The sequence below is a fragment of the Plantactinospora sonchi genome, from assembly GCF_036422035.1.
GTDB lineage: Bacteria > Actinomycetota > Actinomycetes > Mycobacteriales > Micromonosporaceae > Plantactinospora > Plantactinospora sonchi.
Window position 1 is genome coordinate 1 of sequence record NZ_JAZGQK010000046.1, and the last position, 57,671, is coordinate 57,671.

A 57,671-nucleotide genomic window follows, 5' to 3' on the forward strand; every position below is an offset into this window, starting at 1 on the left:
ATCCTGAACCGCGAGTTCAACCAGGTCACGGCCGAGAACGAAATGAAGATCGACGCGACCGAGCCGCAGCAGAACCAGTTCACGTTCACCAACGCGGACCGGATCGTCAACCACGCGACCAGCCGCGGCTGGAAGGTCCGCGGCCACACCCTCGCCTGGCACTCCCAGCAGCCCGGCTGGATGCAGAGCATGAGCGGCACCGCGCTGCGCTCCGCGATGCTCAACCACGTCACCCGGGTCGCCACCTACTACCGGGGCAAAATCGACTCCTGGGACGTGGTGAACGAGGCGTTCGCCGACGGCAACGGCGGCGGCCGCCGTGACTCCAATCTGCAACGCACCGGGAACGACTGGATCGAGGCCGCGTTCCGCGCCGCCGACGCCGCCGACCCCAACGCCAAACTCTGCTACAACGACTACAACACCGACAACTGGACCTGGGACAAGACCCAGGCCGTCTACCGCATGGTCCAGGACTTCAAGCAGCGCGGCGTGCCGATCGACTGCGTCGGCTTCCAGTCGCACTTCAACAGCGGCTCGCCGTACCCCAGCAACTACCGCACCACACTGTCCAGCTTCGCCGCCCTCGGCGTCGACGTACAGATCACCGAACTGGACATCGAGGGATCCGGCACCACCCAGGCCAACACCTACCGCAACGTAGTGAACGACTGCCTCGCCGTCGCCCGCTGCACCGGCATCACCGTCTGGGGCATCCGGGACACCGACTCCTGGCGGGCCAGCGGCACCCCGCTGCTCTTCGACGGCAGCGGCAACAAGAAGCCGGCGTACGACGCCACGCTCCAGGCGTTGAACAACGGCACCACGCCGACGAACCCGCCGACCAACCCCCCGACCAACCCGCCCACCAACCCGCCGACCAACCCGCCGACGCAGGGCCCGGGTGGCTGCTCCGCCTCGGTCTCGCTGAACTCGTGGAACGGCGGCTTCGTCGCCACGGTACGGGTGACCGCCGGCTCGTCCGGCACGAACGGCTGGTCGGTGGGCGTGACCCTGCCGTCCGGTGCCGCCGTCACCAATTCCTGGAACAGCCAACGCAGTGGCACCAGCGGCGCGGTCACGTTCACGAACGTGAGCTACAACGGTCGGATCGCCGCCGGACAGTCGACCGAGTTCGGCTTCCAGGGCACCGGCAGCGGAACCGGTATGACACCCACCTGCACGGCCAGCTGACCACCGCACACCAGTTGGAACACCGGTGCGGAGGACCGTGGTCCTCCGCACCGGTGCTTTTCCGCCACCGGGTCGCGCCGGCACCGCCGCAGCGCACCGTCAGGCGCCGGCACCACCGCAACCGCTGTTCGCGGCCACCGCCATGCAAGGCCGCCGCCGCACCGCCGTTCGCGGCCGCCGACGCAACCGCCGGGCAGGGCCACCGCCTGCACCGCTGTTCACGGCCACCGCCGCGACCGCTGTCGATCTGGTGGTGGTCAGTCGACCTGACCGGTCGGCGACGGTCGCCGGCCGGTGGACGGCCAGATCGGCCAGGTCGCCGGTTCCTCGGGGTCGCCGTCGAGCCGGAGACCGGCCGCGACGCGGGCCACCTGCGGGACGGCGTACCCGGCGGAGGCGGTGAGTTCGATCCGGAGCCCGTCGAAGTCGGGTACGACGAGCCGGTGCTCACCCCGTGCTGTTGTCGTCCGGTACGCCGGACGTCCCCCGAGCCGCTCCCCGGCCGCGGTGCCGTCCACCGACCGCCGCCGTACCCCGACCTCCACCCTCCCATGTCGACGGCCGACGGTGAGGACCACCTCCACCAGGCGGGTGAGTCGGCCCTCCGCGTCGGGCTGGTCGGTTCCGGCCATGGTCACCCGACAGCCGAGCGGGGTGTCCGGATGCGTCCACACCGGCAACCGGACCGGAGCGGCGCACCGGGCGGCGGTGTCGAGGCGTACCCGGGCCGCGATGGAGACCGCCTCGGCCGACCGACCCCACCCGCCGTGTCCGTACACCTGGGCCCACACTCCGGGGGCCGGCTTCCAGCGCAGGTGGAACGCCTCTGCCTGGTCGCTGCGCTGGACGTACAGGGTGGCCGGCAGCCCGCCGACCGTCGCCGCCGACGTCTCCGGCTCGGACCAGGCGGCCGTCGGGTCCACGTCCTGTCCCTGCACCAGCAGGTCGAGCCGGCCGACGTCGCGGGCCAGGGCGATCTCGGTGTACCGCCCGCCGACGGTGACGCCCACCCGTTCGCTGCCGGACTCCACCGCCCAGGTCACCCGCTCCGCGCCGATGGTCAGCCCGTCGACCGAGAAGTGCAGCACTCCGGGGTCCGCGCCGACCAGGTCGGGCGTCTGCGCCGCGCCCGGTACGCCGACCGCGACCGGTGGCGTCGGTGCCCGCCAACCAGCGGGCGGCGAAGACGGCACGCCCGGAACCGGTACCGCACCGGCCTGCGGTGGTACGCCCGCGACACGACCGCCGGAGAGCGGATCCAGGACCGTCATCCCGGCAGCGGCCACGACAACCGCGGCGCCGAACCCGGCCAGCGCCTGCCGACGACGTCGTTGGCTACGACCCCGACGCAGGGCCGAGGCCGCCAGGTCTGCCGTGTCGACCGGGCCGCCGACGCGTTCGGCGAGACTACGGACGAGGGTCCGCTCAAGCGGGTCGGTCACCATCCGCTCCCCGGGACGGGATCGGCGTGCGACGGACGGCCGGCCAGCGTGGCGAGGGCGCGGAGCGCGATGGCGCGGACGCTCTCCGGAGAACAGCCCACGATCTCGGCGATCAGGGCGTCGTCCAGTTCCTCGTAGTAGCGCAGCACCAGCACCGCCCGGGGCCTGGGCGGCAGCCAGGACATCCGCCGCCACGTCTGGTCCCGTCCAGCCGCCTCGGACCGGGGGTCGACCACATCCCCGGTGGACACGTGCCGGCCGGTGGCCGCAGCAGCGGGGGCGCCCGGGCGGGACCGCCGGCCGAACCGGCGCCACCATCCGGCACAGCCGGCGTCGACCAGCATCCGCCGGACGTACACGTCGGGCCGGTCGCCCGCCATCACCCGCCGCCAGCGGCGGTGTGCCTTGGCCAGCACGTCCCGGACCAGCTCGTCCGCCCGGCGGTCGTCTCCGGTCAGCAGGCGCGCGAACCGCACCAGTGCGGCACCCCGGAGATGGACGTACTCCTCGAAAGTCACGTCGCAGACCCTTCCGTTCGGCTCCCTCTCACCCCTGAGACGTAAACGGGGGCCGGTCGTGTTGGATGCCGCCGGTAACTTTTCGGTCGCACCCGCCGCGCCGGCCACGGAAATCCCGACGAGCGGGCCTCGCGCCGGTACGGGCACGCAGGGACGGCCGGCCCGGTCGGTGGAAAATCGGCGGTACGGCTCCATGGCCGTGTGTGAGGATCCGGGCCGTGCCGATCGATCAACACCTGCTGCTCGCGTTCACCCTGACCACCACCATCGCCATGGTCACACCCGGGCCGGACATGCTGTTCGTGCTCGGCTGCGGCATACGCGGCGGCGCCCGGGCCGGTCTGCTGGCCACCGCCGGGGTCGCGACGAGCGAGGCGGTGCACGTCGCCGTGGCGGCGGCCGGGCTGGCCGCGCTCTTCGCGGCGGTGCCGACCGCCTTCACCGTCGTACGGGTCGTCGGTGCCGCGTACCTGATCTATCTCGGGGTGCAGCTGATCCGACAGCGCGGGCAGGACACGACCGAACCGTCGGTCACCGGCGGTGGGCTGTCCGGCCGCCGGGCGTACCTCAGCGGACTGTTGACGAATCTGCTGAATCCCAAGATGGTCACGTTCACGATCGCCTTCCTGCCGCAGTTCGTCGACCCGGCCCTGGGCCGGGTCTGGCTGCAGTTCGCGATCCTCGGCGCCATCATGATCGTCCTGGAGTTCCTGGTCGACGGCGCGGTCGGCGTCTTCGCCGGACGGATCGGCGGTTGGCTCCGAAGCCGACGGGCGGTACGTCGCCGGATCGACACAGCCACCGGCGGTCTCTTCATCGGGCTCGGCGTACGTCTGGCCGTCGAGCGGTGACCGGACGCCGGCAGGCCGAGTTCAACGATCCCCGCCTGGTGACGGTCTACGACGCCGAGTGCACCTGGGGACCCGACGACGCCTTTTTCCTCTCCGTGGTCGACGAGGTCCCCGCCGCCCGGGTGCTCGACCTGGGCTGCGGCACCGGACGGCTCACCCTGGCCATGGCAGCGTCCGGTCACGACGTCACCGGTGTGGATCCCGCCCGGGCGTCACTGGACGCCGCCCGGGGCAAACCCGGCGCCGAGCGGGTCCGGTGGATCGAGGGGACCGCCGGGTCGCTGCCGGACCGCTCGTTTGACGTCGCGGTCCTGACCAGCCACGTCGCGCAGTTTTTCGTCGACGACGGGGAGTGGGCCGGTACCCTGGCCGACCTGCGCCGGGCCCTGGTGCCCGGCGGACGTCTGGTCTTCGAGTCCCGCGATCCGGCGGACCGGCGGTGGGAGCGGTGGAACCCGACCGACTCCCGGAGTCAGGTCGTGCTACCGGACGGCCGGACCGTCGACGTCTGGACCGAGGAGACGTCGGTGGTCGACGGGGTGGTCAGCTTCGACCGCCACTACACGTTCGCCGACGGGCTGGAACTGGTCAGTACGGGTCGGCTGCGGTTCCGAACCGAGCGGCAGCTCCGCGACTCGCTGCGGTCGGCCGGCTTCGAGGTGGCGCAGGTCTACGGCGGCTGGCGACGGGAGCCGGTGGGTCAGGGCGACGGCGAGTTCGTGGTCCTCGCCCGGACGGCGTTTCGCCGGGGCGGCCGAGGGTAGCCGCACTCGGCAGGACCTCACCGGGGAGGGGAGCCGAGGTGGCCGAGGCAGGGCGGCGGCGTGCGATCACCGCAGCGACAGTTCGGGGTGGTGCCCGGGGCGCGGTCGCCGCGATGGCCATGTCCGGGCTGCGGCAGGCCACCACCGCGCTCGGGATCGTCCAGCGCACACCGCCGGAGTCGATGTTCCTGCACACGGCTCCCGGCCTGTTCCGTCGGGTGCCGGTGGCTCGCCGGCAGGCCCTGGTCGAGATGGTCCACTGGACCTACGGAGCGGCGGGCGGCATGCTCTTCGGGCTGCTGCCCCGGGGCATCCGTCGACAACGCTGGGTCGGACCGGCGTACGGCTTCGGCTTCTGGCTGGCCTTCGAGGTCGGCATCGCGCCGCTGCTCGGCATCGGCGAACGGCGGCACGGGTCGAAGGAACAACTCGGCCTGCTCGCCGACCACCTCCTGTACGGCGTCGTGGTGGCCGCCTCACCCTGGCCGCTCGCCGACTGACCGGCGACCGGCCGACTGACCGGCGAACCCGCCTGCGGTCGAGCGCTCGCCTGGCGGGTTCAACCGGGCGGGAAAGGGGAAGGCGAGCGGTGACAGCCGAGGGAGGGAGATCACCATGGGCAGGATCCACGGTCACGCCGACAACATCGTCTACGACCTGGTTTCCATCCAGTACCACGCGCTGAAGGGCGGACAGGTCTACGAGCAGTACAAGAGTGACGCCGAGGGCCACGACGACATCCGGCAGTTCATCGATCGTATCCAGCGCGAGGACATCGACCGGGCCCGGCGGGCGCAGGAACTGTTGGCGACGATCAGCAACGTTCCGGTCGGCGCCCGCTGACCCGGGACGTACCGGTCGGTTCGTGACCAACGGCGGTCACCGGTTCCGGTGCCGTCGGCGGCGGCGCAACCACCACCAGATCGCCAGGACCACGACCACCAGCGCGGCGAGGCCGGCACCGGCCTCGCCGAGGTGGTTCTCCACCCGCTTCCAGGAGGCACCGGCCAGGTAACCGACCAGCACCACGGTCGTCGCCCAGGCCGCCCCGCCGAGCGCGTTGAAGAGCAGAAACCTGCGGTACGGCATCCGGTTCATCCCGGCCAGCGCGGGCACCAGGGTGCGCAGTACGCCGACCCAGCGGCCCAGCAGCACCGCCACCGGCCCGTGCCGGGCGATGAACCGCTCGGCGCGGTTCCAGCGTTCCTCCCCCACCCAGCGGCCGGCCCGGCTGCGCCGCAACGGTGCGCCGGTCCAGCGGCCGATCTCGTAGCCGACGCTGTCCCCGGCGATGGCGGCGACGGTCGACACGATCACCATCGCGGTCAGGCTGACCCGTCCGGTGGCGGCGAGCGCCCCGCCGAGCAGCAGGGCCGTCTCGCCCGGCAGGAACAGGCCGATGAAGGCGGCGGACTCCCCGAAGGCGAGTGCACCGACCACCAGGAGCGCGGCCCAGCCGGAGAGCGCGGCGAGGGTGTCGACGACGGCGTCCACCGGGCCGCCGATCAGGTACGACCGCCGCCACCAGGGCCAACCCGGCGAGCGACTGCCGACCGGTCCGTACCAGCCGAAGCGAGCTTCACCTGGTCATCGTGCCCGAGAAGATGGTACGAAACGCCGGAAATGCCGGACCCTGCCGCCGGCCCGTGCCCGGTCGCGTCAGCGGCCCTGTCCCGTTGCGGTCCCGTCCCGTTGCTGTCCCGTCCCGCCTGGTCGCGTCAGCAGCTCCGCCCCGTTGCGGTCCCGTCCCGCCCGGGGTTCGGGAGGTGGCCGGTGGCCCGCAGCACGGACCGGGCGAACCGGCTGATCACCAGCCCGGGAAGCTCCGCCGCACCGAACCAGGCGACCTCGTCGAGTTCGTCGCCGTCCGGTGTGGCGACGCCGCCGACGATCTCGACCTGGTAGACGGCGGTCACGTACGCGACGCGGTCGCCGTGCGGGTAGGTCACCTCGTAGTCCGGCCCGCCCAGTACGTCGAGGAGCCGAGTTGTCCGGACCTCGACCCCGATCTCCTCCCGCGCCTCCCGGACGGCGGTCTCGGCCGGGGACTCTCCGATCTCGACGGCACCGCCGACCAGCCCCCACCCGTCCTGGTGGCCCCGATGGTGCACCAGCAGGATCCGGCCCGTGGCGTCGACAGGCAGGACGGCGGCCGACGGCAGGAGCAGCAGTTCGGTCCCGACGAGGGCGCGGAGCCGGGCGACGTACGGCGAGATGGCCATGCCGGTCACGGTAGAACGGCACGGAACCGGGTGCCGGGTTACCGCGTCACAGAGGACGACGTGGTGTGACGACGGCATCGGCAACGACGCGGCTGCCGGAGAAGACACCGGAACCTGGGGACGGACGGGATCGGATGGGCACGACAGGCGTACGTGGCCGGCTCGGATCGAAGTCACGGTCGATCGTCGGACTACTGCTGGCCGGGGTCTGTACGGCCACGCTGACCGGCTGCGCCGGCTCGGGCGGGGGCGACCACGGACCGCCGAGGGAGCAGTGGCCGGTGCCGACGGAGCCCGCCGAGGTGCGGACGAGCTGGACCTCCTGTGCCGTGGAGGCGTTCCCACCGGTCAAGCCCCCGAAGGCCGGGCCGGGGGACGGCACCAACTCCGGCACCGGGCCGGGCGCTGGGACCAGTCCCGACACCGGGCCGGGGAACGGCACCGGGCCGGAGGCGGGCACCCGGGACGGGACGCTGCTGCCTCCGCCCGCCCGGGACGCGCTGACGCTGCCCCGGCTGCCCGAAAACTTCGTCGCCACGACGGCGGTGCTCTGCCTCCAGGGCCCGAGAACCCGTCCCGACCGCGGCGAGGACCTGGTCCACTTCGAGAAGCGAGCGGAGAACGTCGACGAGCTCGTCACGGCACTCCGACTGCCCGACGAGCCGCGTACCGGTGACCCGTGTCCGCTCAACCTGGTCCTCGTACCGTGGTTCGCCGTACTCGACGCCGAGGGGCGGTGGACCCGTCCGGGCGTACCCCGCAACGCCTGCGGTCAGCCGCGAGGTGAGGTGATGCGGGCACTCGACCAGCTCACCCTGACCGAGGTCTCGGCGCGGCCGATCCGGGAGATCGAGTCGGCCGGCGCGGCCGCCTCCGGCTGTGGCCAGGGTCGGGCCGACACGGTCGCGATGCAGACCAGGTTGGCCCCGGCGATGACTCCCGGACCGGTCGACGACCTCCCGCTGGGCTCGGCCCGCCAGGTCCGGCTCTGCGTCTACCGCGTGCCGGCGGACCAGCAGGGCAACGAGAAGCCGGCCGGCGACTTCGAGTACGGCCTGCTCCTGCCTGCTGACCGGTGGGCCCGGCTGCGGGCCGCGCTGGTGAACCGGGGACCGGCCCGGGACTGCGCCCTGCCGGCGGGCCGGTTCGCGCTGCTGCAGGCCCCGGACGACGCCGGCAAGGGTGACGTCACCGTGGAACTCGACGGCTGCCGACGCGTCCTGGTGACCACCGGTTCCGGCAGGTCGACGCTGGCCCAGGGGGATGCCGCGCTCACCGACCTGCTCGGCCGCTGACCGTCCGGCGCCTGGATAACCGTCGGACACGACCACCCGGGGGACGGCCAGCGGTCGCACTCCGGGAATGGCCGCCACCGCCGGGGACGGCCGGCGGTGGCGACCGGGTCAGACCGGCTCAGCCGCCGGCACGGCGACCCTGCCCCGCTGACCGGCGGCCAGGACGGCGCCGAGCACCGCGAGCAACGCGCCAGCGCCGACCGCCACGTCGGCCGGGTTGCCGAACCGAACACCACCGGAGGCAACCGAGACGACCAGGGCCAGCCCGAGCGCGGTACCCACGTACCGGGCGGTGTTGCTGGCGCCGGAGCCCATCGCCACATGATCTGGCGGCACGCTCTCCACCGCCAGCCGGGCGAGTGTCGCGTTGAGCACGCCGCTGCCGATCCCGGCCACGACGAGGCCGGGCAGGGCCCGTATCCAGGTGCCGGACCCGACCAGGCCGAGCAGTGCGGCGTCACCGACCGCCGCGAGCAGCAGCCCGACGACGAGCAGCCCCCGCGAGGATCGTCCGGCGCCGAAGCGCCGCATCTGCAGGGCGACCACGAACGCCGTACCGGACCAGACGGCGAAGACCACGGCGGTGAGCAGCGGCCCCAACCCCATGGTGCGTTGCAACAGGGTGGGCAGGAAACCCATCGGCCCGATCACGGCGAGCCCGGTGAGAAAACCGCCGAGGGTGGATAGCCGGAACACCGGGGACCGGAACAGGCGCAGCTCCAGCATCGGCTGTCGGGTCCGCCGCTCGACCAGGACAAACGCGCCGAGGGCGAGGACACTCAGCAGCAGTGGCAACAGGACCGGCGTACGTGGCCAGCCGCTGCGCGCGTTGGTCACCGCGACCAGCAGCAGGGTGACTCCGGTCGCCAGGGTCCCGGTACCCGCCCAGTCGACCGGTCGGGGTCGGGTCGACCTCGACTCGGCCAGTGCCCGCGCCCCGAACGGTACGAGGACCGCAGCGGCGACCGCGGCGAACACGTGGTACGCCCGCCAGTCGGCGAGGTCGGTGAGGGCGCCGGAGAGGACCGGCCCGAGTGCGATTCCGGCGCCGAGGGTGGCCCCCCACCGGGTGGTGGCTCTGGCCCGGTCCGGTCCGGAGCGGAATGCGTGTCCGAGCAGGCCCAACCCGGCCGCGATGATCGCGGCGCTGGCCACGCCCTGGAGCACCCGGGCGGCGACGAAGAGCAGCGGTTCCTGGGCGAACGCGCAGCCCAGGCTGCCGAGGCCGAGCAGGGCGGTGCCGACCAGGAAGACCCGGCGCCGGCCGAAGTCGTCGGCGACGCTTCCGGCGACCAGCAGGGTCGCCGCCAGCCCGAGGGCGATGCCGTTGAGCATCCAGACCTGCGCGCCCGCACCGGCGGTGAGCCCGGTGGCGGTCTGCGGCAGCACCGTCATCGGCGCGGTGTAGTTCATCAGCGCCAGCAGGGTGGCGACGCAGACCACGAGCAGGGTGGCCGCGTCGGTCTGCGGCCCGGCCCGGTGGGCGGACCGGGGTACGTCAGTTCGGCGCAGCGCCATCTCCACACCTCCAGTGTGAGTTCAATGAACGAACCGAGACATTAGCAGGTTAGTTCGTTGACTGAACCGAGAGGCGGATACCATCGACCCGTGGCCCTGGGAAAGAACTACGACCGGCAGAACTGCTCGTTCGCCCGCGCCCTCGAACTGCTCGGCGAACGCTGGACGCTGCTCCTGGTCCGCGACGCCTTCTACGGCGTACGCCGGTACGCCGACTTCCTCGCCCACCTGGACATCCCCCGGGCCGTCCTGGCGGATCGGCTGCGGAGCCTGACCGAGGCCGGGGTGCTGGACCGGCGCCGCTACTCCGACGCCCCACCTCGGGACGAGTACGTACTGACCGACCGCGGTCGGGAGCTGTGGAGCGCCTTCTACCAACTCGGCCAGTGGGGCGAGCGACACCTCTCGTCAAACGGGCCAATCCGACTCTTCGTGCACGCCGACTGCGACACGGCACTCGACCCGACGGGCGCCTGCGGTGGCTGCGGCCGACTCGTCGCCCCCGAGGAGGTGGAGATCCGCCCCGGCCCCGGCGAGGTGGCGGTCCGCCGCGATGATCCGGTCAGCGTGGCACTGCGCCGACCGCACCGACTGCTCACCCCGCTGATCGGAGAGCCCGAAAAAGCCGAATGAATCGCCATTACCGGACGAAGGCGGCGATAGGCTCGACGCCATGGGCACCGACACCCGAGAGGATCCCCGGCTGCGCCCGGTGACCGCCGCGGACCGGGTCTGGACGGGCGTGACCACCACCGGCGACGGCCGGGTCTTCGTCAGCTTCCCGTCGGCCGACGGTCCCGGGATCCAGGTCGGTGAGGTGGTCTCCAACGGCCGGATCGTCCCCTATCCGGACGAGACGTGGAACGAGGTCCGGGACAGTCCGGATCCACGTGGCGCGTTCGTGCACGTGAACGGGTTGCGGATCGGCCCCGACGGCAACCTGTGGATCGTCGACTCGGGAACCCCCGGACTCGGGCTGCCGGTCGTCCCCGGAGGTCCACGACTGATCGTGGTGGCGACCGACACCGCGACGGTGCTGCGGGAGTACTCCCTCGACGCCGCGGTACACGAGCGCAGCTACCTCGACGACGTACGGTTCAACGGGCCGGTGGCCTATCTGACCGACGCCGGTGCGCCGGGCCTGATCGTGCTCGACCTGGCGACCGGGGAGTCCCGCCGGCTGCTCGAGGAGCACCCCAGCACCCTCGCCCGCCGACCCATGCGAGCCGACGGAGAGGTCCTCCGCGACCCCGACGGCAACGAGCTGCGCATCCACGCCGACCAGCTGGAGGTGTCCCCGGACGGTGCGTACCTCTACTTTCAGCCGGCGTCCGGGCCGCTGTACCGGATCGAGACGCGCTGCCTCGACGACCCGACCCTGCCACCGGAGGTGGTCGCCGAGCGGGTCGAGGCGTGGGCGGACACCCCGACCACCGGCGGCACCGCCATCGACGCGTCCGGGGTGATCTACCTGAGCGACGTGGACAACCGGCGGATCCTGACCGTCGGGCTCGACGGCCGGGTCGAGACGCTGCTCAGCGACCCGCGCCTGGTCTGGGCCGACGCGATGTGGCTCGACGGTACCGGCCAGTTGTGGATTCCCGCCGCGCAACTCAACCGCACCCCGGGGCTGGCCGGCGGCCGGTCCGCCGTCGACTACCCGGTCTGGATCTACCGACTGCCGGTCAACGCCGTACCGCCGGCCAACGACCACGCCTGACGCCGGGGTGGCCCCGTCCTGCCACGCTGAACCCGTTCGGGGCACCGCAGGTCGGGCACTGCCTGCTATTCTCCTGCTTCGATATGTAGCGATACGGTCCGGTTCGACACCCAACGCCGGTGACAGCCAACGCCGGGAACCTCCGGCACCGGGGACACCGACACCGGGGACACCGGACGCCGGTAGGTGAACGAGCGGGAACGCCGATCGCCGGTACGCGAGCGGGGAGGAACGACGACGTGTCTGCCCCGTCCCCGGTGGAGATGCCGGCCGCCAGTGCCCTGGGCTGGGTCTACACGATCTTTCCCGCGCTGCTCCGGCTCACCTGCGGGCTCGCCTGCGCCGCGGTGGCGTTCGCGGTACGTACCCCGCCGGTCGACACCGCCCTGCTGGGTGTCGCGGTCGTCGTGCTGACCGCCTGGTCGGTGTTCTTCGCCGGCTGGATCCTCCGACGGACCACGCCCGCCCCGGTGATGGCCGTCGACGTTCTCCTCACCGTCGGCGCCTGCCTGCTGATCCGGCACCTGGTGGCGGCGGAGGTGCTGCCCGGCGGGGTGAGCTGGGTGGCGATCCAGTCCAGCACAACGGTGATCATCGCCCAGTTCGTCCTGCCCGCCCGCTGGTCGGTCCCGGCCGGCCTGCTCGTCGCCGCCGCGTACGGGACGGGGGCGCACCTCGCCGGCAACAACGCCGAGGCGGTCGACAACGTCGTCACCCTCGTCGTACAGACCCTCTGCAGTGCCGTACTCGCCGGGGTGGCCCGGCGGAGCAGCCGGCTCGCCGACGACGCCTTCGCCGGATACCAGGACGCGGCCCGGACCGCGCTCACCGCCCGGGCGGCCCGGACCGCCGAACGCCAGCAGAACCGGGACCTGCACGACACCGTTCTCTCCACGTTGACCGTGGTCGGCCTCGGTGCCGTCGCCGGGCAGTCGGCGCTGCTGCGCGAACGGGCCGCCGGGGACCTGCGTACCCTCGCCGCGCTGGCCGGCGAGCGCGAGCCGACCGGTGCGCCGACGGGCGACCGGGACCCCGACGTCGCCGGCGGCGAGGCGCCGCTCGACGAACGGCTCCGCCGTCTGCTCCGCCGGTCGCCGCAACTGCGGGTGACGGTGGCACTGGAGCCCTGCGAGGTACCGGTCAAGGTGGCCGAGGCGATCACCGAGAGTGCCGGCGAGGCGCTGTCCAATGTGCTCCGGCACGCGCCGGACGCCACCGTGATGGTGCGGCTGAGCCACGACGGCGACACCGTCGTGGTCGAGGTCAGCGACGACGGCCCCGGCTTCGACCCCGGCACGGTCCCACACCACCGGTACGGGCTGCGTGAATCCGTGCACGGCCGGATGGCGACGGTGGGTGGCCGGGCCGAGGTCGACTCCGCGCCCGGCCGGGGCACCCGGGTACGCCTCAGGTGGTCCGATGTCGACTGACCCGGCCGGTGGTCCCACCGGCAGCACGACCACGACCGGTCCGGTCGGCGGTCCCACCGGCAGCACGACCATGTCCGAGCTGGCCGGTGGCCCCACCGGTACGGTCACCACCACCGTCGAACGGGGCCCCCGGCTCGCGGCGGTGCTCATCGCGTTCGGCTGGCACCTCGCCATCAACCTGCCGGCCGTGCTCGCCCACTGGGACCGCTACCGGTCGCCCTGGGTGGTCGGCGTCGGCTGGCTGGTCTACGTCGTCGTCGGCGCGGTCGCCGCCACACACCTGCTCCGCGGCACCCGGGCACCGGTCTGGCCGCTGATCGGGGTGCTGCTCGTCGTCGACGTGGCGGTCCTCGCCTGCACCCCACCAGAGGCGATCTTCGACTCGGCCAACTTCGGCTGGGCCACCCTCGCCTGGTTCGCGCTCCTGCTGCTCTGGGGCCGACGGATCCCGGAACTGGTCGCGGTGCTCGCGGTCGGCGCGCTCGTCGCCCTGGTCGGCGTACTCGTCGACACCGACCGTGGTCCGGCCGAGCTGAGCCGTTACGCGATGACGGTCTACGGCACCATCGTGCTGCCGATCGCCATGATGATCGCGATCAACCTGCTCACCGAACTGACCGGACGGACGGCCCGGGCCGCGGCCGCCCGCGCCGCGATCGAGACCGAGCGGGCCGTCGCCGGCCGGGTGCACCGGGCCCGGCGCGACCGGCTCACCGAACTGAACCGGACCGCCGGAGCGATCCTCACCGAACTGGCCGAGGGGCGGGCGGATCCCTCCGACCCCGCCGTCCAGCGCCGCTGTGCCCTGGAGGCCTCCCGGCTGCGTCGACTGATCGCCGAGTCGGACGACGTACCGGACCCGTTGCTGCACGAGCTGCGGGCCTGTGTCGACGTGGTGGAACGCAACGGCCTCCAGGTCGACTTCGTCGCCGTCGGAAGCCTGCCTCCGCTGCCGGTGGAGATCCGTCGACGACTGGCCGAGCCGCTGACCGCGACCCTGGCCGCCGCCACCCGGTGGGCCCGGCTGACCGTGGTGGCCCAGCCCGACGAGGTGGTGGTCAGCCTCACCACCCCCGGTACGTCGACCGTGGCGTCCGGCCCGGCCAGCACCGACGGTGGCAACATCGGCATTTCCGGGGACGGCCGGTCCGGCGGCCCGGACAACGGGGAAGAGGTCGAGTACCTCTGTGAGAAGGACGAGGACATGGTATGGGTGCAGACCCGGTGGCGGGCGTGACCCCGGAGCGGTCCAGGGTCGCCATCGCGATCGTCGACGACCATCCGGTGGTCATCGAGGGGATCCGGTCCTGGCTGGCCACCGAGCCCCGGCTGGTGGTGGTCGCCACCGGCGACGACCCGGACGTGGTGCTCGCCGCCGATGAGCCGACGGCCGACGTGATCCTGCTCGACCTGCGGCTGCACGGACGGACGGTGCTCGACCGGGTCGCCGAGCTCAGTGGCGCCGGTCGCCGTGTGGTCGTCTACTCCGAACACACCGACTCGGAGACCATCCTGGCCGTCCTGGACGCTGGCGCGGTCGCCTTCCTGGCCAAGCACGAGGGCCGGGAGCACTGTGTACAGACCGTGCTCGCGGCGGCGAGCGACCGCCCGTACGTGCCGCCGGCCCTGGCCGGGGCGATCGTCGGCGACCGCAGCAACGGGCGACCGGTCCTCTCCGACAAGGAGCGGGAGGCGCTGCTGCTCTGGTTCCAGTCGATGTCGAAGGCCTCGGTCGCCCGCCGGATGAACATCAGCGAACACACCGTCAAGCAGTACGTCGACCGGGCCCGGATCAAGTACGCCCGGGCGGGCCGGCCGGCCGCGACCAAGGCGGCCCTGCTCGCCCGGGCGATCGAGGACGGCCTCGTCCGTCCCGACGAGATCGGCAGTTGACCCGCGGGGCCGGGCATCGGTCCCGACCCGTTGACCGGTAGATCCCCATACCATCACCCGACGGGTGTCCGGTGGGTCGGCCGAGCGTCCGACCCCCCAACAGCCGTCGTGACAGCTCCTGGCAATTCCGATTACCTAGTGACCAAGACGTACCGGAACCCGGAGGCCCTCCCCATGACCGAGCCGAGCACGGCCACCGGTCAGCCCAGGCGCCCGGGTTCCGGTACCGGCCAGCACAGCGAGGAGGCGACATGACCGAGGACGCGTCTCCGTTTTTCATCCGGCCGTACCGGTTCGACGACCAGGTGCAGGACGACACGTACTTTCCCCGGCTGGACTGGCACCGTCGGCTCGTGCTGGACCCGGACGAGCAGGTGCTGTGGCGGGACGAGGTGGACGTCGCCGGGCACCTTCTCGCCCCGGACGACGGCACCGGGGAACTGGTCTGGGCACTGCCCCGACGGGCCGAGGTCACGGTGACCGACCGACGGCTGGCGTACGTCTGCGTCGACTGGCGGATCGGGCCGGCTCCGGAACCGCGGGCCGGCTCCCGGCAGCGGCGCCGGAGCACGCCGGCCGGCAGTCACGTGGTGACCGGGCAGATCCGCTGGCAGTGGCCGTCGGCGCTGCGCGTCCTGCCGGCGACCGACCCGGAGACCGGTGGCCGGGAACCCGAACGTCTGCTGGTCGTCTGCGACGCCGTCCGGACCGCCGGACGTCCGGCCCTGGCGCTCTCCGGCGGCACCCTCGGTTCGGCCCGGACGGTCCGGCGGGTCACCACCCTGATCCGGCGGACCGTCGCCGGATTCCGGCTCGCCAACCCGACGATGGTGGAACTCGCCCCGCCCGAGTGGGACGCGCTGCTCGCCCGGGCCGGGCTGGCGCCGTTCGCCGACGCCCTGGCCGACCCCGACCGGGGTGTCGACCTGCCCGGCGCGCTGCCCGTCGAGTTCGCGCACCGGGACGACTACTACCGCCGGTCGCTGCGCCGCCGCAACGCGGCGACGGCAGGCTGGAACGCCTCGGCCCCGGGCCGGAACTCGCCGGGTCGGGGCCGCTCCACCGTCGTCTCCCCCGCCCGCTGGTCCGACCGCCAGCCCGGTTCGGCCTCCTGACCGACCCGGGTCGGCTCCTGTTCCTGTCCCGACGCCCCCGTTCGGCCGCGCCCGGGCACGCCGAGGGTCGGCGGCAGGTGTCGTCGGCCCGTCCGGTGGGTAACCGGGACACCCGGGCCGACAGGAGGCGGATATGGACAGGGCGGCCGACCGGTCGGACGGGCACGGTGGGCGTCCCAGTCAGGTACTGGACCGTCTTCCGTGGCTGTTGCGCTGGGCGGTGCTGGCCAGCCTCTGCCTGCTCGTCCTCGTCGCCGGGGCGTACGTCCTCGCGCAGATCGCCACCAAACTCGCCCCGCTGAGCATCGCGCTGGCGGCCACCCTCTTCCTGGCCGCGATGTTCGACCCGGTGGCCAGCCTGATGCGCCGCCACCGGTTTCCGCCCGCGCTGGCCGCGCTCGTCTCGGTACTGCTGCTGCTGGCTGTGCTGGGCGGGGCGATCGTACTGGTCTGGCGGCTGACCGCCGACCAGTTCGCCGACCTGGCACGACAGCTCGACCAGGGGCTGGATCGGACCCGGGACTTCCTCACCTCGGCCCTGCCGATCAGCCGGGAGCAACTGGACCAGTGGACCCAACGGGCGGTCAGCGGCGTACGAGGTTCGGCGCCGGACCCGGTCAGCGGCGCCGCCACCGTCGCGGAGGCGGCCGGTGCCCTGCTGCTCGTCCTGGTGCTGCTGTTCTTCCTGTTGAAGGACGGCCGCCTGATGTGGGGGTGGATTCTCGGCTGGGTCTCCGAGCGGTCCCGGCCGATCACCGCGAAGGCGGGCCGGGCCGGCTGGCGGACGTTGGGGGCGTACACCCGGGGCACGATGATGATCGCCGCGATCGACGCGGCCGGCATCGGGCTGGCCCTGGTCCTGCTCCGGGTGCCGCTGGCCCTGCCGCTGACCGTGATCACCTTTCTCGGCGGCTTCGTGCCGATCATCGGGGCGACCGTCGCCGGCAGTGTCGCGGTGCTGGTCGCGCTGGCCGCCAAGGGGCCGACGACGGCGCTGCTGGTGCTGGCGGCGGTGATCGCCGTACAGCAGACCGAGGGCAACCTGCTCGAACCCCTCATCATGAAACGTCAGGTACGTCTGCACCCGGTCGTGGTGCTGCTCGCGGTCACCGCCGGCACGCTGCTCGGCGGCATCGTGGGCGCCTTCGTCGCGGTACCGATCACGGCGGTCCTCTACAACGTGTTCAAGACGGTCGCCCTGGAGCGCCGGGCCGGCACCGCTGACGGCGGGACCACGACCGACGCCAGCACGGGCGACGCGACCACGGACGACGGGACCACGACGGACGACAGCGGGGGCAACCGTGGGTCCGCCGAGCATCCGGAGAAGCCGCCGCCGGATCGATGAGAGGTGCGTACGTCCGCCGGGCTCAGCGGGCGCCGAGCCGACCGTGCAGCTCGGCACCGGTCAGGTCGGCGAGGTACACCTCGGTACCGGGCTGGTGCCGCCGCCCCTCCGCGAGGCTGCCGGCGTCGACCGGCTCGAACCCGACCTGCTCGACCAGGTCGGCGACCTGTCGCTTCGCACCGGGGTCGTCGCCGGAGACCGGGATGCCGTAGCGCCGCTGGGCCGAGGACTGCCGTCCGAAGTCCCGCAGGTGGTCCCAGCGCATCGCGTTGAACGCCTTGACCACCCGGGCACCGGACAACCGCTGCTGGAGCAGCTCGCTGGAGGTGGTCCGGTCCTGGTCGAGGTCCTGGTGGTGCCCGTCCCGTTCCGGGTAGTAGTTCCCGGTGTCGATCACGGTCTTGCCGGACATCTCCTCGGCGGGCAGGTCGGCGTAACGGCCGAACGGCACCGACACCACCACGACGTCACCGAACCGGGCGGCGTCGGCCGCGTTCGCGGCGCGTACCCGTCCGCCCAGTTCCCCGGTCAGTCCGCGCAGCGTCTCCGGGCCCCGGGAGTTCGCCACCACCACCTCGTGACCCGCCTTGCTGAACAGGCGGGCGAGCGTGCCCCCGACGTGCCCGGTGCCGACGATCCCGATCCGCACAGCCCTCACCCTCCCCCGTCGACGCCCACCGACCCGCACCGGCGGCCGGACCCTCGGCGGTGCCCCGGTCGCCGCCCGGGACGGCTACCCGACGACGGATCGGACAAACACCACCCCCGGCCACCCCGCCGCCTCGTCGACCTGCTGCTGCCCACCGCCTCATCGGCTCGCCGGGTCAGCGCCTTCCCGGCCGGCTCGGGGTCGACGTCCCCCAGCCCGTCGGGTCAGCGCTTCGTCGGCCGGGCCCGCACGTGCAGGCGTTCGCCCTGCGGGCCGAACAGGGTGAGGAGTTCGGCGGTGCCCGGGCCCGGATTGGCGACGCAGTGCGGAACCCGGGTGTCGAACTCGACGACCTCGCCCGGGGTCAGCACCAGGTCGTGCTCGCCCAGCAACAGACGTACCCGGCCGGAGAGGACGTAGAGCCACTCGTACCCCTCGTGGGTCTGCTGGCGCAGCTCACCGCCGGGCGTGTTCGGCGGCAGGATCTGCTTGAAAGCCTGCAGACCACCCGGCCGACGGGTCAGCGGCAGGAACGTCACACCGTGCCGGACGATCGGCCGGGCGTGCACCCGGGGATCCCCGGTGGCGGGGGCACCGACCAGTTCGTCGAGGGCCACCTGGTGGGCCCGGGCCAGTGGCAGCAGCAGCTCCAGGGTGGGTCTGCGACCGCCGGACTCCAGCCGGGACAGGGTACTGACCGAGATGCCGGTGAGTTCGGCGAGTTGGGCCAGCGTCGTACCGCGTTGCTTCCGCAACGCGCGCAGCCGCGGGCCGACCGCGGCCAGCACGCCGGAGAGGTCCGGGCCGTCGGGGGCCGGGCCGTCGTCGTTTGCCATAACGGCAACGTTACTTGTCAGGTCGGCAGTCAGGTCGGACCGTGGGACCAGCAACGGGGGGCGACGAGCGACAGGGAGAACAGGATGAACGGGACATACGACGTGGTGGTGATCGGTGGCGGCGCCGCCGGGCTGAGCGGAGCGCTGGCCCTGGCCCGGGCCCGCCGCTCGGTACTGGTGATCGACGCCGGGCAGCCGCGCAACGCACCCGCCGGGCACGTACACAACTTCCTGACCAGGGACGGTACGCCGCCGGCGGAACTGCTGGCCCTCGGAAGCGCCGAGGTGACCCGGTACGGCGGCGAGATCGTCACCGGGCGGGTCGGGAGCGCGACCCGGGACGGCGACGGCTTCCTGGTCACCCTGGACGACGGGCGGCAGACCCGGGCCCGGCGGCTGCTGGTGACCACCGGAGGCGTCGACGACCTGCCGGACGTCCCCGGGCTGGCACGACGGTGGGGACACGAGGTGCTGCACTGCCCGTACTGCCACGGCTGGGAGGTCCGGGACCGGCGGATCGGCGTACTCGCCACCGGACCGTTGGCCGTGCACCAGGCCGAGCTGTGGCGACAGTGGAGTGCCGACGTGCTGCTCCTGTCGCATCACACCCCACCGCCCGGTGCCGAGGAGGCCGAGCGGCTGGCCGCGCGCGGCATCGTCGTCGTACCCGGGCCGGTCGCGGCCGTCGAGGTCACCGACGACACCCTGACCGGGGTACGCCTCGCCTCCGGTGAGGTCGTCGCGTTGGACGCGGTGGTCGTCGCGTCCCGGCTCACCGCCCGTACCGCTGTCCTGGAGTCGCTCGGGCTGAAGCCGGTCGACGTCGAGATCAACGGTCACGTGGTCGGCAGCCAGATCACCGCCGACCCGAGCGGGGCGACCGGGGTACCCGGGGTCTGGGTGGCCGGCAACGTCGCCGACGTACGCGCCCAGGTGCTGACCGCCGCCGCGGCGGGACTGAACGCCGGCGCGGCGATCAACGCGGACCTGGTCAACGAGGAGACCGTGGCGGCCGTGCAGGCGTACCGCCAGCAGGCGCGCACCCTGTTCGAGGAGGCCGCCTGGGAGGAGCGCTACCAGGCCCGTCCAGCGGTCTGGAGTGGACAGCCGAATCCGCAGCTGGTCGCCGAGGTGTCCGACCTGGCCCCCGGCCGGGCGCTCGACGTCGGCAGCGGCGAGGGTGCCGACGCGGTCTGGCTGGCCCGGCGCGGCTGGCGGGTGACGGCGGTCGACATCTCCATCACCGCGTTGCGACGCGGTGCCGCGAACGCGGCGACCGCCGGGGCGGAGGTCGCCGGTCGGATCGACTGGCTGCACGCCGACCTGCGCGACCGGCCACTGCCCGAGGGCGGCTACGACCTGGTCTCGTCCCAGTTCATGCACCTGCCCGGTACGGCCCGACAGGAGTTGTTCAGCCGGCTGGCCGGTGCGGTGGCACCGGGCGGCACCCTGCTGATCGTCGGCCACCATCCGTCTGACCTGCGGACCTCGGCACGCCGGATGCACTTCCCGGACATGATGTTCACCGCCGAGGAGGTCGCCGCCACGCTGGATCCGACCGGGTGGAAGGTGGTCGCGGCCGAGGCCCGGCCACGCGCGACAGTGGACCCCGAGGGTCGGGAGATCACCATCCACGATGCCGTCCTGGTCGCCCGACGACTGCCGCCGGACCACGCCTGACCGCCCTAGACTTGCCAGGTGGCGCCCGAACCGAGGTCGGAACTGCTCCAGCGACTGCCCGCGCCGCCGCTGCGCCCGTTCCTCGCCCCGTACCTCGGCTACCGGGACCGGGACGTCCCGCCCGCCCGGCACCGCGGTCTGCCGTCGCCGTACCTGACGGTGATCATCACGCTGGACGATCCGCTGATGATCGCCACACACCCGGACCCACGTACCGCGCCGGCCCGGTACGACACCCTGGTCGGCGGCCTGCACACCGCGCCGGCGATGATCGAGCACGACGGCCGACAGTCGGGCATCCAGCTCGGTCTCTCGCCACTCGGCGCGCGGGCGCTGCTCGGTCTGCCGGCCGGCGAACTCGTCGACGCCGATCTCAGCGCCGACCTCGTGCTCGGGCCGTTCGCCGGGGAGCTCCGGGAACGACTGCTCGCCGCCGCCGGCTGGGACGAGCGGTTCCGGGTGCTCGACCGGCTGCTCCTCCGCCGTTTCGACCCCGGCGCCGTGCCGCAGGCGGAACTGGCCCGTGCCTGGCACCGACTGGTGGCCACCGGCGGGGCCGTACCGGTGAGCGAACTGGCCCGGGAGACCGGATGGAGCGACCGCTACCTGAGCCGCCGGTTCGGCGTCGAGATCGGACTCAGCCCGAAGCGGGCCGCCCGGGTGGCCCGCTTCGACCGGGCCCGACGACTGTTGCAGAGCCGGGCCGGATCGGGTGGGCTCGCCCGGTCGGGTGGGCTGGCCGAGATCGCCGTGTCGTCCGGCTACTACGACCAGGCCCACCTCGACCGGGACTTCCGTGACTTCGCCGGCTGCCCGCCGAGTCGCTGGCTCGCGGAGGAGTTCCGAGCCGAGGAGTTCCGAAACGTCCAAGCCACCGCCGTCGACCCGCCGACAGGATGGTCGACATGACAGCCGTACCTCCCCCACCCCAGGTCTGGCCCACGTTACGGGCCCGGGACGCCCGAAAGTTGATCAGCTTTCTCGTCGACGCCTTCGGCTTCGAGGAGATCCTGGTCAGCGCCGACGGTGACGTCGTGCACCATGCTCAGCTCCGCTGGCCGCCGGGCGGCGGGATCATGCTGGGCAGCGCCCGCGACGACGCCGACGACCCGTGGGCGTTGCCACCCGGCACCTTCGGCGCGTACGCGGTGACGGACGACCCGGACCGGCTCTGTGCCCGCGCGCTCGCGGCCGGTGCCGAACTGGTCCAGAGGGTGCAGGACACCGACTACGACTCACGGGAGTTCCTGGTCCGTGACCCGGAGGGCAACCGCTGGTCGTTCGGCACCTACCGGGGCGAGCCGATACCCGGCTGAGGAAGGGATCGGGGACGGACGGTTGGCGCCCGTCCCCGATCACGATCAGGCGGCGGCGTACGCGACGACGCGGTCCTGCCCCGCATGGGCGTCGTCCTGGCTCCAGCATTCGACGATCCGCTCGCCCTCGATCCGGATGATGTCGACCCCGGAAACCGTCTCGACCGACCGGAGCGGACGCAGCGGCTGCCGGCCGGCGCGGAAACCGGTGCAGGTCCAGCGGCCGGCGACCAGGTCCGGCCCGATGATCGGACCGACCTCGACGGTCAGCCGCAACCCCGGGTGGGCGGTGTGCGACATGGACACCCAGGAGACGAGTTCCGCCCGGCCGCGCAGCCGGGCCGGACCGTCGCCGCCCGTCGCCAGGTGGACGGCCAGGGTGGGAGCGACGATCTCGTCGACCAGCGACAGGTCACCATTGCGCAGAGCCACCCAGTTCTCCCAGAGCCTCGGCCGGGGGTCGACGGCGACCAGGGCCGAGCTGTGGTTGGTGTTGATGGTCATCGCGAGACTTCCTCCCGTGGGGGCGGTGTCCGGCAGCCGGGGCACCCGTCGTTCGCGCTGCCCGCGCCGAACGTCATCACCAACCATTCTCGTCCCCTCCGGAGGCACCATCCTGTCCGCTTTTAGGAACGGAAATTGCCTGATCAGAGGCTCAGGAAGACAGCATGCCGGGCAGGTTCAGCGGGGCCGTCGCCAGCTCGAACCGGCTGCGCCAGGCGGCACCGACCGGGCGGGGCGGCGCGACCTCGTCGGTCGCCGAGGCCCGCTGCATCCGGTCCAGCCGGAAACCGCGTACCTCCTGGCGGAGTCGACACCAGCCGACCAGGTACCACTGGTGGCCGGCGCCGAGCAGTTCCACCGGCTCGATGAGCCGGCGCGAGGCGTGGCCGTGTCGGTCGACGTACTCGATCGCGAGCACGGTCCGGCGGACCACGGCATCGCCGGCGGTGCGCAGCACCTGGCGGGCCGGGGTGGCCGGCCGGTCGGGTGTGCCCAGGTGGATCCGGTCCGCCACCCGACGGGCCGCCTCCACGTCGGAGGGCGACATCACCGCGAGGAGTTTGTAGAGCGCCGACCGGGCATCGTCGAGGAACGGCGTGTCAGCCATCGTCTCCAGGGCGACCGCCGCGGCGATCGCCTCACGTGGGGTGATGTTGACCGGCGGCAGGGTGTAGGCCCGGTCCAGCACGTAGCCGCCGCGCCGGCCCCGCTCGGGATAGATGGGTACGCCGGACTCCTGCAGGGCGCCGATGTCGCGCCGGATGGTGCGGGCGTCGACCTCGAACCGTGCGGCGAGCCAACGCGCACTGCGCGGTCGCGGAGCGACCGCACGCAACTCCTCCACCAGGGCGTAAAGCCGGTCGGTACGGTTCACTCGCCGACCCTACCGACCAGGTACGACGCTTTCCCCGGCCCCGACCCGGCGGCCCTCCTCGCCGTCGCCGAGACCGCCGTCCACGCGGCCGGGGCGGTCGGGCTCGGCCAGCCGCAGCACGATGTTCGCCAGCGCCGGGGTCCGGGTGTCCTGCGGATCGGTCAGCAGGTCGGCCCAGAGCCGGGCGTCCCGGGCGGCCTCCCGCTGACCGGTCTCGTCGTACGCCCGGGCGAGCATGTGCAGCGTGGCGGCCTGGGTGGCCGGCATCTCCATCTCGGCGAAGGCACGGGCACAGCCGCGCAGCACCTCGACCGCCGCCGAGGCACGCCCCTCCCCGATCCAGCTGACCGCCAGGTCCCGGGCCAGCCCGGTGGCCCACGGCCGGTCACCGAGCTGCACCGCCAGCTCGTGACTCTGCCGGAGCCGGCCGACCGCCTCGGTACGCCGGCCCAGGCAGATGGCGGCCGAGGCGAGGTGCCGCAGGGCGGCCAGCAGCACGTACCGGTCGCCGACCGTTTCCAGCAGCGTCACCGCCCGCTCCGCCGCGCCGTACGCCAACGCCGGCTCGTCGCGCAGCAGCCGGGTCACCGCGAGCGCGTTCAGGCAACGGGCCATCACGATCTCCGGTACGCCGAGGGCACCCGCCTCGGTGACCGCCGCCCGGTCCACCGCCAACGCCTCGTCGAGCCGGCCCAGGCCCCGGTAGGCCGCGGAGAGCACCGGGGCGGCCAGCACCGCGCCGAGCGGGTCACCTTCGGCGCGGAACAGTTCCACCGCCCGCTGTGCCGTGGCGGCCGCCTCCTCGGCGCGGTTCTGGTAGTCGTACAGCACCGCCTGGTCGCTGAGCAGGCAGGCCAGCCCGTGCCGGTCGGCGAGCCGGGCGAACCTGGCCTCGCCGCTGCGCAGCCGCTCGGCGGCTCCGGCCAGATCGCCCCGGGCCAGGCAGAGCACCCCGCCGACAAACTCGGTACGCGCCAACGCCCGCTCGTCGCCGATCCGGGCCGCGACCTGTCCGGCCCGCTGCTGCGCGACCTGCAGTTCGGCCCAGTGCCCGTGCACCCAGAGGAACGGCGCCAGCCGCTCGGCCAGGGTGACCGCCGCCGACCCGGCGCCGGCCGTACCCGTCGTCCGCCCGGCGCCGGCTGTCTCCGCCCTACCGACGGACGCGCCGGACCCGGCCAGGCCGATCAGGCTGACCAGGAAGTCGAGTTCGCCGCCGAGCCAGCCGAGCGGGTCGGCGGCGACGAGTGACTCGACGCCACTGCGGGTCGGTCGGGGATCGACCGGCTCGTCCGGACGGGCCCAGGTCAGGGTGCGCGGCAGTCGCCGGGCGGCGGTACCGACCAGTGCGGCGGCCGCCGTCAGCAGCCGGCTCTGCCCGTCGGTCGCCGGCCCGCCCCGCCGGGCGACCTGGCCCGGTACGGCGGCCCGATCCGCAACGCCCGGGTCGCCCCGGTCACCGGCGGCGAGTTCCTCGGCGTAGACCCGGAGCAGGTCGTGCAGCCGGTAGCGCGGCTCGGCGCCGTTCGCCGGGCAGGCCACCTCCAGCAGGTTCGCCTCCACCAGTTCGTCGAGGACCCGGTCCGGGTCGGCCCGGTCGAGCAGTTCGGCGACGGCCCAACCGGCGAAACTGACCGGGCCGAGCGCGCCGAGCAGCACAAACGCCTCACGGGCCGCCGGGGAGAGCGCCCGGACGCTGAGTGCCAGGCTGGCCCGGACCTGCTGATCGCCGGCGGCCAGTTCGTCCAGCCGCCGTCGCTCGTCGTCGAGCCGGTCGGCGAGGACGGCCAGCGGCCAGGACCGGGTCGCCAACCGGGTGCCCGCGATCCGGACCGCGAGCGGCAGGTTGCCGCAGGCGGCGGCGATCCGGGCGGCGGGGACCGGCTCCCCGGCCACCCGGTCCGGGCCGACCACGTGGGCCAGCAGTTCCCGGGTCTCGTGGTCGGTCAGCGGGCCGACCGGGACGTGCCGCGCGTCGATCAGGTCGCTGAGCCGACGCCGGCTGGTGATCAGCACCGCGCTGCCCGGGGTGCCCGGCAGCAGCGGACGGACCTGGGCGGCGGTCGCGGCGTCGTCGAGCACCACCAGGATCCGCCGGTCCGCGAGCCGGGCCCGGTAGACGGCGGCGAGCGCGTTCAGGTTCTGCGGTACGGCCGTGCCGGGTACGCCGAGGCCACGGAGCAGGTCGGCCAGGACGACGGCCGGGTCGCGGGGTGCCGCCGAGGCACCGGCCAGGTGGACGAAGAGCTGCCCGTCCGGGAACCGGCCGCGAATCCGGTGTGCCACCGTCACCGCGAGCGCGGTCTTGCCCACCCCGGGCTGGCCGGAGACCGCGACCACCGGCACCCCGTCGACGCCCGGTGCCGGCGGCGGAACAGCGCCCGGCGGTGCCGACGGGTCGCCCTCCGGCAGCGGGTCGCGCCACCGCTCGGCAGGTGTCCCCGGCAGCGGGTCGCGCCCCGCCCCCAGCAGTGCCTCGATCCGTTCGATGCTGCCGGTCCGGCCGACAAAACCCGGTGCGGCCGGCGGCAGCTGACAGACCGGGAACGGCGACGCCGGCTCCGCCGTCGACCGGACCACCACCGGCTCCTCGCCGCGCAGGATCGCCCGGTGTGCCCGGCGCAGCTCGGGCCCGGGTTCCAGACCCAGCTCGGTGACCAGGAGGTCCCGGGCGTACTGGTAGGCGGCGAGCGCGTCGGCCCGGCGACCGGCCCGGGCCAGTGCCACCATCAACTGGACGTGCGGCCGTTCCCGCAGTGGCTGCTCGGCCACCATCCGGTGCAGTTCGGCGAGTACGGTCCCGAGGTCACCGTCGGCGGCCAGGTCGGCGTCGACGCACTCCTCCTGGGCGCCGAACCGTTCCAGTTCCCACCTGGCGAGTTCGGGTTCCAGTGTCGGCACCGACAGGTCGGCCAGTGGCCGTCCCCGCCACAGCCGCAGCCCGGCACGGAACCGCCGCGCCGCCGTACCCGGGTCGCCGGCCGCCATCGCCGCCCGGCCGAGCGCGACCTCACGCCGGAACACCAGTACGTCCAGGTCGTCGGGTCCGACCCGGAGCAGGTAGCCGTCGCCGCTGTGGTCGATCGTCGCCCCGGGCACCCGCTCCCGCAGCCGGGAGACGTACGTCTGCAGGTTCGAGGCGTACGACGCGGGTGGGCGGTCGCCCCAGAGCACCTCCACCAGCCGGTCGACCGTCACCACCTGCCCGGCCCCGACCAGCAGGGTGCCCAGCACCGTGCGCTGGTGCCGGCTGCGCAGCACCACCTCGGCACCGGTGTCCAGGCGGATCCGCAGCGGCCCGAGAACACCGAACCTCATCCGTCGTCTCCCAGCACCCGCCGGTGGCCCGTCACCGATAGGCAACGGTACCGCCGCCGCCCGTTCGCCCGACGTACGGTCGGTCCGGTCCAGGGGCGGCGGCGCGACCGGTCCGGTCCGGGAGCGAGCGGCGCGACCGGTGCGGAAGCGGGTACCGCCCGATCCGCCGGTCCGCCCGATCCGCCGGTCGGTCCGAACCGGCCGCCTGTCGGAGTCGCCGGTCCGTCCTATTCGGAGGCCGAGGATGGGCCGGCGTTCCGTGTGGCGACTGTGTGGCGGGATGACCCACGCTGCTGGAGGCCCGTCGGGGGGCGGGCCGGCCGACGGGGGCGGGCGGCCCGTTGGGGGGGCGGGCCGCCGGGGCGTCCGGGCCACCATCCGGACCCCGGGGGGGGGCGTCCGGGCGGCGGGGCCCGGACGGGTCACCCGAGGCCCCGGTTCACGCGCTTCCTTAGCCGGCCGCCAAACGAATCTTAAGACTGGACTAAGCCGATCGTCGTCAGCGTCGCGATCCGGTACACCTGTTACGTGACACGCCGCCGAGATGTCGAGACCGCCGAACCCCTCACCGAGTGGGTGACCGGCCTGATACCTCGGGTGTCGGACGACGACGACCCCTACGACCGGCCACCGTCCAGGGGCCGGGAGCGCGATCCTCATCCGGACTTCGCGCCGTACCCGACCCGGGGTGTGGACACGTACGCCGAGCCGGACGACGACCCGTATCCCACCCGCGAGCGGCCCCGGCGCGGTGCCGCGGAGTGGTCGAACCCGACCCGTGACCGGGAGCGTGAGCCCAGGTCGTACGCCGAGACCGCGCCCGCCTGGCGGCCGGGGCCGACCGGTGGCATGGAGGCCGCGCGGCACCGGGAGACCGCCGAGGTCGAGACGTACGACCGGGGCGGGCGGCTCTTCTTCCACATCGTCTTCTGGGCGGCACTCGCCACCACCGTGGAACTGTGGTGGCTGAACACCCCACCGGATTCGATCAACACGACCGCCGACATCCTGATCGCCGGCGGTCGGCTCACCGGCCTGGTCGGCGGCTACCTGCTGCTCGCCCAGGTCCTGCTGATGAGCCGGGTACGCTGGCTCGAACGCTGGATCGGCGCGCACTCGCTGCTGATCTGGCACCGGGAACTCGGCGCCTTCCTGCTCCTGGCGATCCTGGCCCACGCCGCGCTGATCGCGGTCGGCTACAGCAAGCTGACCGACGAGCCCGTGGTCGAGGGCACCTTTACCCTGCTGAGCACGTACGAGGACATGCTCAGTGCGGTCGGCGCGACCGCCATCATGGTCGGGATCGCGCTGCTCGCCATCCGGGGCATCCGGCGGCGGATGAACTACGAGGTCTGGTACTACCTGCACCTGAGCACGTACCTGGTGCTGCTGTTCAGCTACGGGCACCAGTTCGCCACCGGGCAGGAGTTCGTCAAGCCGGGCTTCGGCCGGTACTTCTGGGCCGGCCTCTACGTCTTCGTCATCGTCTCCGTCCTGTGGGGACGGATCATCTCGCCGCTGCGGTTCAACCTGCGGCACCGGCTCCGGGTCGAGGACGTCGTCCCGGAGGGCACCGACATGGTCTCGATCTACATTTCGGGGCAGCGTCTGGACGAGCTCGACGCCCGGGCCGGGCAGTACTTCCGGTGGCGGTTCCTGACCAAGGGCTGCTGGTGGCAGGCGCACCCGTTCTCGCTGTCGGCCGCGCCGAACGAGCAGTGGCTGCGTCTCACCGTCAAGATCGTCGGCGACCACACCGAGTCCCTGCAGTACCTCGAACCCGGTACCCGGATCTTCGCCGAGGGGCCGTCCGGGGTCTTCACCGCCAACCGGGCGATCCGGCCCCGGGCCCTGCTCATCGCGGGCGGCAGCGGCATCGCACCGATCCGGGCGTTGCTGGAGGACCTGCCCGAGCGCGCCGTGGTGATCTACCGCTCCCGGACCGAGGAGGAACTGCTCTTCCGCGACGAGCTGGACTGGCTGGCCCGGGCCCGGGAGGCCCAGGTCTGGTACGTCATCGGCTCGCGCGAGGATGCCGCACCCCGGCACCTGTTCACCGCGAAGGGCATGCGGGAACTCGTCCCGGACGTCCGTCGCCGCGACATCTACCTCTGCGGGCCACCCGGCCTGGTCGACGTCTCCCTGCGTACCCTGCGCAAGCTGCGGGTCCCCCGCCGACAGATCCACCTCGACCCGTTCGAGTTCTGACCCACCACAAAGGAGAAGAAGTGCGTCGCGCCGCCTTCGCCGTACTCGGCACCGCCATCGGCACCAGCCTGCTGATCGGCGCCAAACTCGGCACCCCGACCCCCGGCACCGGCACGCAGGTGGCGCTCGAACTCACCGACGACGAGGCCGGCGCGGCCGGCGGTGCCGCTCCGGAGAGCCCGAAGGCGACGCCGAGCGGCAAGCAGAGCAACCCGCCGAAGAAGAACACGCCGACAAAGCCCCCGGCGAGCGGCCTGAAGGACGGCACCTTCGCCGGTGCGACCGCGAACTACGAGTACGGCGGGATCAAGGTCACCCTGGTCATCACCGACGGCAAGATCTCCGACGTGTCGACCGCGTACCCGCAGGACGACCCGACCAGCATCTCGGTGAACGAGCGGGCGATCCCGAAGCTGCGGCAGGAGGTCCTCTCCGCGCAGAGCGCAGAGATCTCCACCGTCTCCGGGGCGAGCCTGACCAGCGAGGCGTACCGGGCGTCGTTGCAGTCGGCGCTCGACAGGGCAAAGGCCTGATCCGATGGGCACCACCGGACTACGCCGGGTCGAACAGATCATGGGTACGCCGATCAGCGTCCAACTCACCGATCCGCTGCCCAGGCAGCAACTGGCGGAGTTGGCCGACGAGGTGTTCGACTGGCTGCGCGAGGTGGACGAGCGGTTCAGCACGTACAAGCCGGACAGCGAGGTCAACCGCTTCGACCGGGGCGAACTCTCCATCGACGACTGCTCCGCCGACCTGCGACTGGTCGTCGAGACCTGCGCCGACCTGTGGCGGGAGACCGACGGCTACTTCGACGCGTACGCGACCGGGCGGTTCGACCCGTCCGGTTTCGTGAAGGGCTGGTCGGTGCAGGTCGCCTCGGACCGGCTGCTCGCCGCCGGCTGCCAGTCGCACTGGATCAACGCCGGCGGCGACATCCGGGCCCGGGGCGGCCCCCGGCCGGACGAGCCGTGGCGGATCGGGATACGTCACCCGTGGCAGCCGGACAAGGTCTGCTGGGTGCTCGGCAGCACCGACTTCGCAATCGCCACCTCCGGCACGTACGAGCGGGGTTTCCATGTGATCGACCCGTACCGGGGGGCGCCGGCCACCGCGTTGGCCTCGGTCACCGTGGTCGGCGCGGATCTCGGCCGCGCGGACGCCTTCGCCACCGCCGGGATGGCGATGGGCGCTGCCGGGCTGCACTGGCTCGCCGAACTCGCCGACCACGAGGTGGGCGTCGTCACCGAGGACGAGCTCTGCTACCGCTCCGACGGTCTCCCGGTGCTGCCGTTCGTCTCGACGGACCCGAAAACACGGTCGGTACGCGCCGAACCGGCGGTGTTCCCGGCGCCCCGGTCCAACTGACCCGCCGCCGGGCGCTGCTCCGCTGAGCCGGCACCTCCGCACCGCTTCGTCGGCACCGCTACGCCTGTCCAGGCCCGCACCGGCGGGCCGGGGGAAGGCCGGCTCGGTCAGACCACGCCGGCGGGCATGGACGGGATGCCGGGACGGAACGCGCCGAGCAGACGGGCCCAGCGGCCCTCCCGGAGCAACCCGCCGTCCCGGGCGAACTGCGGCATCAGGACCCGGATCGCCGCCTCGCCGTACAGCGCCACCGCGGTCCCCGGCTCGACGGCCGGATCGGTCTCCGGGGCGGTCGGCACCGGGTGACAGCGACGGGCGGCGCGGAGCAGCCGGGCACCGGCCACCGTCTGCCGGGGCAGGAACAGGTTGGCGAGCACCGCGAAGACGAGCACGATCAGCAGCGCCGGCCCGCCACCGAGCAGGTCGTCGGCGACCAGCCGGGCGACCAGCAGCGGCGGTACCAGCACCAGCATGGCCGGCAGCGCGAACCGGCGCCAGGCCGGGCGGAGCAGCCCGAGACCGATCAGCCCCTCCCGGTGCTCGGCCAGGGCCCGCCGGACCTGGCGCTGGTTGGCCACCTCGCGGGGGGCCATCGCGCTGTGGAGTGCGCCGAAGAGGGCCCGTTCGAGCGGTTCGGCCCGGGGCGGCAACACCCCGGCCCGACGCACCCGGCCCGGCGGGTCGGCTACCACCAGGCCACGGGCGTGCAGCATGGCGAGACCGGTACGCACCGCGGCCCGGGCCCCGCCGGTCAGGTAACCGAGGTCGGTGGCACTGGTGTCCTGCTGCGCTGTCATGCCCCTCAGTATGAGCCGCCGACGCTCATCGGCGTCCGTCACGGCGTGCCGGAAAGTGGCCTCCACACCCCTCCGACCAGATCCGACACCTTTTCACGGCCGGATCCGGCACACCTACCCGGGTTGGGCCGGCAACGCGGCGGTGAACCAGTCGGCGGCCTCCCGGGCCACCTGGTCCAGGGTTCCGGGCTCCTCGAACAGGTGGCTGGCACCCGGTACCACCCGGAGCTGCGCCCCGGCCGGCAGTTCGGCACGGGCCCGCTCGTTGAGCCGGATCACCTCCGTGTCGAGCCCGCCGACCAGCAGCAGGGTGCCGGCCCGGACCCGGTTCAGGTCGGCGCCGGCCAGGTCAGGCCGGCCGCCCCGGGAGACGACCGCGTACACCTGGTCCGGCCGGGCCGCGGCGGCGGCCAGCGCGGCGGCGGCGCCGGTGCTGGCGCCGAAGAGCCCGATCGGCAGCGGTCCGGCCGGCCCGCCGGAGCCCAGCCAGTCGACGATGCCGACCAGGCGTTCGGTGAGCAGCCCGATGTCGAACCGCAGTTCGCCGGTCCGGTCGTCGACCGCCTCCTCGGGCACGGTCAACAGGTCGACCAGCAGGGTGGCCAGGGACTGCCGGTTGAGCGCGTCCGCGACGAGCCGGTTACGCGGACTGCGCCGGGAACTGCCGCTGCCGTGGGCGAACAGGACGATCGCCCGCGCCTGCGCGGGTACCACCAGGTCACCGGTGAGCTGCACCCCGGCGGTGGGCACTGCGGTCTCGGTCGTCCGGATCTCCATCCGCCTGCCCACCCTTCGCCGGTACGTCCTGCCGTCTGACCCGCCTTACCCGCCGTCCGGCAGGGCAAGCGCGTCGACGGCATCCGCCGGCTGGTCACGCTCCATTACGACGACGTGGCGCAACGCTTTCCCGGGCCGCCGGCCATGCTCCGCGAACCCGACCCTGCCCGTGCCGCCGCGCAGGTGCCCGCCCGAACGCATGACGCAGACGAGGACAAACGCGACCAAGCCTCGCGGCGCGACCGGAAGCGGAACGACGACCGCCGTGCCGTTTGCCGGTCCGGGGGTGGGGAACGCGCCAATGTTGCCGCCGGCCCGGGAGAACCGGTCCGGCAGCCGGGTCCGGAGACCGGCCGGCGCTCCGCGACGTACCCGACGAAGGTGAGGAATGTTATGGCCCGCCACAAGTCAGGCAAGTCGAAGTCCACCGGAGCCGACGAGCAGAAGACCGAGGAGCGCGGCCCCGACTCGAAGCGCTGGACGGACGAGGCGGCGAAGGCGCGCAGCCTCGACGACCTGCGGCGGATACCGCCCCGGGACGCCACCGGGCTACCCTCCAGCGGCGAGCGGTACGAACGCTGACGCCCCAGGGTGCGGCCTGGGACCGATCCACCCGATCGGTGGAAGTTGCCGGTCAATCCCTCGTTCCGGCATGTCGGGCTGGTCGATTCGGTAAGCTGGCCGCGGTTTCGCCCGGTGGCGCACCCCTCCGCGCCGGCGTGACCGCCGCCGATTCGCCCTCCGGGCGAGCCGGGGCCCAACTGGGTGGGGATCCACAGCCGCGCAGGGGTGCAGTGCTGCCCTGAAACGGCTGTCCGAACTCCCCGTCAGCTGGCCCGGTGGTCGGCCGACGGAGGGACTTGCATGACAGGATCCAGACGTCCGCGATTACCGCTGGCCTTGGCGCTGCTCGTCGCCGTCGGCGCGCTCGCCACGACCGCGGTCCGCCCCGGTACGGCGTCAGCGGCGCTCGACCCCGCCGCCCCGACCGGCGACGAGGGAGGCACCCCGCTGCTGCGGGACGTGCTCGAAGCCACCGGCCGGGGCTACCTGCAGGCCCGAGCCGCGCTCGCCAACGCGAAGACCCGGCAGGCGAAGCTCGCCGCCGAGGTAGGCCGGATCGAGGCGCGGATCGCGGAACTGGTGCCCGAGGTCGAACAGGTCGCCCGGAACGCGTACCGGACCGGCCGGATCGGCCCGGTGCTGGTGCTGCTCGGCAGCACCTCCGCCGACGACTTCCTGGAGCGCGCCCAGGGGCTGGAGACCATGGCCCTGCGGGACAACCACCAGCTCCGCCAGCTCAACCTGGCCCGGGCCCGGATCGTCCGGACGAAGCTCGCCCTCGACGCCGAGGTCGCCGAGGAGCGCCGACAGGTCGCCGTGATGGTCAAGCAGAAGCAGGCCGCCGAGCGGGCGTTGGCGTTGGTCGGCGGCGAATCGACCAGGGGTTTTGTGGTCGTCGACTCGCCAGTGGCCCGCCCGGCGCCGCGTAACGCCGACGGGTCGTGGCCGCCACAGACCTGCAGTCAGCCCGACCCGACCACCAGCGGGTGCGTCACCCCGCGCACCCTGCACGCACTGACCGAGGCACGGCGGGCCGGATTCACCCGGTTCACCTCCTGCTACCGCCCCGGCGGCCCGTACGAGCACCCCAAGGGTCGGGCCTGTGACTTCGCCGCCGAGAAGCGCGGCTTCGGCGGCGACGCGAGTGCCGGCAACCGGACGTACGGCAACAACCTCGCCGCGTTCCTGGTCCGCAACGCCGAACGGCTCGGCATCCTCTACGTGATCTGGTACCGGCAGATCTGGTTCCCGGCCACCGGCTGGAAGTCGTACGGCAGCGCGCACGGCGACCCGTCCAGTGACCACACCAACCACGTGCACCTGTCCCTGCTGTGACCGGTCGACCCGGTCGGCCTGATCCACGGCCGGGCGGCCACCGGGGCTGACCCGGTCACTCGGGCAGGTACTCGTGCTCGAGGAAGTCCTTCAGGCACGCGGCGGCGTGTCCGGCGGCCAGGAACCGCGCGTCGGAAGGATCGGGTTCCGCGCCGGTCTTCGGGACGAGGCCGCGGAACACCGCCCAGAGCCGTCGGTCGTTGCGGACACCGAACTCGTAGGACTCGGTGTCGAACGCGGCCAGCCGTTGGTCCTTTCTCCACAGCGCGTCCAGGTCGACGCTGGTCGCGAAGTCCGGACTGCCGCAGGCCACCGCGTCGTCAAAGATGATCCTCGGCCGGCCGTCGCTGGTCAGCTCCGGCAGGCCGTCCGGCTCGACCGCCTTACGGAACTCGCTGACGAGTTGCTGGAACCGGGTGTCGACGCGGCGGTAGTAGGAGAGCAGGGTGTGGATGTGGTCGGGAATCCATAGTGGCGTGACGCGGGTGACGAGATCCCCGTCTTCCAGCAGCTCGTAGTGGCGGGCGAACCGCGGTACGAGAACATCACCGAGCTTGCCGTCCCGGCTTCCCCACGCCGTGCCCACCAGGAAGAACGCCGGTGGGTCGATCCGTTCGACGACGTCACGGACCGCCGGTGCCCGCCTCGGCTCCAGCCGTTCCGGAGCACGAACCAGGTGGACCGAGAGTTGACGACCCGCGCGTTGTGCCGTCACCGTGGTCGTCCACTCCGGCCGGGTCTGCTCCGCGTCCCGTGCGGTCCGGCCGACGAAGACCCGCAACAGCGCCCGGTACTCCTCCGGATGCGATGCCAGCACCGCCACGTCGACCCGGCGACCCGACTCCGCCGGAGTGGCCCCCGACCAGGCCGGCGTGGTGACCGCGCTGCCGGGACTGGTCTCCTCCGTCTCCGACGACCGGCCGGTCGGGGTGGTGGTCGGCTGGTCCACCGTGTCACCCACGTCGCCGGTCTCCTCCGCCGGGGAGAACGCCTGGACGAGCCTCACCGCGAGTCGGGTGTGGTCCGCCTCGTCGAGCAGCGGGGCACGGGCACCGAAGTCGAGCATCAGCAGGTGGGTCTGTTCGGCGGCGAGCCCGCGCGGGTCCCGGATCCGCTGGGCGATGTGGTGCACGATCGCCTTGCAGGAGTCCGTGGCGGACTCGACCTGGCCGCCGGTCACCGAGGGCCGGCGCGGCCGGTCAGCCGGTTGCGGCACGTCGACCGCGGACGATTGTGACCTGCCGACCGGGGGTGTCGGCGTGGACCGTACGGCGGTGAGCCGGAGATAGTCGGCCAGAGCGGACGCCGCGAGGCAGACGAACCAGTCCCGGGCCGTGTCCTCATCCTCCATCCGGAGGTCCCGGTCGGCGAAGAGCAGCGCGCAACCGGCCAGCGACAACAGCGTCTGCCTACGCCATTCGTCACCGTGCTTGACGTTGGTGGCGACGGCTCGCCCCGCGTCGTGCACCGCCGCGCAGACCTGGGCGTGCCCGACGAGTTCCTGTCGGTACCCGGTGTGGCCGGCGGGATCGTGGACGAGCGCCCGGATCAGCTCGGCGCCGATCCCGTCGCCGAGCCGGGTCGAGGTCCTGATCCACTGCGCGGCCATGGAGAGCAGCAGGTGTACGGGGTCCCGGGTCAGCGGCCCGTCGTCGTGGTAACCGCCGAGGTCGATCAGTTGGTACCCCTCGCCGACCAGGGCCGGCTCCACCGGCACGAGGATGTTGCCGATGTTCAGGTCGCCGTGGGTACGGCCGACCAGCAGTTGCACCTCCTCGCCGCTCCTGGTGGCCGATCCGGCGAGGTAGGCGAGCGGGTTGGGTAGCGCCGACTCCGACCAGTCGAGTCGGACCTGCTCCTGCTCCGCCAGGACGCCCCGGCGCCGCGCCCACTCCCGGAGCCGGCTCCTGGGTTCTGTCCGCCGCACCGGCCGGCCGTCCACCAGTTCGGCCAGATAGCCGCTGATCGTGGTCGGTCGCGCCGGTCTGGCGAGCAGTGGCTGGTTCCAGTCCCGGACGACCGAGTGGACGATTTCGCCGAGATGCCGGGGGAACTCCGCCTGCCGTCCCGCCATCAGCTCGCCGAGCGGCGGGCAGGCCAGCAGATCCCCGCCTGCCACGTCGACCATGGCCGCCCAGCTGTGGCCGAGGAACACCCGCTGGACCTCGGGCAGGTGCCGGTCCCGGAAGTCCGCCGGGGCGTCGTCGCGAGCCCGACGTATCCGGGCGATCTCCTCGCCGTCACCGCCGTAGAACCGCAGGAATCCCCGGCGCACGTCCTTGCCCGACTCACGCCAGGTGACCAGGGCGATCGGCGCGCCGCTGAACCCGCCGTCGTGGTAGCGCTCGACGTTGACGCAGACGCCCGCGCCGACGGCCATGCTCCGGAACGCCTCCGTCTGACGCACGTCGAACCGGTCCCAGTCGCCGGTCAGCACCGGTTCGTCCGTCATCAGCCGGCCCCCATCTCGATCGCGACCTGTACGAGGGTGATGACGAGCCCGATCACGCTCAGCGCCGCGCCGAGCACTTCCCAGGGTTTCTCCCGGAGCAGTACGAGCAACGACGGCCGCCGCCCGAACGACAGACCGGCGGCGAGCCGCCCCAATCCCCCCGGCAGCTCCGCGGCGAGCCGTCGCAGCCCGGCGGTGTTGAGGGTACGGCCCTTCACCAGGGCGTGTTCGTTGAGCAGGGTCCGCTCGCTCACCCACTGCCCGTCGGGACCGATGTTCAGGCTCTGCCTGGTGGAGACCAGCTGGAAGTGGACGATCCGGTACCGCGTCACCGCGCCGTAGGTGCGCGACTGCTGGGTGACGTCGACCTCGCCCAGTTCCACGAGCCGGTCGCGCCCGGTGTCGAAGGCGAACTCCGGCAGTTCCTCCTCCAACTCGCGTACCGCGGCCGCGAGCGGGTCGGGATCGTCGGCCCGCAGATGACCGCCGGGCAGTTGGTACTGGCGGGCGGCCCGGTCGTAGATCATCAGGTAGCGCGGCCCCATCAGCCGGAACCGGGTCTTGACCAGGACGTGCACGATGCGCCGTTCGCGCAGTGGGGCGGCCTCGGCGAACAGACCGAGCCGCCGGTGTTCGATCAGGTGGAGGAACTGCGGACCGGCCAGTACCTGGTTGGGCTGGTACGGCGGCTCGACCGTGCCGGCGCGGGTCCAGTTGTCGACGACCGGGACCCCGGCGCGCAGGTACGCCGCGAGGCTCCCGAGGAAGAGGGCGGCGGCCGGACTCTTCGACTTGGCGAACAGCCGTCCGGTCTCCGGCTCGGCTGTCACCAGCACGGCGCCGGAGGCCCGGAGCAACCCGACGAACACCTCCGCCGCCGTCCGGGCGTCGTCGGGGCCGAAGCCGGCGGCCGTGCAGAGGTCCGCGACCGGGGCCGGTCCCTCACTCGGCCCGGGCACGCTCTCCAACACCCGGGCCAGCCGCTCGGCGGAAGCGTCGGGTGTGGTCATCGGCGACCGTCCGGGGTCGGGCGTGGCGACGGTATCTCGTAGAGCGCGCGGATGGGCACCTCCAGGTCTCCGGGGAGCCGCAGCGAGGAACCGGGATTACGGTTGATCACCGGGAGGTAGGCCACCGCCCGGATGCCGAACCGGCCCAGGATCTTCGCCATCGACAGCGCGGTCGTGTTCGAGCCGTTGAACTCGTCGATCATGGCGACGGCGTACGACTCGCGTTCGGCGAGCAGGTTGAGCTGCCGTTGCCAGCCCACGTCCACCTGCCGGTCCACCTCGGAGAAGTCGTCCTGCTGGACCGCCCAGAGGACCGACCGGGGGATCTTGACCGCGACGGGTCGGGCGCCACGCCGGGCTTTGAGCAGGTCGGTGAGGGTGTTCATGGCCGGCTCCGCCGGACAGACGTACACGGCCTCCTTCACGCCGGCACCGCCGAGGCGTACCGCCTCCAGCATCTGGTCCAGTTTGTAGGCGATCCAGCCGCCGTAGTCCTGGAAGATGCGCTCGAAGTCGGGCGCCAACGAGAAGCGCGGCGCCTCGGACGGCACCTCGTCCGGATCCCAGGGGCCGTATGCCTCCGGCACCCACTCGTGTGCGAGCAGCATCTCCCACATGTCGAAGGAACGGATGCCGGGCCGGTCGGCCCGCGGGTCCATCGGCGCGATTCCCGCCCGGCACTGGTCACACCGGGCCCTTTCCGTCTTCCGCCGGTCGATGGGATCCGCCACCCCCCGTACCCGGTAGGACTGCCGGCTCACGACCATCTGGAATTCGTCCTTGCCGGCGCCCAGGCGTTCCCGCTCGACAAAAACCGCGACGACCGTGGGGCGTACGGTGAGTCCCCGCTGCCGCAGCCGGTTGATCAGGGACCGGGCGGTACGCCGGGTGTTGACCACGTCCAACAGCAGGAGCACCTCGCCGGTGTCGGGCAGGTTCTCCAGGCTGCCGGCGGCCTGCAGCGGATGGTGCTGGATCCCGAGCCGCTGCGCCACCTCGGCGCCGACCTCCACGAGCCACGGCGAGTGTGCCTGGTGCGACACGATCGTCAACGGCCCGGTGCTGGCGTCCCGCTCCTCGACGACGAGGTTCTTGGTCAGCTGGCTGACCTCCGGTACCGCGTACGACGCGTCGAAGAAGTAGCGCGTGCAGTACTCGTTGCTGGTACCGAACCGGTAGTGCCCGAGCCGGCGGAGGACCTTGCCGCCCAACCGGTCGCCGATCGGCTGGTTCAACCGCCGGAGCTGGTCGGTGTACTCCGTGTCGGACCGCTGGATCGCCGTGTCGTCGCGACCGGCCGACACCCGAACCCGGGAACCGTCGTCGTACTGGACGATCATGTGTCCGGCACGGTCCACCTCGGCGACGGTTTCCCGGAACGACTGCAGCAGCCCCGTCTTCAGGGCCGGCATCATCACCAGCACGTGCCGATTCGGATCGGTCAGCAGGAGCTTGCCGATCGCCTTCCCCGCGTACGCGGCGACGGTCTGGATGACGAGTTCCTGCGGACTCAGGGTGAAGTCGACCAGGACGACGATCCGCTCGTCGGTGTCCGCACTCGTCGGTACGTCGGCGACCAGCCGGTCGTAGACCTGCCAGGCCGACGATCTGAGCTGGTTGCTGCTCAGGTAGATGGTCTGGCTGGGTTCCACGGTGGCCTGGGCGGAGAAGACCTCGCCGACCAGCCACTGGTAGAAGTCGAGCCGCTCCGCAGGTACGTCTTCGCTGGTCGCGCTGCCGAGCCGGATGACCTTCGGGATGATCCGCCAGCGTTCAGCCATGGGTCGGCAACCGGGCGACGACAAGGTTGCCACGGATCTTCGAAGTGCCCAGCCCTTCCGTGAGAGTCACCAGGTACTGGGCCGACGACGCCGGATCGGGCTCCGCCTGCACGGTCAGCCGGATCTTGCCCACGTAGATGTCGAGCGTGCCCCGGAAGACGTCGATCACGTGGTGGTAGAGGAAGTAGAGCCCGCAGCCCAGGAAGCGGTCCACCGCCGGATGGCCCGGCTGGTCGGCCTCGCCCAGCTTGCGGGAGATCCCCGGGAACAGGCTGGCCAGGAGGAGGTCGCGATCATCGTCGCCGACCTGCGGTTCCCAGACCGAGGTGACCATCTGGTCCGTCACCGGTGCCCCGAACCCCTGCCGGCGGACCCGGAAGGTGTCGGTGGCCGGCGGCGGGGCGACCCGTACGCTGCCCCGGCTGTCCAGGCCGGCCCGGAGGGTCTCGACGATCGAGTCGCCGTTGTCCCACACCGCGATGGTGAGTGCGGGCTGCGGCGTGTCCTTGTCCGACAGCACCATGTCCGAGGCGACCACCGCCATCGACGCGTTCGGGTGCTCCTGGACGTTGGCCAGGATCTCGTGCACGATCACCCGGGCCACGTCCCATTCCGCCGACTCCTTGAGGCTCCTGCTGAACAGGGCGAGTGCGAGCGGATCGGTCCACCTCCCGAGTTCCTCCTGCATCATCGCGGTACGCGCGTCCTCATTCTCCAGACGGTAGAGCGACAGGCCGAAAACCCGCTTCTCCCGGAGATGCTGGATGATCTGATCGCGCGGATCACCGGACTGCCACCAGGCGGAAACCCGATCGGAGTTCATCCGGTCCCGCAGCGATTTCACGTCTTCCAGGGCCAGCAGCATCGGCAGTGGCGCACGGGCGACCTGGCACGCCGTCTCGAGGAAGCGTTCCCGGCGCAGCGTGTCGAGGGCCGCGCCGCGGGGCAGCCGGAACCGGGTCAGCCGGTCGCTGTTGATCCGGGTACCCACCATGGCCAGGACGCAGAGCAGCGCCACCACGTCGAAACGGCGGCTGTTGCGGAAGTCGATCAGCGTGAGGGCGTCGTCGTCCGTGCGTACGCCTCCCTGCCGGAAGGCATCCTCCAGGTGTTGGAGATCAACGGATTCTCCGAGCGGAACCTCGCGTACCATCCTGTGCTCAACGACTTCCGACGGTTGCATGAACGCTCCGCGAGGCGAATTCCGGGAATGTGCGTACATCGCTGTGCCGACGTCACCCTACGGATTGGCGCGGATACACACAACCCCTCGCGCAGTGCCGACTCCCGACCCGCGGAACCCGGCAGATACGGCCGGGACCAGCGGCGACGAGACGGCCCTAATGGTCAACGGGGCCGCCATTCCACATTGACAACCGCCGTGATGTCGACAGACTTCACCGCACCGGCCCACCCTGCCTCCCCCTGACGACGCACCCGCCGCCCGGACGTCGGGTGCCGATGTCGTATCGGACACCCGACTCCGCCGCCACGCCGGGCGTCCCTACGGCTCGCTCTCGGTGGCCCGGCGGACCGGTGCCCGCCCGTCCGGCTGCGCCGGCTGCGGACCCGTCAGGCGCAGCGGCGGCACCGGCACGGTCACCGGATCGTCACAGGTGACCCGGAGCAGCTCGCCGTGGTGGGTCAACTCCAGCACGGCGTCCGGGTGGTCACTGCCCCGCAGCGCGTACGTCACCTCGTGCTGTCGTACGTCGACCCGCAGGTGCAGCGTCCGCCAGCGCAGCGAGAACTCCAGCCGGTCGAGCCGGCTCGGCAGCCGGGGCTTGAAGCAGAGGACGTCGCTGTGGTCGCGTAGTCCGCCGAAGCCGGCGACCAGGGCGATCCACGCCCCGGCGAGCGACGCCACGTGCACCCCGTCCCGGGTGTTCTGGTTGAGGTCGTGCAGGTCCATCAGGGCGGCCTCGCCCAGGTAGTCGTGGGCCAGCTCGAGCTGGCCCACCTCGGCCGCCAGCACCGCCTGCGTACAGGCGGAGAGCGACGAGTCCCGGACGGTACGCCGCTCGTAGTAGGCGAAGTTGCTCGCCTTCTCCTCGTCGGTGAACGCGTCACCCCGCCAGTGCATCGCCAGCACCAGGTCGGCCTGCTTCACCACCTGCTTGCGGTACAGGTCGAAGTACGGGTAGTTGAGCAGCAGCGGGTACTGGTCCGGCGGGGTGTCGACGAAGTCCCACTCCTGGTAGCGGGTGAAGCCCTCCACCTGCGGGTGGACCTTCAACTCCTCGTCCCAGGGGATGTACATGTCGGCGGCGGCGTCCCGCCAGGCCGCGGTCTCCTCGTCGTCGACACCGAGCCGCCAGGCCTCCTCGCCGTACCGGGTGGCGGCCTCGGCGGCGGCGAGCAGGTTCCGCTGCGCCATCAGGTTGGTGTAGACGTTGTCGTTCTTCACCGCGGTGTACTCGTCCGGGCCGGTCACCCCGTCGATGTGGAACCTGCCGTGCCGGTCGTGGTGGCCGAGCGACCGCCACAGCCGGGCGGTCTCCACCAGCAGCTCCAGCCCCACCTCCCGCTCGAACTGGGTGTCGCCGGTGGCCTGCACGTACCGGCGTACCGCGTCGGCGATGTCGGCGGCGATGTGGAAGCCGGCGGTGCCGGCCGGCCAGTACGCCGAGGTCTCCTGCCCCCGGATGGTCCGCCACGGGAACGCCGCGCCGCGCAGCCCCAGCGTCTTGGCCCGCTCCTGCGCCAGGTGCAGGGTGGAGTGCCGCCAGCGCAGCGCGGAGGCGACCGCCGACGGCAGGGTGTACGTCAGCACCGGCAGCACGAACGTCTCGGTGTCCCAGAACGCGTGACCGTCGTACCCCGGTCCGGTCAGCCCCTTGGCCGCGATCGGCCGCAACTCGGCACGGGCACCGGCCTGCAGCACGTGGAAGAGCCCGAACCGGACCGCCTGCTGCACCTCCGGATCCCCCTCGACCCGTACGTCGGAGTCGTCCCAGAAGGTGTCGAGGTAGTCGCGCTGCTCGGCGCAGAGGCCGTCCCAGCCGGAAAACCGGGCACCGGCGATCGCCGCACCGACCTGGTCACGCAACGCCGGCCGGGACCGCCGACTGGACCAGCCGTACGCCACGTACTTGACCATCCGCAGCTGCTCGCCGGGACGCAGAACGCAGGTGACGGTGGTCCGGGCCCAGTCCTCGTACGCCTCGGTGCCGATCAGCTTCCGCTCCGGCCCGTACACCTCGTGGCTCATCTGGGCGGCGAGCCGCAACCCGCTCGCCTTGGTGCGGTGGATCAGCAGGCCCCCGTCGCCGTGCACCAGCCGCTCCTCGGCCTGCAGGGGCGACTCCAGCACCGCGGCCACCCGGGGGTCGCGGCTCTGTGACGGCAGCTGCTCGTTGGCGACCAGTTCCGACTGGACGATCAGCCGCATCGGCCCGCCGACCGGCTCGACCCGGTATTCGATCGCGGCGACCGACCGCTGGGTGAACGAGACCAGCCGGGTGCTGCGGATCCGCACCGTGCGCCCGGCCGGGGAACGCCACTCGACGGTGCGCTGCAGGGTACCGGCCCGCAGGTCGAGGACACGTTCGTGGTCGACCAGTTCGCCGTACCGGACGTCGAACGGCTCGTCGTCGACGAGCAGCCGGATCAGCTTCCCGTTGCTGACGTTGACGATCGTCTGACCCGACTCGGGGAAGCCGAAACCGGCCTCGGCGTACGGCAGCGGGCGCAGCTCGAAGAACGAGTTCAGGTAGGTCCCGGGCAGGCCGTGCGGGTCGCCCTCGTCAAGGTTGCCGCGCAGCCCGATGTGCCCGTTGGAGAGCGCGAACACCGACTCGGACTGGGCCAGCACGTCCAGGTCGAGCCGGGTCTCCCGGACGTGCCACGGCTCGACCGGATAGGCCCGCTCCCGGATCACCGGGCCACCTCCGGGTCGGCGCCGGGCCGTGGCCGAGCCTGGCCCCCGACATCGGCGGTCAGCAACTCGGCGAGGTCGGAGACGACGATGTCGGCACCGTGCCGACGCAGCTCGTCGGCCTGGCCGACCCGGTCCACGCCGACCACGAAACCGAAGTTGCCGGCCCGGCCGGCCGCCACCCCGGCCTGGGCGTCCTCGAAGACCGCAGCCTGCTCGGGGCGGACGCCGAGCAGTGCCGCGCCGGCCAGGAAGGTGTCCGGGTGGGGTTTGCCCCGCAGCCCCCGTTCCCGGGCCAGCACCCCGTCGACCCGCGCCTCCACGTACGGGGCGAACCCGGCCGCGACCACCACGTCGCCGGCGTTGGCGCTGGCCGAGACGACGGCGCGGCGCAGCCCGGCCGCCTGTGCCGCCTTCAGGTAGTCGACCGAGCCCTGGTAGGCCCGTACGCCGTCGCTGTGGATCCGCCGGAGCAGGATGACGTTCTTCCGGTTGCCCACCCCGTTGACGGTCGCGGCGGTCGGCGGGTCGTCCGGCTGACCCTCGGGCAGCACGATGTGCCGGGAGGCGAGGAAGGTCCGTACCCCGTCGGCTCGGGGGCGGCCGTCGACGTACCGGTTGTAGTCCTCGCCGGGGTCGTACGGCCGGAACGGCTCGCCGGTGACGCTCGCGCGCTGCCGGAGGAAGGCGTCGAAGGTCTCCGCCCAGGCCGCGTTGTGCACCTGGGCGGTCTGGGTCAGCACGCCGTCCAGGTCGAACAGGCAGGCGGTCACGTGAGCGGGTAGGCCCAGCACGCCTACCAACCTAACCTCGGCGCCCTTGATCGGCACGCACAGCGGTAAGGAAGGGCCCCCTTCTTATCGTTTCCGGTAGAGAAAGGGTCCCCTCCTAACACGTCAGGGGAAGCTGGCCCGGAGCTGCCGGACCAGCTTCACCAACGCCGGGTTCGGCGCGTCCGCCCAGACGAGGGCGAGCAACGCCGGGGCCTCGACGTCGTCGATCAGCCGGGCGGTCAGCCGGTCCCGGTGGCCGGGCGCCGTCGATTCGCTGAGCACCGCCACGCCCAGCCCCCGCGCGGCGAGGTCGACGATCGCGTCTGGGGCGCTGGCCTGGAGCGTGACGGCCGGTCGGATCCCGGCGGCGGCGCAGGCGCGGTCGAGGACGGTGCGGATGCCGGTGCCGGACGGCATGCAGATCAGCGGATGCGCGGTGAGGTCGGCGAGGGTCACGGTCCGCCGGTGCGCGAGCGGATGGTCCGGCGGTACGAGGGCGACCAGGCGCTCGCTGACGATGGTGCGGGTGTTCAGCCCGGCCGGAGCCGCGTCGGCGGTCCCGATCAGGGCGAGGTCGACGCTGCCGGCGCGGATCCCGTCGACGAGTCGGTCCGAGTTGTCCTCGCGCAGGGTCACCGCCACCCCGGGATGTGCCTGGTGGAAGTCGGCGAGCGCCGCGAAGAACGGGCTGATCGTGCAGCCGACGATCATGCCGATGGTGAGTTCGCCGCGGATGACGCCGGTCACCTCGCCGACCGCCTGCCGTACCGCCTCGGCGGAGGCGAGCGCGGCCCGCGCCGGTTCGAGCGCGGCCCGACCGGCGGCGGTGAGACCGGCCGTACGGGTGGAACGGTCGATCAGGGCCGCGCCGAGTTCGCGTTCGAGCTGTTGGATCTGGGCGCTGACGCCGGACTGGCTGATCCGTACGCGTTCGGCGGCGCGGGTGAAGTTCGCCTCCTCGGCGACGGCGACGAAGTACGCCAACTGTCGAAGTTCCATAACCAGGAATTCTAGTTGTCAGCAGAACAAGCTGTTGGACTTCTGGTCGGTGTCACCGCAGACTTGATCCGGCAGGCGACAGCGAAAGGATCAGCACGTGGCAGACCGTGAGCGGGCCATGCGGCCCGAAGACCTCACCCGGCTTTTTGTCGAACGCTCCAACGCCGGCGACGCCGAGGGTGTCGCCGCGCTGTACGAGGAGGACGCCGTGCTGGCGTACCCGCCGGGGAGTGTGACCGTCGGCCGCGCCGCGATCCGGGCGCTGTGGGAGAAGGTACTGGCGAACCGGCCGCGGTTCACCGCCGAGGAGCCACTTCCGACGCTGGTCAGCGGCGACCTCGCGCTCACCTCGACCCCGCCCCGGGACGGGGCCGGCGCCCGCGCCCAGGTGGTCCGTCGACAGCCGGACGGCTCCTGGCTGCGGGTCCTCGACCAGCCCGAGTTCCTTCGGCCCGCGCGCGGTTGACCCGGCCCGCCGGTTAGGAAGGGCCCCTTCCTACACAAGAAGCGATAACAGGGGCCCTTCCTTACACCTCAGTTGTGGTGGTGGTCGCCGGCGGGCGGCCGGCCCGGCTGCTGGCCCGGCTCGACGACCACGAACTGGCCCATCATCCCCTGGTCCTCGTGGTAGAGCAGGTGGCAGTGGTACATGTACGGCATGTTCGGGTCGGCGTGGTCGGCGAACCTGGCGATGATCCGGATCGGCCGCTGCCTCTCCAGCAGCACGGTGTCCTTCCAGCCGCGCAGTTCCGGCGGCGGTTCCCGCCCGGCCACCGAGAGGACCTGGAACTGCACGTCGTGCACGTGGAAGCTGTGCGGCGAGCCGTCCGGTTTGGTGATCTCCCAGATCTCGGTGGTGTCCCGGGTGACCGCGAAGTCGATCCGGCCGAGGTCCATGTCGTGGTCGTTGATGTCGTGGCCGGCCATGGTGAACGTCCGGGTGGCCGCGGCGGAGGCCGGATCGAGCCGTTCGATCGGGGCGAGCCGGTCCGGCACCTCCGGGGCCGGGGCGAGAGTCGCGGCGGCCCGCAGTTCGAGGACGTCGAAGCGGTCGTCGCTGCCGCTGAACCGCTGGTTGAAGAAGTCGAGCCCCTGCTCCGGCGGATAGCTGCGCAGCACTGCCCGTTCGCCGGCCCGGACCGTCACCACGATCTCCGCCCGCTCGCCCGGTGAGAGCCGGATCCGGCCGGTCCGGTACGGCGCCGTCAGCAGCCCGCCGTCCGTACCGATCAGTGCGAAGTCCCGGTTGTCGGCGAACCCGAACTGGTACGTCCGGGCGGTGGAGCCGTTCAGCAGCCGCAGCCGGACCCGTTCCGTGCCGACCTCGAGGTACGGCCCGACGGTGCCGTTGACCAGCAGCGTGTCGCCGAGTACGCCGATCCCGCCGAACAGCCCGCGTCCGGCGTCGAACCGACCGTCGGAGTCGAAGTTCCGGTCCTGCACGATCACCGGGATGTCGTCGACGCCGTACCGCCGGGGCAGGGCCAGGCCGGCGGAGACCTCGTCGTCCAGGATGAACATGCCGGCGAGTCCCCGGTACACGTGCCGCTCGGTTTCGCCGTGCAGGTGCGGGTGGTACCAGAGGCTGGCCGCCGGCTGGTTGATCGTCCAGTGCGGTGACCAGGTGGCGCCGGGGCGGACCATCTGGTGGGGGCCGCCGTCCATCGCCGCCGGCAGGTGCATGCCGTGCCAGTGCACGCTGGTCGGTTCGCCGACGCCGTTGACGACGTTCACCATGACCTGCTCGCCGCGGGTGGCCCGCAGGGTCGGCCCCAGGTAGTCCCCGTTGTAGCCCCAGGTGGGGGTGGCGCCGTCGGGGCCGAAGGTCCGGTGCCCGGTCTGGGCGCGCAGGTCGAAGACCCGGCGGCCCTTATCGTCGATCCGGGACTCGGCCAGCGGCGGTATCGCCAGCGGGTTGACGAAGTCGACCTCGCCGGTGGTGTTGACGGCGCTCCGGGTCCAGAACCAGGTGCCGAACGAGGCACCGCCGGTACAGAGCAGCAGCACTCCGACCAGCGTGCCGACCAGTATCTTGACCCATCGCCGTGACCCCGTGCCGGCCATGTACACCCTCCCTATAGCGGTGATCGCTACATGTAGCGTGCCTTCCTATCCAGTCCGCCGTCCAGGCCACCGCCGCAAAGTCAGGGTGGGATCAGGGAGACCCGTACGCCGGTCCGCCCGTCCTCGGGGTCAGCGGGACAGCGGCTTCAGGGTCCAGAGCACGGTCAGTTCGGTGGTCGTCTCGCCGTCCTCGGTGCCGATCTCGACCAGGACCGGGAACTCCGGCCGGAGCCCGGCGTCCAGCTCGGACAGCACCTCGCCGACCGGTCGACCCAGCCGGGCCGTCGCCCGGACCGCGCCCATCGCCAGCCTGCGGTAGCCGATCTCGGCCCGGACCGCCAGCGGCACGGCCCGGTCGAAGAGCTGACCGAAGACGGCCAGCACCACCGCGCCGGACGCGGTCTCGCCGAGGGTGAAGAGCGCACCGGCGTGCGGCCCGCCGACGTGGTTCCGGGTCGCCGACGAATCCGGCAACCGGACGACAACCCGGGGAGCACCGCTGGAGTCCGGTGCCGTCACCTCGACGAACTCGATGCCGAGGGTCTGGGCGAACGGCACCGAGCCGAGCATCTCGGCGGCCAGCCTTGGTACGTCAGTGGACATGGCCGCACACTACCGGTCGGTAACTTGTCGGCGCCAGCCTGCCGGAGGCGGGTGCGGGACGGTCCCGGGCGGAACCGGTCAGCGCCAGCCGACGTCGATGCGGTCTCCGCGTTCGTCGAAGAAGTGCACCGCGTCCATCCGTACCGAGACCGCCATCGGGTGGCCGGCCGAGACCGCCGGGTACGGCGCCAGTCGTACCGCCAGTTCGGCGGGACGGCGGTGGTGTCGCCCCGGGTCGTTCAGCACACTCTCCCGGGAGCCGTTCCGGTCCGGCGGGGGCACCGGCGCCGAAGCGGTGGCCCGGCCGGCCAGTCGCTGCATCACCTGGCTCAGCCGCCGGATGCCGCGCCCCGCGCCACCCGCCCGGTCCCCGGTCACCGGGGCACCGAGGTCGTCGACGACGATCGCCGTCGCGCCGATGTCGAGGAACGCCAGCGACTCGTGCCCGTGGTGCTCCAGATACCGGATCCGTCCCTGAAGTACGTCCCCCGGGCTGTCCGGGGCCACCGGGGTCAACGCCTCGGCCCGCATCCCCACCACGATCCGCTCACCGTGGTAGTGCGCCACCGCCCGGGCCCGGATGTCGTCCCAGGGCAGGTAGAGCGCCTGCTCACCGAGGTTGAGCGTGACGTACCGGTCGAGGTGGACGTAGACCGTCGCCTCCAGCAGGTTCATCCGGGGACTGCCGAGGAACGCGGCGACGTAGAGGGTCGCCGGGCGGCCGTACACCTGGGTCGGCGTCCCCACGTCCTGCAGGACACCCTTGCGCATGATCGCGACCCGGTCCGCCATGGTCAGCGCCTCGGCCTGGTCGTGGGTGACGTAGACGGTGCTCACCCCGAGTTCCCGGACCAGCCCGGAGATCTCCGCCCGGAGCTCTGCCCGCAGTCCGCTGTCCAGGTTCGACAGCGGCTCGTCCATCAGGAACAGGCCGGGGCGGCGGACGATGGCCCGTCCCATCGCCACCCGCTGCCGCTGCCCGCCGGAGAGCTGACTCGGTTTGCGGGCGAGTACGTCACCGATGCCGAGCGCGCTCGCCACGTCCGCCACCCGCTCGCCACGGGCCGTTTCCTCCACCCCGGACAGTCGCAGCGGGAAGGCGATGTTGTTTCCCACCGTCATGTGTGGATAGAGCGCGAAATCCTGGAACACCATCGCGATTCCGCGGTCCCGTGGTGGCAGATCGTTGGCGAGTTCCCCGTCGAGCAGCACGGCGCCGCTGGTCGGATCCTCCAGACCCGCGACCATCCGCAGTACGGTGGACTTTCCGCAGCCCGAAGGCCCGAGCAGCACCATGAACTCGCCGTCGTTGACGTCGAGACTCACGTTGTCCACCGCCACTGTCCCGTCCGGGAACACCTTAGTGACGTCCTTGAGCGCGACGGTGGTCACCGTCACCTCCCCGCAGCATAATGGCCGACCCCGGAATGACTGTGACGAGGATCATGACACAAGCCCATCGGGTAAACGTGCCATGTTCATGTTGTGACGTAACGGTTACCGGGATTGGCGTGAAAGTTGCACCGGTGTCAACCAGCCGAGGTCGTCGGGTTGAAACGAATCAGGTGTCCCGCCGCCTGTCCCGGACCGGCTGGCCCGGTCAGCCGGGGGTCAGGCGAACCAGTCGCAGGCCGCCCGGTCCGGGTACCACCCGGGTCGCGTACCGGTCGAGCCACGGAAAGCCGCCGGCCGGTTCCAGCACCCAGTCGACCCCGTACCCGGCCAGCAACGCGGTCCGGCGCGGCACCGGGGTCGACGGGTCCAGCAGCGCGGCCTGGTCGGCGCGGCGACGGGCCTGGTCCGGCAGCAGCGGATCGGGCCACGGCGGGGCGACCGCGCGGATCCGGTACCGCAGCAGGTCACGGCCCACCGCCGGATCGGCGGTCAACAACACCGCACCCGGCGGCACCTCCCGGGCCACCCAGGCCCGGTCGGGCGGCGGGCTGATCCGGTACGCCGCCCGCCGGGCCGAGGTGAGCTGGTCCCGGGGAAGCACCAGCAGCAGGTTGCCGTACTGGAGGGCGAGCCCGGCCAGCACCGCGAGCGCGGCGGCGCCCGCCCACAGTCCGGTCACGACGGTCCGGACGCGGAGGCCCGGAGCAGCCTTCGCGCGCCGGAGCGCCCGGACCAGCTCCACCGCCGCCGCGACCTGCAGGCTGACCAGCACGACCGGCCAGAGCCGGCCCAGGGCGTAGCCACCGGTCAGGCCGCCGAGCAGCACCGGGAGACCGGCCAGCCCGAAGAGCAGCACCAGCGGGTCGAGCCGGTCCCGGCACAGCCGTACCGCGAGTGCCGGCAGCCCCACCACGAACCCGAAGCCGTAGCGGGCCAGCGGATCCAGGTAGAGCGGCCGGTGGATCGGATCGAGGTCGCCGGCCCGGGTCAGCAGGTCGGTGACCCGGAAGTACGGCCAGACCAGTACCACGAGCACCGCCAGCGCGAGGGCGAGCGACAGCCCGCGCAACTCCGCCAGGACGGTGCCGTCGCCGGCCCGCCGGTACGGGGTCCGCACGAGCCGGCCGACGACCAGCGCGAGCGAGCCCAGTGCCGCGCCGAGCGCGGTGAACGGATGCACGAGGACCAGCAGACCGCCGAGCAGGCCGACCAGGATCCACCGGCCGGGCGTCGGCCCTGCTGCCGCCCGGGCCAGCGCCACCCAGCCGAGCAGCAGCAGAGCCAGTCCCAGGGTGCTCGGATACGGCAGGATCAGCACCAGACCCCGCAGGGTCGGAAAGCCGCTCCAGCTCAGCACGGCGGTCCCCCAGAGCAGCGGGACGAAGAACAGCGCCAGCACCGGAGCCCACGGGTCGGCGGTGAACAGCCCGACGAACCGGCGCAGCCCGTACAGCAGCAGAGCCAGGTTGACCGGGGCGGCGGCGCTCAGCACCACCGCCGCCGGAGCGCCGGTCACCCTGGCGACCAGCGCCAGCACCAGGGTGTACGGCGTGACGTACGGGCCGTTCGCGGCCGACTCGACCATCGGGTTGCCGGGATGCCACAGGTCGTCGACCAGCCGTCCGACCGTCGCGACGTGCAGCCCGAAGTCCGCGCCCCAGGGTCGGCGCAGGCTCAGGGCGACCGCCCCGAGCACCGCCAACCCCGACAGCACCAGGTACGGCGTCGGCCGTCGGCGCCTCCCCTGCCAACGGAGTACGCGGTGGCCCCGCCCCGGTCCGGTGGAGTCGACCGGGGCAGCCGGGCCGGCCCGGACCGACGGGCCGGGCTGGGCGGCGGCTGACTGGTCAGGACCGGCCTGCTCGGGCTGCCCCGCCGCCATTCACCCGCTCCCCGAGCTGTTCCGTGCCGAACTCGGTGTGCACGGGCAGGCCGGGCCACTGCGTGCCACTGCCGCGCAGGAAGTACTCCAGTCCCGGGTCCCAGGTGTGCCCGGTCGACCGGCGGTGGTAGACGTAACCGAGCGGGTGGGTCCGGTAGATCAGCCCACCGGCCCGCCGTACCCGGTCGATGAGCCCCCGGTCGACCGACCTGGGCACCGGGCGCCAGCCGCCGACCTGTTCCAGATCGCCCCGGGCGAGCAGCATCGTGCCGCCGGCAACCGCCGTGGTGAAGCTCTCCGGGGCGCCCGCGTCCCGGCGTACGGTCGTGTTCAGGGCCTCCAGGTGCACGAACTCGGCGGCCTTGCCGACCAGGGTCGCGCCGGAGTGGTGCCGGGCCAGCACGAGGTCCCAGACGTGCTCCGGGCCGTACGTGTCGTCGTCGTCGAACTTGGTCACCAGGCTCCCCCGGGCGCGGGCGGTGGCCTCGCCCAGCGCGGCACCGAAGCTGTGCCCGGCCGGCACCTCGTGGATCTCCAGCGGGCGGCGGCAGCCGGCCAGCCGGGACCGCAGGTCGTCCGGCAGTGTCACGCCGTGCAGGCAGAGTACGATCTCCAGGTCCGGGTAGCTCTGCGCCTCGATGGCGGCGACCGCCGCAGGCACCTCCGCCAACCGACGGGTGACCAGGATCGCCGAGACCGGGGGCACCGCGCCCAGCCCCGGGAACGCCGGCCCGGCCAGCCCGGTCAGCGCGAACGCCCGACCGTGCCGACGCAGTACGGCCCGACGTTGGCGTACCGCCCGGGTCTCCCAGTCCAGCGATGTCGCGTGCCGGTCGGGAAGCTCCCCGACCAGCAGGTCGGCGACCTCGCGGGCGAGTTGGGCCCGGCAGGCCGGCGGCAGTACCGGCGAGTGCACCGGAACGCCGGCCGCGACCAGCCGCAGCAGCAGGGCCGTCTCCTGTGCCGGCCGCAGTCCCGGCACCGACCGGCATTCGAGCAGACCGATGCCGGCCAGCGCCGCCCACTCCCGCTCGGTCAGCCAACCGCGGTCCGGTCGGCCGCTCAGGTCGAGCCCGTCCGGGCCGACGATCCGCCAGCCCGGCGCCGCCGAGCCGACCGGGAGGATCAGCTCCGCGCGGGGTGCGTCCGGCCCGAACGGCCCGTACCGCCCGAGGGGTACGGCGTGCTCCACGTCGATCAGCACCGGTCCCGGGTCGACCACCAGTACGGCCCGGTACGCCTCCTCCACCGGCACCCGGGCGACCACCGGGTCCGCCGACCGCTCCGAAGTGGCGTCGCCCTCCACCGCCGGTGTGGTGGCGTCGCCGTCCACCGCAGGCTCCCCGGTGGTCTCCTGGCCTGTGGTCGGTTGGACCGGCGTGGCCATTACGGGAGTCGTGTCGTCCGGGCGGATCACCAGGTCGTACGGGCGGATCTCGGGGTTGCCGGGCAGTTCGCCGGCGATCACGGCGATGTTGGGTCCCGCCCCCAGCCAGTCGGGTACGACGTCATGCGCGGTGACGTCGGGACTGGCCGGGGCGGGCAGCGGTCGTACCGGGGTGAGCAGCGGCAGCACGGCGGCGAGCACCGAGCGCAGCGGAACGGACCAGCGCAGTTCGAGTTCGATCGCCGCCCGCCCCTGGTCGTGGCGGGGCATCCGGATCCGCTGGGCGAGCAGGTGCGGCAGCGGGCCCAGTCGTCCTGACCAGCTCCGTTGCGGGATCTGCCACTCGTCGACGACGATCTGGACCTGACGTACCCGGGCCTGCGAGACCGGCTGGTCGAGCAGGTGCCGGAGCCAGGTCACCGACTGGGCGGCGACGGCCATCCGGACGACGAACACCCGGTGCCACGGTCGGACCGGCCCCGGCCGACCGCCGTCGCCGAGGCGTCCGCCGGTCCCGACCCCGGCCTGGCCGCCGGGTGCGGCGGCGCGTCCGCCGGCCATCGGATCGGTTATCTCGGTCAGGCCGGAGCCCAGCATGGCGACCGGCCAGCGTCGGTGCCGCCGGTGGTGCGGCTCGCCGGCCACCACCCGCCAGCGGAGGTACTTCTCCGGGTTGTCGCTGGTCGGCAACCCGACCCCCTCATCAACTGGTGACAGAACTCAGCCTACGTGCCGCTATCGTGAGGACACTTACGGTAGCGGGTTTCCGCCTCGGATTCCGACAACCTCCCGGCGCGCGGCGGCAGATCGTCAGCGCTGCGCAGTCGGATAACTACACTGTGGCACGTGTTGTCGTCCCCCAGCCGGGCCGCCCCGGCCCGCACCCCGGTCCGGTTGTTCCGCAACGACTGGAGTCCGCTGGACCCGCCGGCGCTGGACAACTGGCTGCCGAGCCGGTCGGTCTCGCTGGTCGTCCCGGCCCACAACTGCCAGCCGACCCTCGACCTCACCCTGGCGGCCCTGCGCCACCAGAGCTATCCGGCCGGCCTGTTCGAGGTGGTGGTGGTCGACGACGACAGCGATCCGCCGTTGCGGCTGCCGGAGATCCGTCCGGAGAACTGCCACCTGGTCCGGGTCGGCGAGCACAGTTCCGGCTGGGGCCGGGCCAACGCACTGCACGTCGGCGCGGACGTCAGCGACGGCGAGATCCTGCACTGGCTCGACGCCGACATGGTCGTCTTCCCCGAGCACGTCGCGGCGCAGGTCCGCTGGCAGCACGTCAGCGACGAGGTGGTCACCCTCGGCTACAAGCGCTTCGTCGACCACGGCTGGACGGTGACCCCGGACCAGGTCGCCGAGGGCTGCGCCAGCGGGACCATCGACCGGCTGTTCCGGTTCGAGGACACCGAACCCCACGAGTACGTCGAACGCCTGATCAACGACACCGACCAGTTGCGCGGCGGCGACCACCTGAACTTCCGGGCCCACGTCGGGGCCACCGCCGCCCTGTCCCGCCAGCTGTACCAGGAGGCTGGCGGCCTGAACCCCGGCCTGCGGCTCGGCGAGGACACCGAGTTCGGCTACCGGCTCGCCCAGGCCGGCGCGGTCTTCGTCCCGGAACCCCGCGCCCGCAGCTGGCACCTCGGCCCGTCACACATGATGTCCAGGGGCGACGCGTTGCGCCGCTACAACCGGCCGTTCCTGGCCGACCTGATGCCGCAGCCCCGCTACCTGCGGCCGGCGGCGAACCGGATCTTCGCGGTACCGCTGGTCGTCGCGGTGGTCCGGGCCGACGGGCCGTACGAACTGGTCCGTACCTGCGTGGACCGACTGCTCGCCGGGGACCTGACCGACCTGCGGGTGGTCCTGGTCGCCGACTGGGGCGAGATCGCCGACGACCGCCGGTCGATCCTCGCCGACCCGCTGCTGGAACGGCGACTGCTCGCCGCGACGTACCGCTCCGAGCCCCGGGTGACGTTGGCGTCGAAGTCGCCGACCACCGCCTTCCCCTCCCCGTACCTGCTGGAACTCGGGCCGTGGGTCGGTGTCGACGCGGACACCGTACGGCGGCTGGTGGCGGTCGCCGACGAGTGGCAGGTCGGTCTGGTCCGGGTACTGCCGACCGGCGCCGCCACGCCGGACGACGCGGTGACGCTCTGGCGTACCTCGGCGGTCAGCCGGGCCGAGCGGGTGCGCCGGAGCGACGAGTCACTGGACCAGGTGGTCGCCGAGGTGGCCGGCCGGCGCTGGGTCAGCGGCGACGACCTCGGGGTCGGTGACCTGCGGCGGCTGCCGGAGAGCCAGTGGGTCGCCCCCCGCCCCCGACTGGTCGTCAGGTCGGATAAACGGGCCCGACGCTCCGCGATGGCCGGCATCGAGACCATTCCGGTCGGCGGGATCCGGTCCCTGGCCAACGCCACCCGGTTCGTCGCCAACCGGTACGCCGGACTCGCCGCCGACCGTCTCCGACAGCGGCTGCGTCGGCCCGGTCCGTCCACCGACTGAGCAGCCTCCCGTCGTACACATGTTCTATCCACAGCCTGTGGACAGAACATGTGTACGAACGTTCCGGACGGGTCAGCCGACCTCGTCGGGTACGGCGTCGAACAGCGTCGCGTACATGCCGACCAGCATGTTCCGACCCTTGATGTCGGCGGCGATCTCCGGCCCGGCGACCCCCTCGACCATGCCGGGCAGCAGGCCGGCCCCGCCCTCCGGGCCGAGCGGCACGATGATGAGCGGCGGCATCGGCTGGTAGTCGGCGCGGTCGCCCTCGCCGGTGATCAGCTGCCGGAGGTTCGCGGCGACCAGGTCGGCCTGTGCACCCGCCCGGCCGGCCTGGTTCAGGTCGGCGTCGGAGAGGTCGCCGATCGCGAAGACCCGGTCCTGGCCGACGACCCGAAGCTGGGCGTCGACCCGCAGGTAGCCCTGCTCGTTGCGGGCCTCGGCGAGCGCGCCGCCGAGGTACTCGCTGACCGGGGCGACCCCGAAGCAGCGGTACCAGATGTCGGCAGTCAGCTCCTCGCCCGCCTCGGTGGTCACCGACACCGCCGCCCGGGTGGCCGGCTCGGCGCTCGGCAGCCCCCGCAGCCGGCTGCCGAGCACGAGCTGCACGCCGAGCTTGTCGAGCTGGCGGCGCAGCTCCTCACGGAGTTCCTGGTCGTACGGTCCGGGCAGGATGTCCGCTCCCGCGTCGACGATCGTCACCTGCTTCTCCGGGAAGAACGCCTTGATCTCACCGGCCAGTTCCAGCCCGGACGGGCCGGCGCCGATCAGCAGTACCCGCTCGGCGTCGAGCAACTCGGCGTGCGCCGCCCGGAGCCGGGCCCGGGCGCTCTCCACGTCCGGTTCGGCGACCTTCGCCGGGAACGGGTACGCCGATCCGGTGGCCAGGACCAGGTAGTCCGGTTCCAGCCGTGCTCCGGAGCCGAGCGTCACCTGCCGGCCCTCGACCGCCACCGCCCGGTCCTGGACGAACCGTCCCTGCTTGAGCAGGTGGTCGTAGCGGAAGAAGATCTGGTCGAGCCATTCCGGCTCGACCAGCGCCCGCCAGGCCGCCACGTTGTGCACAAACGCCTCGGTCGGGTCCACCAGCGTCACCTCGGCCACGTCGTCGAGCTGCTTGGCGACCTTGATCCCGCCGTAACCACCACCGACCACCAGCACGCTGGGCCGATTGTCCGTTTGCTCGGTCATGTTTGTCTCCTTCTGGCCGGAAACCGACCACCGAAAGTAGGAGTTGCAGGCGCCAGACTAGCCGCTTCGAAAAGAGAAGTGCCACCTTCGGGGCTAGCATGGGGTCATGCCAGCGAAGATCCGAGCCGAGACCTCGGAGAGCTGTGAGCGGGCCGACGCGGCGCTGGCCCGGGCCTTCTCGCTGCTGGGCAAGCGCTGGACCGCTCTCGTACTCGGCAGCCTCAGCTCCGGCCCGGCCGGGTTCCGGGAGCTGGCCCGGTCGATCGAGGGAGTCAGCGACTCGGTGCTTTCCGACCGGCTGTCGGAACTGACGGACAACGGGCTCATCGCCCGGACCGTCGAGCCGGGACCACCGATCACGGTCTCCTACCAGCTGACCCCCCGGGGTCAGGCCCTCATCCCGGCTCTCAACCACGTCTCCGCCTGGGCCCGGGAGCACTTGCCCGACTGCTGAGTCTCAGCGGGCCGGCCGGGGACCCAGCCGGATCACCTCACGTTCCCGGTCGGAGAGCAGCTCCAGCCGACGGATCCCGACGTTGACGTCCCGGGGCAGCATCCGCCGCGCGGAGACGTCGAACGGCAGGTCGACCGGCATCCCGCCCGGTCCGCGGCGGTACAGCGGCGCCCAGTCCCCGTCCGCCGGGGCGGCCGCGCCGGTCAACGGGATCCGCACCGACCACCACGCTCCCCGGACCTCGGTCGGCAACACGACGTCCGGCAACGGTGACCCGGTGGGCGTACCGGACTCCCGGTGCCGGAGCAGGATCAGCAGCTCCGCCCAACCCTCGCCCTCGGTCGGCAACCCGCCGCTCAGGATCAGCACCCCGTCGGTCAGCTCGGCCGCGGCGGCGACCGGACCGGGTGGCAGCACCCGCAGCCACAGCACCCCGTCGTCGGTCGGCCGGGCCATCAGCTCCACCGGGCCGACCAACCGTCGTACGCCGGTGAAGTCCGCCGGCACCGGCAGCTCGACCGGCTCGGCCCCCGGTTCGGCCAGGGCCACCCGCCACCCGGCCCCCGCCTCGCCGACCAGCACCGTCCGTTCCGCCGGACCGGCCGATGGAACCGGACCGCCCGGCGCAGCGCTGCCGTCCCCGGCGACCAGGGCGCTGTCGGCGACCAGGTGGGTCAGCGGCACCCGGGCCACCCAGCGGCCGTCCCCCACGACCACGCCGTCCGCGCCCACCGACGGGTCCACGCCCACACCGAGCGGCTGTACCGGATAGGCCCGACCCACCACCCCGGTGACCCGGCTTAGACACAACGTCGTACCCGGCCCCGGACGTCGCCCGGCCACCCCCTCGACCAGCAGCGCCCCCTCTGCCACCCGGACCCCGGTCACCCAGGCCCCGGGACGTTCCACCCGCAACCAGAGCCGTCCGGAGCGGACGAACGGCACCACCCGGACCCCGGCGTCAACCCACCGGGCCGGCAACGCCGGACGGGCGTCACCGACCGCCAGCATGCCCGGACGCGGCCGTCCCCCGCCGACCAGCAGCACCAGGAAGCTCCAGTCCCCGGTCGCCCAACCACCCCGACCCCGCAGCCGACGCGGGTCGACCAGCGTCGAGAAACCCGCCCAGGCGGCCCGTTCGTGGTGTCGTCGACGGCCGGCGGCCGGTCCGGCGACCCCACCGGTCGGATGCACCCGGGTCGGCAACGGCAGCATCCGCCGCCACCTGCGGGACGGCGCGCGCAGCCAGAGCAGCCGGATCGGGTGCCACGGCCGGGCGGCACCCCGGGACACGTCATAGGCCAGCCCCCGGACCAGGAGGCGGTCACCGACCCAGCGCGCCTCGTGCACCTCGGTCCGGACCCCGCCCGGAGCCCGGTACGCCCGCCGGGGCACCGCCGGATGTCCGGCGTCCAGCAGCGGAAGATCCAGGTAGTGGCGCAGCCCGCGACGGACCACCGCCGACGGCTGTCCGGCCGAACCGGCGGCCAGTACGGCGAGCAGTTCCGGCAGCGCCCGGGCCCGGGCCAGCCGCCAGGCGATCCGCAGTCGGGGCGCGAGCCGGTCGAGAACCCGCTCGTCCACCCCGGTCAGGAAGTCGACGGCCAGGTCGAGGAAACGTCGCCGGTAGGTGTCGTCGACCTCGGGCAGCAGGTCGAGGAACATCCGCAGGTCGCTGCGGAGCGCACTCTCGTCGTACCACCGTTTGAGTTCGGGGTCGGCGAGCCGGGACAGCGACCGGCTCGCGCCGGCCACCGCGGCG

General features: G+C 72.6%; 50 protein-coding genes (1 of these 50 running past the window's edge). 24 read left to right on the forward strand and 26 right to left on the reverse strand.

The annotated features are described in order from the left end of the window. Window positions 1-1,194: endo-1,4-beta-xylanase (locus tag V1633_RS35985; RefSeq protein WP_331218659.1), on the forward strand; the 1,194-nt coding region annotated here is incomplete at its 5' end. Between the two features lie 257 nt (window positions 1,195-1,451). On the opposite strand, the gene V1633_RS35990 is transcribed toward V1633_RS35985, so the two are convergent. Together V1633_RS35990 and V1633_RS35995 are read right to left on the reverse strand one after the other, a co-directional pair. Beyond that, window positions 1,452-2,636, reverse strand: a complete 1,185-nt coding sequence (locus V1633_RS35990) for a hypothetical protein (RefSeq protein WP_331218660.1) — start codon at window positions 2,634-2,636, stop codon at window positions 1,452-1,454. Then, the gene (locus V1633_RS35995) at window positions 2,633-3,154 is read right to left on the reverse strand and encodes a sigma factor-like helix-turn-helix DNA-binding protein (RefSeq protein ID WP_331218661.1); all 522 of its coding nucleotides are present in this window, start codon (window positions 3,152-3,154) and stop codon (window positions 2,633-2,635) included. Before V1633_RS35995 ends, V1633_RS35990 begins: the two co-directional genes overlap by 4 nt. Before the next feature lie 218 nt (window positions 3,155-3,372). Between V1633_RS35995 and V1633_RS36000 the strand changes: the two genes are divergently transcribed. From V1633_RS36000 to V1633_RS36015, 4 genes are all read left to right on the forward strand, one after another. Continuing rightward, window positions 3,373-4,005, forward strand: a complete 633-nt coding sequence (locus V1633_RS36000) for a LysE family translocator (RefSeq protein WP_331218662.1) — start codon at window positions 3,373-3,375, stop codon at window positions 4,003-4,005. Further along, window positions 4,002-4,769: a class I SAM-dependent methyltransferase gene (locus tag V1633_RS36005; protein WP_331218663.1), complete on the forward strand. Its 768-nt coding sequence runs from the start codon at window positions 4,002-4,004 to the stop codon at window positions 4,767-4,769. The genes V1633_RS36000 and V1633_RS36005 overlap by 4 nt, the downstream gene beginning before the upstream one ends. Window positions 4,770-4,807: 38 nt before the next feature. Beyond that, complete coding sequence (locus tag V1633_RS36010) at window positions 4,808-5,269, forward strand: hypothetical protein (protein WP_331218664.1); 462 nt, start codon at window positions 4,808-4,810, stop codon at window positions 5,267-5,269. 115 nt (window positions 5,270-5,384) lie between these two features. Beyond that, window positions 5,385-5,612 carry a hypothetical protein gene (locus V1633_RS36015; RefSeq protein WP_331218665.1) on the forward strand — a complete coding sequence of 76 codons (228 nt, stop codon included), beginning with the start codon at window positions 5,385-5,387 and terminating at the stop codon, window positions 5,610-5,612. 36 nt (window positions 5,613-5,648) lie between these two features. Here the strand turns inward: V1633_RS36015 and V1633_RS36020 are convergent, their stop codons facing one another. Next, on the reverse strand, window positions 5,649-6,263 hold the full coding sequence (locus V1633_RS36020) for a DedA family protein (protein WP_331218666.1): 615 nt from the start codon (window positions 6,261-6,263) through the stop codon (window positions 5,649-5,651). A gap of 224 nt (window positions 6,264-6,487) precedes the next feature. Further along, a complete protein-coding gene (locus V1633_RS36025) occupies window positions 6,488-6,991 on the reverse strand; it encodes an NUDIX domain-containing protein (RefSeq protein ID WP_331218667.1) in 504 nt (167 codons plus the stop codon). Window positions 6,992-7,125: 134 nt separating this feature from the next. Here V1633_RS36025 and V1633_RS36030 point away from each other — a divergent pair, with 134 nt between their 5' ends. Further along, window positions 7,126-8,286 carry a hypothetical protein gene (locus V1633_RS36030; RefSeq protein WP_331218668.1) on the forward strand — a complete coding sequence of 387 codons (1,161 nt, stop codon included), beginning with the start codon at window positions 7,126-7,128 and terminating at the stop codon, window positions 8,284-8,286. 108 nt (window positions 8,287-8,394) lie between these two features. Here the strand turns inward: V1633_RS36030 and V1633_RS36035 are convergent, their stop codons facing one another. Then, entirely contained in the window at window positions 8,395-9,804 is a 1,410-nt protein-coding gene (locus V1633_RS36035) for an MFS transporter (protein WP_331218669.1), read from the reverse strand. Window positions 9,805-9,894: 90 nt separating this feature from the next. Between V1633_RS36035 and V1633_RS36040 the strand changes: the two genes are divergently transcribed. From V1633_RS36040 to V1633_RS36070, 7 genes are all read left to right on the forward strand, one after another. Further along, a complete protein-coding gene (locus tag V1633_RS36040; RefSeq protein WP_331218670.1) occupies window positions 9,895-10,437 on the forward strand; it encodes a winged helix-turn-helix transcriptional regulator in 543 nt (180 codons plus the stop codon). Window positions 10,438-10,477: 40 nt separating this feature from the next. Beyond that, window positions 10,478-11,524, forward strand: a complete 1,047-nt coding sequence (locus V1633_RS36045) for an L-dopachrome tautomerase-related protein (protein WP_331218671.1) — start codon at window positions 10,478-10,480, stop codon at window positions 11,522-11,524. Window positions 11,525-11,787: 263 nt separating this feature from the next. Next, entirely contained in the window at window positions 11,788-12,954 is a 1,167-nt protein-coding gene (locus V1633_RS36050; protein ID WP_331218705.1) for a sensor histidine kinase, read from the forward strand. Beyond that, on the forward strand, window positions 12,944-14,191 hold the full coding sequence (locus V1633_RS36055; protein WP_331218672.1) for a hypothetical protein: 1,248 nt from the start codon (window positions 12,944-12,946) through the stop codon (window positions 14,189-14,191). Before V1633_RS36050 ends, V1633_RS36055 begins: the two co-directional genes overlap by 11 nt. Beyond that, a complete protein-coding gene (locus V1633_RS36060) occupies window positions 14,164-14,847 on the forward strand; it encodes a response regulator transcription factor (RefSeq protein WP_331218673.1) in 684 nt (227 codons plus the stop codon). The genes V1633_RS36055 and V1633_RS36060 overlap by 28 nt, the downstream gene beginning before the upstream one ends. A gap of 251 nt (window positions 14,848-15,098) precedes the next feature. Then, window positions 15,099-15,962, forward strand: a complete 864-nt coding sequence (locus tag V1633_RS36065; RefSeq protein ID WP_331218674.1) for a hypothetical protein — start codon at window positions 15,099-15,101, stop codon at window positions 15,960-15,962. Between the two features lie 133 nt (window positions 15,963-16,095). Then, the gene (locus V1633_RS36070; RefSeq protein ID WP_331218675.1) at window positions 16,096-17,310 is read left to right on the forward strand and encodes an AI-2E family transporter; all 1,215 of its coding nucleotides are present in this window, start codon (window positions 16,096-16,098) and stop codon (window positions 17,308-17,310) included. A gap of 22 nt (window positions 17,311-17,332) precedes the next feature. On the opposite strand, the gene V1633_RS36075 is transcribed toward V1633_RS36070, so the two are convergent. After that, a complete protein-coding gene (locus tag V1633_RS36075) occupies window positions 17,333-17,959 on the reverse strand; it encodes an NADPH-dependent F420 reductase (protein ID WP_331218676.1) in 627 nt (208 codons plus the stop codon). 224 nt (window positions 17,960-18,183) lie between these two features. Then, a complete protein-coding gene (locus tag V1633_RS36080) occupies window positions 18,184-18,795 on the reverse strand; it encodes a helix-turn-helix domain-containing protein (RefSeq protein WP_331218677.1) in 612 nt (203 codons plus the stop codon). A gap of 84 nt (window positions 18,796-18,879) precedes the next feature. On the opposite strand from V1633_RS36080, the gene V1633_RS36085 reads away from it, so the two are divergent. The 3 genes from V1633_RS36085 to V1633_RS36095 are packed head-to-tail and all read left to right on the forward strand — an operon-like array spanning window position 18,880 to window position 21,791. After that, window positions 18,880-20,475, forward strand: a complete 1,596-nt coding sequence (locus tag V1633_RS36085) for an FAD-dependent oxidoreductase (RefSeq protein ID WP_331218678.1) — start codon at window positions 18,880-18,882, stop codon at window positions 20,473-20,475. An 18-nt stretch (window positions 20,476-20,493) separates the two neighbouring features. After that, on the forward strand, window positions 20,494-21,384 hold the full coding sequence (locus V1633_RS36090) for an AraC family transcriptional regulator (protein ID WP_331218679.1): 891 nt from the start codon (window positions 20,494-20,496) through the stop codon (window positions 21,382-21,384). Continuing rightward, window positions 21,381-21,791, forward strand: a complete 411-nt coding sequence (locus tag V1633_RS36095; RefSeq protein ID WP_331218680.1) for a VOC family protein — start codon at window positions 21,381-21,383, stop codon at window positions 21,789-21,791. The genes V1633_RS36090 and V1633_RS36095 overlap by 4 nt, the downstream gene beginning before the upstream one ends. 45 nt (window positions 21,792-21,836) lie before the next feature. Here the strand turns inward: V1633_RS36095 and V1633_RS36100 are convergent, their stop codons facing one another. The 3 genes from V1633_RS36100 to V1633_RS36110 all read right to left on the reverse strand — a co-directional run bounded on the left by V1633_RS36100 (window position 21,837) and on the right by V1633_RS36110 (window position 26,487). Beyond that, the gene (locus V1633_RS36100) at window positions 21,837-22,295 is read right to left on the reverse strand and encodes an ester cyclase (RefSeq protein WP_331218681.1); all 459 of its coding nucleotides are present in this window, start codon (window positions 22,293-22,295) and stop codon (window positions 21,837-21,839) included. Between the two features lie 151 nt (window positions 22,296-22,446). Further along, the gene (locus V1633_RS36105) at window positions 22,447-23,169 is read right to left on the reverse strand and encodes a helix-turn-helix transcriptional regulator (RefSeq protein WP_331218682.1); all 723 of its coding nucleotides are present in this window, start codon (window positions 23,167-23,169) and stop codon (window positions 22,447-22,449) included. Window positions 23,170-23,178: 9 nt separating this feature from the next. Further along, window positions 23,179-26,487, reverse strand: coding sequence for an AfsR/SARP family transcriptional regulator (locus V1633_RS36110; RefSeq protein WP_331218683.1), 3,309 nt, complete (start codon window positions 26,485-26,487; stop codon window positions 23,179-23,181). Window positions 26,488-27,015: 528 nt separating this feature from the next. On the opposite strand from V1633_RS36110, the gene V1633_RS36115 reads away from it, so the two are divergent. Genes V1633_RS36115 through V1633_RS36125 form a run of 3 tightly spaced genes read left to right on the forward strand, consistent with a single transcriptional unit; the run spans window position 27,016 to window position 30,063 of the window. Further along, window positions 27,016-28,695: a ferredoxin reductase family protein gene (locus tag V1633_RS36115; protein ID WP_331218684.1), complete on the forward strand. Its 1,680-nt coding sequence runs from the start codon at window positions 27,016-27,018 to the stop codon at window positions 28,693-28,695. A 20-nt stretch (window positions 28,696-28,715) separates the two neighbouring features. Then, complete coding sequence (locus tag V1633_RS36120; RefSeq protein ID WP_331218685.1) at window positions 28,716-29,228, forward strand: FMN-binding protein; 513 nt, start codon at window positions 28,716-28,718, stop codon at window positions 29,226-29,228. Window positions 29,229-29,268: 40 nt separating this feature from the next. Then, window positions 29,269-30,063: an FAD:protein FMN transferase gene (locus tag V1633_RS36125; protein ID WP_331218706.1), complete on the forward strand. Its 795-nt coding sequence runs from the start codon at window positions 29,269-29,271 to the stop codon at window positions 30,061-30,063. 107 nt (window positions 30,064-30,170) lie between these two features. On the opposite strand, the gene V1633_RS36130 is transcribed toward V1633_RS36125, so the two are convergent. Then, entirely contained in the window at window positions 30,171-30,860 is a 690-nt protein-coding gene (locus V1633_RS36130; protein ID WP_331218686.1) for a TIGR04222 domain-containing membrane protein, read from the reverse strand. Between the two features lie 114 nt (window positions 30,861-30,974). Continuing rightward, window positions 30,975-31,637, reverse strand: coding sequence for a dienelactone hydrolase family protein (locus V1633_RS36135; protein ID WP_331218687.1), 663 nt, complete (start codon window positions 31,635-31,637; stop codon window positions 30,975-30,977). A 393-nt stretch (window positions 31,638-32,030) separates the two neighbouring features. On the opposite strand from V1633_RS36135, the gene V1633_RS36140 reads away from it, so the two are divergent. Next, a complete protein-coding gene (locus V1633_RS36140; protein ID WP_331218688.1) occupies window positions 32,031-32,219 on the forward strand; it encodes a hypothetical protein in 189 nt (62 codons plus the stop codon). Between the two features lie 282 nt (window positions 32,220-32,501). Continuing rightward, window positions 32,502-33,536: a coiled-coil domain-containing protein gene (locus V1633_RS36145; RefSeq protein WP_407952166.1), complete on the forward strand. Its 1,035-nt coding sequence runs from the start codon at window positions 32,502-32,504 to the stop codon at window positions 33,534-33,536. Window positions 33,537-33,591: 55 nt separating this feature from the next. Here V1633_RS36145 and V1633_RS36150 read toward each other — a convergent pair whose 3' ends face one another. From V1633_RS36150 to V1633_RS36180, 7 genes are all read right to left on the reverse strand, one after another. Beyond that, the gene (locus V1633_RS36150; protein ID WP_331218690.1) at window positions 33,592-35,988 is read right to left on the reverse strand and encodes a hypothetical protein; all 2,397 of its coding nucleotides are present in this window, start codon (window positions 35,986-35,988) and stop codon (window positions 33,592-33,594) included. After that, complete coding sequence (locus V1633_RS36155; protein ID WP_331218691.1) at window positions 35,988-36,998, reverse strand: NUDIX hydrolase; 1,011 nt, start codon at window positions 36,996-36,998, stop codon at window positions 35,988-35,990. The genes V1633_RS36150 and V1633_RS36155 overlap by 1 nt, the downstream gene beginning before the upstream one ends. Continuing rightward, complete coding sequence (locus V1633_RS36160; protein ID WP_331218692.1) at window positions 36,995-38,779, reverse strand: hypothetical protein; 1,785 nt, start codon at window positions 38,777-38,779, stop codon at window positions 36,995-36,997. Before V1633_RS36160 ends, V1633_RS36155 begins: the two co-directional genes overlap by 4 nt. Next, entirely contained in the window at window positions 38,772-39,932 is a 1,161-nt protein-coding gene (locus V1633_RS36165; protein ID WP_331218693.1) for a hypothetical protein, read from the reverse strand. Before V1633_RS36165 ends, V1633_RS36160 begins: the two co-directional genes overlap by 8 nt. 351 nt (window positions 39,933-40,283) lie before the next feature. Beyond that, window positions 40,284-42,659, reverse strand: a complete 2,376-nt coding sequence (locus V1633_RS36170; protein ID WP_331218694.1) for a glycoside hydrolase family 65 protein — start codon at window positions 42,657-42,659, stop codon at window positions 40,284-40,286. After that, window positions 42,656-43,450 carry an HAD family hydrolase gene (locus V1633_RS36175; RefSeq protein WP_331218695.1) on the reverse strand — a complete coding sequence of 265 codons (795 nt, stop codon included), beginning with the start codon at window positions 43,448-43,450 and terminating at the stop codon, window positions 42,656-42,658. Before V1633_RS36175 ends, V1633_RS36170 begins: the two co-directional genes overlap by 4 nt. Before the next feature lie 102 nt (window positions 43,451-43,552). After that, window positions 43,553-44,428 carry a LysR family transcriptional regulator gene (locus V1633_RS36180; RefSeq protein WP_331218696.1) on the reverse strand — a complete coding sequence of 292 codons (876 nt, stop codon included), beginning with the start codon at window positions 44,426-44,428 and terminating at the stop codon, window positions 43,553-43,555. 118 nt (window positions 44,429-44,546) lie between these two features. On the opposite strand from V1633_RS36180, the gene V1633_RS36185 reads away from it, so the two are divergent. Continuing rightward, entirely contained in the window at window positions 44,547-44,894 is a 348-nt protein-coding gene (locus V1633_RS36185; RefSeq protein ID WP_331218707.1) for a YybH family protein, read from the forward strand. A gap of 68 nt (window positions 44,895-44,962) precedes the next feature. On the opposite strand, the gene V1633_RS36190 is transcribed toward V1633_RS36185, so the two are convergent. The 5 genes from V1633_RS36190 to V1633_RS36210 all read right to left on the reverse strand — a co-directional run bounded on the left by V1633_RS36190 (window position 44,963) and on the right by V1633_RS36210 (window position 52,449). Then, entirely contained in the window at window positions 44,963-46,492 is a 1,530-nt protein-coding gene (locus tag V1633_RS36190; protein WP_331218697.1) for a multicopper oxidase family protein, read from the reverse strand. 129 nt (window positions 46,493-46,621) lie between these two features. Beyond that, on the reverse strand, window positions 46,622-47,095 hold the full coding sequence (locus V1633_RS36195; protein WP_331218698.1) for a DUF4442 domain-containing protein: 474 nt from the start codon (window positions 47,093-47,095) through the stop codon (window positions 46,622-46,624). Between the two features lie 78 nt (window positions 47,096-47,173). Further along, window positions 47,174-48,487: an ABC transporter ATP-binding protein gene (locus V1633_RS36200; protein WP_331218708.1), complete on the reverse strand. Its 1,314-nt coding sequence runs from the start codon at window positions 48,485-48,487 to the stop codon at window positions 47,174-47,176. 208 nt (window positions 48,488-48,695) lie between these two features. Next, a complete protein-coding gene (locus tag V1633_RS36205) occupies window positions 48,696-50,372 on the reverse strand; it encodes a hypothetical protein (protein WP_331218699.1) in 1,677 nt (558 codons plus the stop codon). Then, a complete protein-coding gene (locus V1633_RS36210; protein ID WP_331218700.1) occupies window positions 50,338-52,449 on the reverse strand; it encodes a hypothetical protein in 2,112 nt (703 codons plus the stop codon). The genes V1633_RS36205 and V1633_RS36210 overlap by 35 nt, the downstream gene beginning before the upstream one ends. Window positions 52,450-52,605: 156 nt before the next feature. Here V1633_RS36210 and V1633_RS36215 point away from each other — a divergent pair, with 156 nt between their 5' ends. Next, window positions 52,606-54,264 carry a glycosyltransferase gene (locus tag V1633_RS36215; RefSeq protein WP_331218701.1) on the forward strand — a complete coding sequence of 553 codons (1,659 nt, stop codon included), beginning with the start codon at window positions 52,606-52,608 and terminating at the stop codon, window positions 54,262-54,264. 72 nt (window positions 54,265-54,336) lie between these two features. On the opposite strand, the gene V1633_RS36220 is transcribed toward V1633_RS36215, so the two are convergent. Next, window positions 54,337-55,455, reverse strand: a complete 1,119-nt coding sequence (locus tag V1633_RS36220; protein ID WP_331218702.1) for an NAD(P)/FAD-dependent oxidoreductase — start codon at window positions 55,453-55,455, stop codon at window positions 54,337-54,339. A 106-nt stretch (window positions 55,456-55,561) separates the two neighbouring features. On the opposite strand from V1633_RS36220, the gene V1633_RS36225 reads away from it, so the two are divergent. Beyond that, the gene (locus V1633_RS36225; protein WP_331218703.1) at window positions 55,562-55,909 is read left to right on the forward strand and encodes a winged helix-turn-helix transcriptional regulator; all 348 of its coding nucleotides are present in this window, start codon (window positions 55,562-55,564) and stop codon (window positions 55,907-55,909) included. Between the two features lie 3 nt (window positions 55,910-55,912). On the opposite strand, the gene V1633_RS36230 is transcribed toward V1633_RS36225, so the two are convergent. Beyond that, window positions 55,913-57,671 carry the 3' portion of a glycosyltransferase family 2 protein gene (locus V1633_RS36230; protein ID WP_331218704.1) on the reverse strand. 695 nt of this gene lie beyond the right edge of the window, so 1,759 of the gene's 2,454 nt are visible here — the last part of the coding sequence; its start codon lies beyond the right edge, outside the window — the gene reads right to left on this strand; it ends in the stop codon at window positions 55,913-55,915.

What these genes read in the sequence shown, in the direction of transcription:
- V1633_RS36095 (WP_331218680.1), top strand. Translation starts at nt 21,381, where the DNA reads ATGACAGCCGTACCTCCCCCACCCCAGGTCTGGCCCACGTTACGGGCC.
- V1633_RS36030 (WP_331218668.1), top strand. Translation starts at nt 7,126, where the DNA reads ATGGGCACGACAGGCGTACGTGGCCGGCTCGGATCGAAGTCACGGTCG.
- V1633_RS36015 (WP_331218665.1), top strand. Translation starts at nt 5,385, where the DNA reads ATGGGCAGGATCCACGGTCACGCCGACAACATCGTCTACGACCTGGTT.
- V1633_RS36025 (WP_331218667.1), bottom strand. Translation starts at nt 6,991, where the DNA reads ATGGCCATCTCGCCGTACGTCGCCCGGCTCCGCGCCCTCGTCGGGACC.
- V1633_RS36080 (WP_331218677.1), bottom strand. Translation starts at nt 18,795, where the DNA reads ATGGCAAACGACGACGGCCCGGCCCCCGACGGCCCGGACCTCTCCGGC.
- V1633_RS36190 (WP_331218697.1), bottom strand. Translation starts at nt 46,492, where the DNA reads ATGGCCGGCACGGGGTCACGGCGATGGGTCAAGATACTGGTCGGCACG.
- V1633_RS36205 (WP_331218699.1), bottom strand. Translation starts at nt 50,372, where the DNA reads ATGGCGGCGGGGCAGCCCGAGCAGGCCGGTCCTGACCAGTCAGCCGCC.
- V1633_RS36065 (WP_331218674.1), top strand. Translation starts at nt 15,099, where the DNA reads ATGACCGAGGACGCGTCTCCGTTTTTCATCCGGCCGTACCGGTTCGAC.
- V1633_RS36045 (WP_331218671.1), top strand. Translation starts at nt 10,478, where the DNA reads ATGGGCACCGACACCCGAGAGGATCCCCGGCTGCGCCCGGTGACCGCC.
- V1633_RS36140 (WP_331218688.1), top strand. Translation starts at nt 32,031, where the DNA reads ATGGCCCGCCACAAGTCAGGCAAGTCGAAGTCCACCGGAGCCGACGAG.
- V1633_RS36185 (WP_331218707.1), top strand. Translation starts at nt 44,547, where the DNA reads ATGCGGCCCGAAGACCTCACCCGGCTTTTTGTCGAACGCTCCAACGCC.
- V1633_RS36225 (WP_331218703.1), top strand. Translation starts at nt 55,562, where the DNA reads ATGCCAGCGAAGATCCGAGCCGAGACCTCGGAGAGCTGTGAGCGGGCC.
- V1633_RS36180 (WP_331218696.1), bottom strand. Translation starts at nt 44,428, where the DNA reads ATGGAACTTCGACAGTTGGCGTACTTCGTCGCCGTCGCCGAGGAGGCG.
- V1633_RS36055 (WP_331218672.1), top strand. Translation starts at nt 12,944, where the DNA reads ATGTCGACTGACCCGGCCGGTGGTCCCACCGGCAGCACGACCACGACC.
- V1633_RS36060 (WP_331218673.1), top strand. Translation starts at nt 14,164, where the DNA reads ATGGGTGCAGACCCGGTGGCGGGCGTGACCCCGGAGCGGTCCAGGGTC.
- V1633_RS36035 (WP_331218669.1), bottom strand. Translation starts at nt 9,804, where the DNA reads ATGGCGCTGCGCCGAACTGACGTACCCCGGTCCGCCCACCGGGCCGGG.
- V1633_RS36110 (WP_331218683.1), bottom strand. Translation starts at nt 26,487, where the DNA reads ATGAGGTTCGGTGTTCTCGGGCCGCTGCGGATCCGCCTGGACACCGGT.
- V1633_RS36145 (WP_407952166.1), top strand. Translation starts at nt 32,502, where the DNA reads ATGACAGGATCCAGACGTCCGCGATTACCGCTGGCCTTGGCGCTGCTC.
- V1633_RS36100 (WP_331218681.1), bottom strand. Translation starts at nt 22,295, where the DNA reads ATGACCATCAACACCAACCACAGCTCGGCCCTGGTCGCCGTCGACCCC.
- V1633_RS36130 (WP_331218686.1), bottom strand. Translation starts at nt 30,860, where the DNA reads ATGACAGCGCAGCAGGACACCAGTGCCACCGACCTCGGTTACCTGACC.
- V1633_RS36160 (WP_331218692.1), bottom strand. Translation starts at nt 38,779, where the DNA reads ATGGCTGAACGCTGGCGGATCATCCCGAAGGTCATCCGGCTCGGCAGC.
- V1633_RS36085 (WP_331218678.1), top strand. Translation starts at nt 18,880, where the DNA reads ATGAACGGGACATACGACGTGGTGGTGATCGGTGGCGGCGCCGCCGGG.
- V1633_RS36070 (WP_331218675.1), top strand. Translation starts at nt 16,096, where the DNA reads ATGGACAGGGCGGCCGACCGGTCGGACGGGCACGGTGGGCGTCCCAGT.
- V1633_RS36220 (WP_331218702.1), bottom strand. Translation starts at nt 55,455, where the DNA reads ATGACCGAGCAAACGGACAATCGGCCCAGCGTGCTGGTGGTCGGTGGT.
- V1633_RS36165 (WP_331218693.1), bottom strand. Translation starts at nt 39,932, where the DNA reads ATGGTACGCGAGGTTCCGCTCGGAGAATCCGTTGATCTCCAACACCTG.
- V1633_RS36135 (WP_331218687.1), bottom strand. Translation starts at nt 31,637, where the DNA reads ATGGAGATCCGGACGACCGAGACCGCAGTGCCCACCGCCGGGGTGCAG.
- V1633_RS36195 (WP_331218698.1), bottom strand. Translation starts at nt 47,095, where the DNA reads ATGTCCACTGACGTACCAAGGCTGGCCGCCGAGATGCTCGGCTCGGTG.
- V1633_RS36155 (WP_331218691.1), bottom strand. Translation starts at nt 36,998, where the DNA reads ATGACCACACCCGACGCTTCCGCCGAGCGGCTGGCCCGGGTGTTGGAG.
- V1633_RS36150 (WP_331218690.1), bottom strand. Translation starts at nt 35,988, where the DNA reads ATGACGGACGAACCGGTGCTGACCGGCGACTGGGACCGGTTCGACGTG.
- V1633_RS36125 (WP_331218706.1), top strand. Translation starts at nt 29,269, where the DNA reads ATGGGTACGCCGATCAGCGTCCAACTCACCGATCCGCTGCCCAGGCAG.
- V1633_RS36050 (WP_331218705.1), top strand. Translation starts at nt 11,788, where the DNA reads ATGCCGGCCGCCAGTGCCCTGGGCTGGGTCTACACGATCTTTCCCGCG.